Annotated in this window: 56 protein-coding genes (1 of these 56 cut by a window edge); 25 read left to right on the top strand and 31 right to left on the bottom strand. The window is 62.4% G+C overall.

Going from position 1 to position 56193, the window contains the following annotated elements; translation table 11 throughout:
• The 10 genes from addB to NKH01_RS25375 form a co-directional block, all read right to left on the bottom strand.
• Window positions 1-2001: the 5' portion of a double-strand break repair protein AddB gene (gene addB / locus NKH01_RS25330; RefSeq protein WP_353022958.1), read on the bottom strand. It extends 1137 nt beyond the left edge of the window; only the first 2001 of its 3138 coding nucleotides appear in the window; its start codon is at window positions 1999-2001; its stop codon lies beyond the left edge, outside the window.
• On the bottom strand, window positions 1998-2741 hold the full coding sequence (locus NKH01_RS25335; protein ID WP_353023000.1) for a nucleotidyltransferase family protein: 744 nt from the start codon (window positions 2739-2741) through the stop codon (window positions 1998-2000). Before NKH01_RS25335 ends, addB begins: the two co-directional genes overlap by 4 nt.
• A gap of 50 nt (window positions 2742-2791) precedes the next feature.
• The gene (gene tsaE, locus NKH01_RS25340; protein ID WP_352484478.1) at window positions 2792-4303 is read right to left on the bottom strand and encodes a tRNA (adenosine(37)-N6)-threonylcarbamoyltransferase complex ATPase subunit type 1 TsaE; all 1512 of its coding nucleotides are present in this window, start codon (window positions 4301-4303) and stop codon (window positions 2792-2794) included.
• Window positions 4304-4311: 8 nt separating this feature from the next.
• On the bottom strand, window positions 4312-6873 hold the full coding sequence (locus NKH01_RS25345) for a sensor histidine kinase (RefSeq protein WP_352484479.1): 2562 nt from the start codon (window positions 6871-6873) through the stop codon (window positions 4312-4314).
• A gap of 188 nt (window positions 6874-7061) precedes the next feature.
• Window positions 7062-8462: an adenosylhomocysteinase gene (ahcY, locus tag NKH01_RS25350; protein WP_352495247.1), complete on the bottom strand. Its 1401-nt coding sequence runs from the start codon at window positions 8460-8462 to the stop codon at window positions 7062-7064.
• A gap of 168 nt (window positions 8463-8630) precedes the next feature.
• On the bottom strand, window positions 8631-8927 hold the full coding sequence (locus tag NKH01_RS25355; RefSeq protein WP_023718281.1) for an HPr family phosphocarrier protein: 297 nt from the start codon (window positions 8925-8927) through the stop codon (window positions 8631-8633).
• Window positions 8924-9325 (bottom strand): PTS sugar transporter subunit IIA, encoded by a 402-nt coding sequence (locus NKH01_RS25360; protein WP_023718280.1) that lies wholly within the window; start codon window positions 9323-9325, stop codon window positions 8924-8926. The genes NKH01_RS25355 and NKH01_RS25360 overlap by 4 nt, the downstream gene beginning before the upstream one ends.
• 164 nt (window positions 9326-9489) lie before the next feature.
• Complete coding sequence (locus tag NKH01_RS25365; protein ID WP_352516065.1) at window positions 9490-9936, bottom strand: HPr kinase/phosphorylase; 447 nt, start codon at window positions 9934-9936, stop codon at window positions 9490-9492.
• 31 nt (window positions 9937-9967) lie between these two features.
• Window positions 9968-11752 carry a sensor histidine kinase gene (locus NKH01_RS25370; protein WP_352484482.1) on the bottom strand — a complete coding sequence of 595 codons (1785 nt, stop codon included), beginning with the start codon at window positions 11750-11752 and terminating at the stop codon, window positions 9968-9970.
• A 22-nt stretch (window positions 11753-11774) separates the two neighbouring features.
• On the bottom strand, window positions 11775-12476 hold the full coding sequence (locus tag NKH01_RS25375) for a response regulator transcription factor (protein WP_023677547.1): 702 nt from the start codon (window positions 12474-12476) through the stop codon (window positions 11775-11777).
• Between the two features lie 342 nt (window positions 12477-12818).
• Between NKH01_RS25375 and NKH01_RS25380 the strand changes: the two genes are divergently transcribed.
• From NKH01_RS25380 to NKH01_RS25390, 3 genes are all read left to right on the top strand, one after another.
• Entirely contained in the window at window positions 12819-14429 is a 1611-nt protein-coding gene (locus tag NKH01_RS25380; protein ID WP_353022962.1) for a phosphoenolpyruvate carboxykinase, read from the top strand.
• Between the two features lie 69 nt (window positions 14430-14498).
• Window positions 14499-14936: an alternative ribosome rescue aminoacyl-tRNA hydrolase ArfB gene (arfB, locus tag NKH01_RS25385; RefSeq protein WP_023718277.1), complete on the top strand. Its 438-nt coding sequence runs from the start codon at window positions 14499-14501 to the stop codon at window positions 14934-14936.
• Between the two features lie 131 nt (window positions 14937-15067).
• Entirely contained in the window at window positions 15068-15685 is a 618-nt protein-coding gene (locus NKH01_RS25390) for an alpha-ketoglutarate-dependent dioxygenase AlkB (RefSeq protein ID WP_352484500.1), read from the top strand.
• Here the strand turns inward: NKH01_RS25390 and NKH01_RS25395 are convergent.
• From NKH01_RS25395 to hisB, 15 genes are all read right to left on the bottom strand, one after another.
• Entirely contained in the window at window positions 15648-17273 is a 1626-nt protein-coding gene (locus tag NKH01_RS25395) for a hypothetical protein (RefSeq protein ID WP_353022964.1), read from the bottom strand. The genes NKH01_RS25390 and NKH01_RS25395 overlap by 38 nt on opposite strands.
• A 67-nt stretch (window positions 17274-17340) precedes the next feature.
• Complete coding sequence (locus tag NKH01_RS25400) at window positions 17341-18939, bottom strand: hypothetical protein (RefSeq protein WP_353022966.1); 1599 nt, start codon at window positions 18937-18939, stop codon at window positions 17341-17343.
• Between the two features lie 91 nt (window positions 18940-19030).
• Window positions 19031-20605, bottom strand: coding sequence for a hypothetical protein (locus tag NKH01_RS25405; RefSeq protein WP_353022968.1), 1575 nt, complete (start codon window positions 20603-20605; stop codon window positions 19031-19033).
• Window positions 20595-20990 (bottom strand): GtrA family protein, encoded by a 396-nt coding sequence (locus tag NKH01_RS25410; RefSeq protein ID WP_023718272.1) that lies wholly within the window; start codon window positions 20988-20990, stop codon window positions 20595-20597. The genes NKH01_RS25405 and NKH01_RS25410 overlap by 11 nt, the downstream gene beginning before the upstream one ends.
• Before the next feature lie 7 nt (window positions 20991-20997).
• A complete protein-coding gene (locus NKH01_RS25415) occupies window positions 20998-21768 on the bottom strand; it encodes a class I SAM-dependent methyltransferase (protein WP_023718271.1) in 771 nt (256 codons plus the stop codon).
• The gene (locus tag NKH01_RS25420) at window positions 21768-22775 is read right to left on the bottom strand and encodes a glycosyltransferase family 2 protein (protein WP_031193759.1); all 1008 of its coding nucleotides are present in this window, start codon (window positions 22773-22775) and stop codon (window positions 21768-21770) included. The genes NKH01_RS25415 and NKH01_RS25420 overlap by 1 nt, the downstream gene beginning before the upstream one ends.
• Window positions 22776-22851: 76 nt before the next feature.
• Complete coding sequence (coaA, locus tag NKH01_RS25425) at window positions 22852-23811, bottom strand: type I pantothenate kinase (protein WP_353022971.1); 960 nt, start codon at window positions 23809-23811, stop codon at window positions 22852-22854.
• An 18-nt stretch (window positions 23812-23829) separates the two neighbouring features.
• Window positions 23830-24156 (bottom strand): phosphoribosyl-ATP diphosphatase, encoded by a 327-nt coding sequence (locus tag NKH01_RS25430; RefSeq protein WP_254815934.1) that lies wholly within the window; start codon window positions 24154-24156, stop codon window positions 23830-23832.
• 36 nt (window positions 24157-24192) lie between these two features.
• A complete protein-coding gene (gene hisF / locus NKH01_RS25435) occupies window positions 24193-24987 on the bottom strand; it encodes an imidazole glycerol phosphate synthase subunit HisF (RefSeq protein WP_023718267.1) in 795 nt (264 codons plus the stop codon).
• A complete protein-coding gene (locus tag NKH01_RS25440) occupies window positions 24984-25820 on the bottom strand; it encodes an arginase family protein (protein ID WP_353022973.1) in 837 nt (278 codons plus the stop codon). The genes hisF and NKH01_RS25440 overlap by 4 nt, the downstream gene beginning before the upstream one ends.
• Entirely contained in the window at window positions 25817-26566 is a 750-nt protein-coding gene (gene hisA, locus NKH01_RS25445; RefSeq protein WP_353022975.1) for a 1-(5-phosphoribosyl)-5-[(5-phosphoribosylamino)methylideneamino]imidazole-4-carboxamide isomerase, read from the bottom strand. The genes NKH01_RS25440 and hisA overlap by 4 nt, the downstream gene beginning before the upstream one ends.
• A gap of 2 nt (window positions 26567-26568) precedes the next feature.
• The gene (locus NKH01_RS25450; protein WP_352484487.1) at window positions 26569-26859 is read right to left on the bottom strand and encodes a DUF1330 domain-containing protein; all 291 of its coding nucleotides are present in this window, start codon (window positions 26857-26859) and stop codon (window positions 26569-26571) included.
• A gap of 3 nt (window positions 26860-26862) precedes the next feature.
• Window positions 26863-27513 (bottom strand): imidazole glycerol phosphate synthase subunit HisH, encoded by a 651-nt coding sequence (gene hisH / locus NKH01_RS25455; protein WP_352484488.1) that lies wholly within the window; start codon window positions 27511-27513, stop codon window positions 26863-26865.
• A gap of 1 nt (window position 27514) precedes the next feature.
• On the bottom strand, window positions 27515-27988 hold the full coding sequence (locus tag NKH01_RS25460; protein ID WP_352484489.1) for a DUF2628 domain-containing protein: 474 nt from the start codon (window positions 27986-27988) through the stop codon (window positions 27515-27517).
• 4 nt (window positions 27989-27992) lie between these two features.
• On the bottom strand, window positions 27993-28592 hold the full coding sequence (gene hisB, locus NKH01_RS25465) for an imidazoleglycerol-phosphate dehydratase HisB (RefSeq protein WP_023718261.1): 600 nt from the start codon (window positions 28590-28592) through the stop codon (window positions 27993-27995).
• 225 nt (window positions 28593-28817) lie between these two features.
• Between hisB and hslV the strand changes: the two genes are divergently transcribed.
• The 9 genes from hslV (at window position 28818) to NKH01_RS25510 (ending at window position 36349) form a co-directional block, all read left to right on the top strand.
• On the top strand, window positions 28818-29369 hold the full coding sequence (hslV, locus tag NKH01_RS25470; protein WP_023718260.1) for an ATP-dependent protease subunit HslV: 552 nt from the start codon (window positions 28818-28820) through the stop codon (window positions 29367-29369).
• Window positions 29359-29901: a GNAT family N-acetyltransferase gene (locus tag NKH01_RS25475; RefSeq protein WP_353005982.1), complete on the top strand. Its 543-nt coding sequence runs from the start codon at window positions 29359-29361 to the stop codon at window positions 29899-29901. The genes hslV and NKH01_RS25475 overlap by 11 nt, the downstream gene beginning before the upstream one ends.
• 4 nt (window positions 29902-29905) lie before the next feature.
• Window positions 29906-30502 (top strand): DUF2585 domain-containing protein, encoded by a 597-nt coding sequence (locus NKH01_RS25480; RefSeq protein WP_023718258.1) that lies wholly within the window; start codon window positions 29906-29908, stop codon window positions 30500-30502.
• Between the two features lie 4 nt (window positions 30503-30506).
• Window positions 30507-31820 carry an ATP-dependent protease ATPase subunit HslU gene (gene hslU, locus NKH01_RS25485; protein WP_023718257.1) on the top strand — a complete coding sequence of 438 codons (1314 nt, stop codon included), beginning with the start codon at window positions 30507-30509 and terminating at the stop codon, window positions 31818-31820.
• Window positions 31821-32004: 184 nt separating this feature from the next.
• Window positions 32005-32964, top strand: a complete 960-nt coding sequence (locus NKH01_RS25490; RefSeq protein WP_023718256.1) for a DUF1402 family protein — start codon at window positions 32005-32007, stop codon at window positions 32962-32964.
• 485 nt (window positions 32965-33449) lie between these two features.
• Window positions 33450-34298, top strand: coding sequence for an AraC family transcriptional regulator (locus NKH01_RS25495; protein ID WP_353022979.1), 849 nt, complete (start codon window positions 33450-33452; stop codon window positions 34296-34298).
• Window positions 34299-34485: 187 nt separating this feature from the next.
• Complete coding sequence (locus NKH01_RS25500) at window positions 34486-34851, top strand: putative quinol monooxygenase (protein WP_353022981.1); 366 nt, start codon at window positions 34486-34488, stop codon at window positions 34849-34851.
• Window positions 34848-35591: an SDR family oxidoreductase gene (locus NKH01_RS25505; protein WP_353022983.1), complete on the top strand. Its 744-nt coding sequence runs from the start codon at window positions 34848-34850 to the stop codon at window positions 35589-35591. Before NKH01_RS25500 ends, NKH01_RS25505 begins: the two co-directional genes overlap by 4 nt.
• A gap of 110 nt (window positions 35592-35701) precedes the next feature.
• Window positions 35702-36349: a DUF1579 family protein gene (locus tag NKH01_RS25510; RefSeq protein ID WP_353005984.1), complete on the top strand. Its 648-nt coding sequence runs from the start codon at window positions 35702-35704 to the stop codon at window positions 36347-36349.
• A 313-nt stretch (window positions 36350-36662) separates the two neighbouring features.
• Here NKH01_RS25510 and NKH01_RS25515 read toward each other — a convergent pair whose 3' ends face one another.
• The 4 genes from NKH01_RS25515 to NKH01_RS25530 form a co-directional block, all read right to left on the bottom strand.
• Window positions 36663-36872, bottom strand: a complete 210-nt coding sequence (locus NKH01_RS25515; RefSeq protein WP_353022985.1) for a YjiS-like domain-containing protein — start codon at window positions 36870-36872, stop codon at window positions 36663-36665.
• Window positions 36873-37273: 401 nt separating this feature from the next.
• Window positions 37274-38503, bottom strand: a complete 1230-nt coding sequence (locus tag NKH01_RS25520; protein ID WP_023718251.1) for an NAD(P)/FAD-dependent oxidoreductase — start codon at window positions 38501-38503, stop codon at window positions 37274-37276.
• A gap of 2 nt (window positions 38504-38505) precedes the next feature.
• Window positions 38506-38820 carry a MocE family 2Fe-2S type ferredoxin gene (locus NKH01_RS25525; protein ID WP_023718250.1) on the bottom strand — a complete coding sequence of 105 codons (315 nt, stop codon included), beginning with the start codon at window positions 38818-38820 and terminating at the stop codon, window positions 38506-38508.
• A gap of 40 nt (window positions 38821-38860) precedes the next feature.
• Entirely contained in the window at window positions 38861-39991 is a 1131-nt protein-coding gene (locus NKH01_RS25530; RefSeq protein WP_353022987.1) for a fatty acid desaturase family protein, read from the bottom strand.
• A gap of 134 nt (window positions 39992-40125) precedes the next feature.
• Between NKH01_RS25530 and NKH01_RS25535 the strand changes: the two genes are divergently transcribed.
• The 9 genes from NKH01_RS25535 (at window position 40126) to NKH01_RS25575 (ending at window position 48473) form a co-directional block, all read left to right on the top strand.
• Entirely contained in the window at window positions 40126-41157 is a 1032-nt protein-coding gene (locus tag NKH01_RS25535; RefSeq protein WP_353022989.1) for a LacI family DNA-binding transcriptional regulator, read from the top strand.
• Between the two features lie 310 nt (window positions 41158-41467).
• Window positions 41468-42409 (top strand): sugar ABC transporter substrate-binding protein, encoded by a 942-nt coding sequence (locus tag NKH01_RS25540; RefSeq protein WP_023718247.1) that lies wholly within the window; start codon window positions 41468-41470, stop codon window positions 42407-42409.
• A 114-nt stretch (window positions 42410-42523) separates the two neighbouring features.
• Window positions 42524-43600, top strand: a complete 1077-nt coding sequence (locus NKH01_RS25545) for an ABC transporter permease (protein WP_352495260.1) — start codon at window positions 42524-42526, stop codon at window positions 43598-43600.
• A 2-nt stretch (window positions 43601-43602) separates the two neighbouring features.
• The gene (locus NKH01_RS25550; RefSeq protein ID WP_254815918.1) at window positions 43603-44370 is read left to right on the top strand and encodes an ATP-binding cassette domain-containing protein; all 768 of its coding nucleotides are present in this window, start codon (window positions 43603-43605) and stop codon (window positions 44368-44370) included.
• 66 nt (window positions 44371-44436) lie between these two features.
• The gene (gene iolG / locus NKH01_RS25555; protein WP_353022991.1) at window positions 44437-45435 is read left to right on the top strand and encodes an inositol 2-dehydrogenase; all 999 of its coding nucleotides are present in this window, start codon (window positions 44437-44439) and stop codon (window positions 45433-45435) included.
• A 23-nt stretch (window positions 45436-45458) separates the two neighbouring features.
• Window positions 45459-46253, top strand: coding sequence for an SDR family oxidoreductase (locus tag NKH01_RS25560; RefSeq protein ID WP_353022993.1), 795 nt, complete (start codon window positions 45459-45461; stop codon window positions 46251-46253).
• 195 nt (window positions 46254-46448) lie between these two features.
• Entirely contained in the window at window positions 46449-46715 is a 267-nt protein-coding gene (locus NKH01_RS25565) for a type II toxin-antitoxin system Phd/YefM family antitoxin (protein WP_023718242.1), read from the top strand.
• Complete coding sequence (locus NKH01_RS25570) at window positions 46712-47134, top strand: type II toxin-antitoxin system VapC family toxin (protein WP_352591239.1); 423 nt, start codon at window positions 46712-46714, stop codon at window positions 47132-47134. Before NKH01_RS25565 ends, NKH01_RS25570 begins: the two co-directional genes overlap by 4 nt.
• A 247-nt stretch (window positions 47135-47381) precedes the next feature.
• Window positions 47382-48473: a 3-deoxy-7-phosphoheptulonate synthase gene (locus NKH01_RS25575; RefSeq protein WP_353022996.1), complete on the top strand. Its 1092-nt coding sequence runs from the start codon at window positions 47382-47384 to the stop codon at window positions 48471-48473.
• 212 nt (window positions 48474-48685) lie between these two features.
• Here NKH01_RS25575 and NKH01_RS25580 read toward each other — a convergent pair whose 3' ends face one another.
• A complete protein-coding gene (locus NKH01_RS25580; RefSeq protein WP_023718239.1) occupies window positions 48686-49795 on the bottom strand; it encodes a Gfo/Idh/MocA family protein in 1110 nt (369 codons plus the stop codon).
• 152 nt (window positions 49796-49947) lie between these two features.
• Here NKH01_RS25580 and NKH01_RS25585 point away from each other — a divergent pair, with 152 nt between their 5' ends.
• Window positions 49948-50793, top strand: coding sequence for a MurR/RpiR family transcriptional regulator (locus NKH01_RS25585; RefSeq protein ID WP_352484502.1), 846 nt, complete (start codon window positions 49948-49950; stop codon window positions 50791-50793).
• Here NKH01_RS25585 and NKH01_RS25590 read toward each other — a convergent pair.
• The gene (locus NKH01_RS25590; RefSeq protein WP_352816616.1) at window positions 50790-51683 is read right to left on the bottom strand and encodes an AraC family transcriptional regulator; all 894 of its coding nucleotides are present in this window, start codon (window positions 51681-51683) and stop codon (window positions 50790-50792) included. The genes NKH01_RS25585 and NKH01_RS25590 overlap by 4 nt on opposite strands.
• A 137-nt stretch (window positions 51684-51820) precedes the next feature.
• On the opposite strand from NKH01_RS25590, the gene NKH01_RS25595 reads away from it, so the two are divergent.
• The 3 genes from NKH01_RS25595 to iolD all read left to right on the top strand — a co-directional run.
• Complete coding sequence (locus NKH01_RS25595; RefSeq protein ID WP_023718236.1) at window positions 51821-52549, top strand: SDR family NAD(P)-dependent oxidoreductase; 729 nt, start codon at window positions 51821-51823, stop codon at window positions 52547-52549.
• Window positions 52550-52750: 201 nt separating this feature from the next.
• Window positions 52751-54685, top strand: coding sequence for a bifunctional 5-dehydro-2-deoxygluconokinase/5-dehydro-2-deoxyphosphogluconate aldolase (locus NKH01_RS25600; protein ID WP_023718235.1), 1935 nt, complete (start codon window positions 52751-52753; stop codon window positions 54683-54685).
• Window positions 54686-54720: 35 nt separating this feature from the next.
• Window positions 54721-56193: 3D-(3,5/4)-trihydroxycyclohexane-1,2-dione acylhydrolase (decyclizing) (iolD, locus tag NKH01_RS25605; protein ID WP_353022997.1), on the top strand; the 1473-nt coding region annotated here is incomplete at its 3' end.

The raw sequence follows: 56193 nt of genomic DNA on the forward strand, positions 1-56193 counted from the left end.
AATGCCGGTCTTCATCAGCCGCGACATAAAGCGGTCACTCTCCGGCTTGCGCGGCCACACGCCTTCGTTGAGTCCGCCGACGACCAGCGTGTCGATATCCTGAAGCCGCGCTTCCAGCACGCCCCAGATGGCGATGCTCCTGTCGGTGCCCTGCGCCGGCTTGACCATTTCGGGCGCAATCAGCGCCTCCATCACATCGGGCCATTCGTCCGCGGCGAAGGAGAACGACACCGAGGCCGCGACCAGACCGCGCAAGAGCTCGGCAAGCTTTTCACCGGCATCGCCGGCATAGAGTTCGCTGAGGCTTCCGTCAGCAGCGCGGCCGAGGCTTTCGAGCACGCCGACACTGGCGCGCACAAGCGTGGCAAGATCGGCATTCTCCTCGCCGCGAAAGGCAACCAGCGGCGCCAGCGCAGCCGTTAGCCGGATCAGCAGATCGCGCGCCTGTTCGATGCGCCTGACCGAGAGGCGCGATCGCCAGAAAGGCGGGCGGCGATTGCCGCCGTCGTCGAATTCGGCAAGCCGGGCATCGAAGAGTTGCGGCAGCGACGCGACGTCCGGGCGACCGGTGCCGCCGCGCAGCGCCACGAGTTCGACGATTTCGGCCGCATGGCGGACGCTTGCCCGCTCCAGGCCGAGGCCAAGCAAGGGATGCTTGAGCAGTGACAGCAGGGCGACCGGATCGCCCGGGCGGAACGCCGCCTGAAGCGCCAGCCGGAGCAGGCTGGCGGCTGGCGTGTTGATGAGCGGCGTGCCGCCGGAATCGTCGGCGGCGACGCCGAAGCGCAACAGCTCGACCGAGACGCGTCGCGCCAGCGCGCGGTCGCCGGTGACCAGTGCGGCGCGCTGGCCGGGCCGTTCGACGGCCTGTTTGAGCGCAACGGCGATCGCCACGGCTTCGTCGCGTTCGCTGGCGGCCTCGAGAAGCGTCACACCAGCGAAGGCCTCGGCACTATCGCCAGCGGTGAAGCGCGCGCGCGTCTCGGCCCAGAGCTCGGTGGTCTCCGCCGGCCGCAGCGCCTCGCCGACAAGTGCGGCGCGCAGCGCAAGTGGCCGCGGCGCAACAGCAAGCTCCCCGACATCGGCCCGAAGCACCCCGATCTTGCCGATCAACTTTGCCAGGCCGTATTGCGGATGGCCAAGCAAAGCCGGCCGCGCACCAGGAGCACTGACGGCGGCAAAGGACGGCTCGTCCAGCGTCCGGTCGAGGCCGGGCAGCACAACAGCGCCATTGGGCAGACCGGCGATTACGGCAAGCAGCTCGGCCGTGGCGGGGATGGAGCCGGTAGAGCCGGCGGCGATCACCGGCCCGGCGGGTGGATTGCGCTTCAGCCGCGCCGCTTCCAGCCTTATCAGGGCATTGCGATGCGCTGCCGGATTGGAGCGACGGCGTTCCTCGAGCAGCTTCGGCCAGTTCTCAGTCACGATGGTCAGGAAATCGAGCGTCACCTGCCACCAGCCTGCAAGGTTGCCGGTTACAAGGTCGGCGAGCCTCGCCCAATCCGTGCCTTCCGTCTCGATCTCATCCATCAGCCGTGCAAGGTCGCGCGCCAGCCAGATGGCGTCGGCGGCGGAGGCCGGGATGACGATCTCCTCGTCGAACAATGCCGCGACATGTGCCGGCAGGCGGCGTTTCCACGCCCGCACCAGCGGCGCAAGCAGCAGAAGACGCTCGACCGCGGCGATCGGCGGCGCAAAGTCGATGGCGGCCGAAGCTTCCGTCTCGAAGGCGGCTTCATCTTCATCAAACTCACCAAGTGGGCGGATGACCGGCAGGATCGCCGAACGGCTTCCCGAGCGCGAGAGAGCATCGACGAAGACGCCGCGAAGCGCCCGCGCTGCACGGCGCGTCGGCACGTAGATGGTGAGATCGGCCAGCACCAGCGGATCGCCATCATAGGCAAAGCCGGGAACCAGGCGCCCTGCAAGCAGCGCCTCGGCCAGCGTCGGCAGGAACGGCGCTCCGGGCGGGATCGAGAAAACGCGGCGGGAGCCGCTCATTTCGACTCGGTAAGAGCGCCGGGTGCCTCAGCAAGAGCATCAGGCGTGCCGGCAAGCGCGGCGGCGACCGCTGCTTCCGCCCGCGGGATCGCGTCGGGTTTACCGACAGTGATCCAATGGCCACGCATCGTCATGCCGAACAGGCGGCCGGCGGCGATTGCCGCATCGAAATAGGCGTTGAGCGACAGCGGGCCGGCCGGCGCGTCCTTGAAGATGCGCGGATGGACGATTGCGGCGCCGGCATAGATCAGGCCGGCCGGATCGTTGTTCGCACGCCGCAACGCGCCGTCCGGCGCCATCAGGAAATCGGTGCCGCCGCTATGTCCGGTTGCCGACTGGAGATCCGCAAGCATCAGCAGAATGTCCATTGTCGCGCCCTCCCATGCAAGGGCAAGTCGCCTGAGATTGGAAACGCCGCTGTCGATCCAGAAGGTGTCGGCGTTGAGCACATAGAAGGGTGCCCCTAACCTGGGCAATGCCTTGACGATGCCGCCGGCAGAGTCGAGCAGGCCGCTGCTCTCATCCGAGATGACGATTCTCGGCGCACTGCGGCGGGCTACATGGTGCACGATCTGTTGCGGCAGGTAATGGACGTTGACGACGGCCTTGGCGACACCGGCTTCGGCTAGGCTGTCCAGCCCCCAGTCGAGCAATGTCTTGCCGGCGACCTTGACCAGCGGCTTCGGCAAGGTCTCGGTGATCGGCCGCATGCGCTTGCCGAGCCCGGCGGCAAGCACCATGGCGGTCGTCGGCATCGGTCCCGACGCTTTCAGGCCCAAATCCTTAGCCTTCAAATCGAGCGTTCCTCCAGCAAGCCGTGGGCGATGTAGAAATCCTGCAGCCCGGCCAGCGCCGGATGCGCCAGCGCCCGGCGAAGATAATCGCGGATGCGCGGCAGATGCTTCAGATAATAAGGCTTGCTGTCGCGTTTTTCGAGCCGCACGAAAATGCCGAGGATCTTGGAATTGCGCTGTGCGGCCATGATTGCATAGGTTTCGCGGAATTCGTCTTCGTCGAAGACGCCGGCGTCGCGTCGCGCGGCGATATAGGCGGCGAGCGTGTGCTTTTCGATTTCAGGTGAAATGGTGACGCGCGCGTCCATGGCGAGCGAGGCGACGTCGTAGGCTGACGGACCGATGAGCGCATCCTGGACATCGACGACGCCGAGACGATCGTGACCGGAACGGTCACCGCGCCAGATCAGGTTGGGCGAATGGAAGTCGCGCAGCATTAGCGTGTATTCGCGCCCCTCGAGCCGATCGAGCACCGCATTCCATTCGCTGCGATAACCGGCGCGCAACGCCTCGCTTGGCGGAGCGCCTGATATCGCAGGGACATACCAGTCGACCAGCAATTCGGCCTCGATCATCATGGCGTCGCGATCGAAAGGCGGCACCTCGTGGAAGACGCCGGGGCCGGCCTGCATGCTGGCCGGCCATGTTTTGCCGTGCATCATGGCAAGCAGTTCGGCCGCCGCCGCGTAGCGCTCGGCCACCGGCTGGCCGCGCTTGTCCAGGAACCCTTGGGACCCGAGATGCTCCAGCAGCAGAAAACCCTGGTCGAGATCCTGGGCATGGATTTCCGGGACGCTGACGCCGCCGGCCCGCAAGGCACGGTCAATGGCGACGAACGCCGAAACGGATTGCGCGGTGTGGGCGATCTCGGCATAGGGTTTGCCGTCGCGGACTGGCGGTCCGAGCACCAGCCTTGGCGAGTTCATCAGCACGCGCGGCGGAAATCCGGCGAGCGTGACGATCTCGTAGGAGCGAGCCGAGGCATCACCGATGAAATATCGCCGCTGCGCTTCGCCCCAACCGGCCTGGCCGAGAAAATCGCGCATGGCCAGCGATCGCGCCGCGCGCTCGAAGGCGGCGCCCCCTCCCGATAGTCTCGCCAATCGGCCGTCGCCCTGCTGGAGAAGTTCGACCAGCACCGAGGTTTTCGGCAAATATGCCTCTGCCCGTTCCGGCCATTCGACCAGTGCGGCCCCTTGCGTCAGCGCCTCGTCGAAACCCAACTCGTCCAACTCGGATGCCGCGCCCAAGCGGTAGAGATCGAAATGATGGACCGGCACACGCGTGTCGTAACTCTGGACCAGCGTAAAGGTCGGGCTCGGCACGTCGAGGCCGGCATCGTCGGCCAGTGCCTTGACCAGCGCCCGCGCCAAGGTCGACTTGCCGGCGCCGAGATCGCCCTTGAGAGCGAGCACGTCGCCAATGCGCAGCGACATGGCGAGGTCCTCACCAAGCCTTGCCGTCGCAGCCTCGTCGGCGAGAAAACGCTCCAGCACCAATACCGCCATCGAACGCGCTACTCGGCCGCCGCGCGGATGCCGGACGGCGTGTCGGGAAAGGCGCAAACAACCGTAGTGCCCTTGTCCCTGCCGGTCTCGATGCGGACGCTGCCGCCATGCAGTTCGACAAAGCTCTTGACGATCGACAGGCCGAGCCCGGCGCCGCGGCGGCGGCCGCCATTGGTGCGCGGCTCGAAGCGCCGGAACACCGAGTCAAGCAGGTCCGGCGGCATGCCAGGGCCGTCATCGTGAACGGAAAATTCCACGCCGTCGGCAAGTTGGCGGCAGGCGAGCGTTATGGTGCTCGCCTCCGGCGCGTAATTGGCGGCATTGCTGAGCAGATTGTAGAGGATCTGGCGGACCCGGATTTCGTCGCCGTGGAAGGTTTTCGGCGCGGCCGCTGCGTCGATCCTAAGCTTGATCGCATGTTCCTCCAGTCGGTCGGCGACCAGTTCGGCGGCGGCTGTAATGGTTCGATCGATGTGAACTTCGGAAATGTCGAGTTCCATGATGCCGGCATCCACCGTCGCCAGATCGAGGATGTCGTTGACGATGGTGAGCAGGACCGAGGAGGACGAGCCGACATGCCCGATATATTCGCGTTGCTTCTGGTTCAACGGACCAGTCGACGGCAGTGAAAGAAGCTCGGTAAAGCCGATGATGTTGGTGAGTGGCGAGCGCAGCTCATACGAGACGTGCTGCACGAATTCGTTCTTGATCTGGTCGGACTTTTGCAGCGCCTCATTCTTGTCCTTCAGCGCCCGCTCGACATTGACGCTGTCGGTAACGTCGACGAAGGTCATCATCACCTGGCCGTTGGGCAAGGGGATGACGGCGTAGCGCAAAACGGTGCCGTTGTTCAATTCGGTCTGGCCGTGGCGGTCGCGGCGCTCGTCGTCGAAGCCGGTGATGGCGGCAACGAACCCGCCCCACGGACTGTCGACGGCACGGCGGTCGCAAAGGTCGCGGATCGTCGAGACATGGACGTTGGGTTTCGAGGCATCGGCATCCAGCCCCCACAGTGCTGCGAAGGCCGGATTCGACAATCTCAGCCTGCCGTCGGGGCCGAACACAGCGACGCCTTCGGCAAGGTTGTCGAGCGTTTCGCCCTGGACCCGCACTGCGGTCTGGTAGCGGCTTTCAAGGTCCATCTTCTCGGTCAGGTTCTCGAACACCCAGGTGACGCCGCCCTTGGGCTGCGGGTTGGCGACGACGCGAATGGTCTTGCCGTCCGGCAGATGCCACCAATGCTCCTGCGATTCAACCGCGCGATAAGCGCCGAGCAAGCTCTCTTTCCAGCGCCGCCATTCGGGCTGCTCGGCAATCTTGCCTTCGCTGCGCAGGCGGTCGAGCAGCAAGGCGTTGTCCGGCGCGCTGTGCAGGAAGCCGCTGTCGAGGCCCCATAGTTTCTGGAACGCCTGATTGAAAAACCGCAATTTCTCGTCGGTATCGAAAATCGCCACGGCGGTGTTGAGCTGATCGAGCGTATCGGCGTGGCTCTGCACGGTCCGCTCATACTCGGCGCGAATGGCCTCGATGGCGCTGATGTCGCAGGCAAGACCAGCCGAACCATCCGCCCCGGCAAAGTCGGTCACGGCAAACATACGGCGGTCGCCTTCGATCACAGTGGAGAGCGTCTGTTCGAAGACGGGGTGCGACTTGTGCTGCGCAGCAATCGTGTCGCGCGCCTGGCCGCCGAGGAATTCCTTGCTGTCACGAACCGCCGATTCGGCATTCTCGGCCTCGACCGCTTCGGCATAGGCCCGGTTGACCCATTTCAGCCGCCCGTCGACGGTGCGTAGCCATGACGGCATCTTGAGCGCATCGAGAAGTCCGATCAGCGTCTCATGGTCGGCGGCCAAGCGCTGGTTCTCGATCTTCAGCCTGGCCTGGCTTCGCTGTGTCTCCGAAAGCGAGACGAAGCGAACCAATACATGCGCCGCACTCTTGCGGCCGTGAACCTCGAGCGGCTGGCCGGCCTGCGATTCGATGACCAGATCGAAGGGCTTTGCCTTGTCCCGCAGCGCCGCCACGGCATGTTCCAACGCGGCCGCCGAACGCGGCATCAGCCAGCGGCCGAAAGCCAGGAAGGCCGCCCGGTCCTCCGGCGCGCCGCTCTCGATCGGCAATGTTCCGACAAGCTCGGGTTTCTTGTTTTCGGCGGCCCATACGACCACGCGCTGGTCGCGGGAATGGAGCAGCGCCTCGGAGCGCTGCAGCGCGGCATTGACGTCGGCGATGCGGGTCCTGAGCTCGGCATTTTCCGCCGCGGTGCGCGCCCTTTCGCGGATCAGAAAGATGGCCGACAGCAATGCCGCCCCCATGACGCCGACAAACATGGCGAGTTGCATGACCTCGACCGTGCTGACCGACAGCCCGGCCTTTTGCGCCACGCGGGTTTGGGCATGTGCGGCAAAGCCAAGCAGCGGACCAACCAGCGCGGAAGAAGCAAGCAGCACCCCGACACGGCTGCCGGCACGGCATAAAAGGCTGCCGCCTCTGGCAGCGGAGCCCGTGATCGAATCGTTATGGCCGCCGGAAACGGCCTGTCCCGCGCAAGGCGGGTTATCCCCCGGCATGTCTTGGTCCTCTTCGCCGCCTGAATGCAAGACCGCCCTGATGCGTGCGCCCGGGCCTCGTCCCCGGACCGCGAATCAGCACCATAGCGCTTGCGCGAATCGGCGTGAAGAATCAATCAGCGCAAAAATAAAGCCGGGCGAAAAGTCAATCGCCCGGCTTCAATATCTAGTGGCAAGTTTCGCCGTGGTTAATAGCGGTAGTGTTCCGGCTTGAACGGTCCCTGCGGGGTGACGCCGATATAGGCGGCCTGTTCGCCGGACAGTTCGGTCAGGCGGGCACCGAGCTTGTCGAGATGCAGGCGCGCGACCTTTTCGTCGAGATGCTTCGGCAGGACATAGACCTGGTTCTCGTACTGACCGGGCTTGGTGTACAGCTCGATCTGGGCCAACACCTGGTTGGTGAAGGACGCCGACATGACGAAGCTCGGGTGGCCGGTGGCGTTGCCGAGGTTGAGCAGACGGCCTTCCGACAAAAGGATCATCCGCTTGCCGTCCGGGAAGGTGATCATATCGACCTGCGGCTTGATGTTGGTCCATTTCAGGTTGCGCAGCGACGCCACCTGGATCTCGTTGTCGAAGTGACCGATGTTGCCGACGATCACCATGTCCTTCATCAGGCGCATGTGGTCGAGGGTAACGACGTCCTTGTTGCCGGTGGTGGTGATGACGATGTCTGCCGTCGGTGCCGCGTCTTCGAGCGTGACCACCTCGAAACCGTCCATCGCTGCCTGCAGCGCGCAGATCGGATCGACCTCGGTGACCTTGACGCGGGCACCGGCACCCTTGAGCGAAGCCGACGAGCCCTTGCCGACGTCGCCATAGCCGCAGACGACCGCGACCTTGCCGGCCATCATCGTGTCGGTGCCGCGGCGAATGCCGTCGACAAGCGATTCCTTGCAGCCATATTTGTTGTCGAATTTCGACTTGGTGACGGAATCATTGACGTTGATCGCCGGGAACGGCAGCAGGCCTTTTTTCTGCAACTGATAGAGCCGGTTGACGCCGGTCGTCGTCTCTTCGGTGACGCCGCGGATCGCTTCCTTCTGCTTGGTGAAGAAGCCGGGCGATGCCTGCATGCGTTTCTTGATCTGGGCAAACAGGATCTCTTCCTCTTCGCTGCCCGGATTGGACAGCACATCCTCGCCGGCCTCGGCGCGGGCGCCGATCAGGATGTACATGGTGGCATCGCCACCGTCGTCGAGGATCATGTTGGAGGTGCCGCCATCGGCCCACTGGAAGATCTTGTCGGTGTAGACCCAATAATCCTCCAGCGTCTCGCCCTTGACGGCAAACACCGGAATTCCGGCCTCGGCAATGGCCGCGGCAGCGTGGTCCTGGGTCGAGAAGATGTTGCAGGAAGCCCAGCGGATATCGGCGCCGAGCGCCTTAAGCGTTTCGATCAGCACCGCGGTCTGGATGGTCATGTGCAGCGAGCCGGTGATGCGCGCGCCCCTGAGCGGCTTCTTGTCGCCGAATTCCTCGCGGCAGGCCATCAGGCCCGGCATTTCGGTTTCGGCGATCTCGATCTCCTTGCGGCCCCAGCCGGCAAGCGCGATGTCGGCGACCACATAATCCTTGCTACCCGTCATGGCAGTGCTCCGATGCGAATTGATTGCGGGACGCGCCCCGCCCCGAAGGCGTGTGGGAGGGCGCGAGTTGCCGGCCTGACTAGCAGATCGGGAGTCGGACGACAATGGGATATAAAGAAATCTTTATCCGTGCATGTCTTCAGCGGCAACCAACACGAGAGAGCGCCGTCAGCATTCCTCGCCAAAACGGGAAGCAACCAGTTGCTCCAGCGCATCGATGACCTCTTCGGCCTGCGGGCCGCTGGCGGTGACGCGGATCGAATAGCCGGGGCTCGCCGCCAGCATCATCAGGCCCATGATCGAGGTGCCGCCGACCTTGACGCCGTCCTTCTCGACCTGGACCGTGGCATTGAAGCCGCTGGCAATTTGAACGAACTTGGCCGAGGCGCGCGCGTGCAGGCCGCGCTGGTTGACGATCGGAAAGTCGCGAACGATCTTGTCCTTTTCCGGCAACAGCGCGCTCATTTGCTGCTCAGGAGCTGACTGGCGACGTTGATGTATTTGCGGCCGGCAGCCTGCGCCTCATCCAGCGCGGCCGCCATGTTGTCGCCTTTGCGAACGCTGGACAGCTTGATCAGCATCGGCAGGTTCATGCCGGCAATGACCTCGATGCGGCCGGATTCCATCACGGAAATGGCGAGGTTGGAGGGCGTGCCGCCGAACATGTCGGTCAAAACGATGACGCCTGATCCGGTATCGACGCGGCCGACTGCGTCGATAATGTCGCGGCGGCGTTGTTCCATATCGTCGTCGGCACCGATCGCCACGGTCTCGAAATTGTCTTGTGGCCCAACGACATGTTCCACGGCATTGCGGAACTCGGCGGCCAGTTGACCGTGCGTTACAAGCACGAGTCCGATCATTCTTTGGTGGCTCCCGTCATCGCCGCTTCACAAGCGCATTTTATGCTCGCCGACCGTTCCAGGTGGCGGGAGCGCTATCTTGTCGACGCAAGGCCCGTTGACAAGCCCAAAATTGCGCCGGCCCAGACCAATTTGACGCATTGCAGCAAAAAATCCAAATCGGATCAAAGGAAAGGCGCAATCGACAGGCGCGACATCACTGCCGGCAAGGCCGCCGCGACATTGCGCCCGGCAAGATCGATGCGCGGCACTGGTACGCCGAAAACGAGTTCGCTGCAGTCTTCCTGGAAGCGGGCCATTTTGCCGGCTGGCACCAGCCGGATAATGAGGTCGATCACGCAGCTTGGCTCGAATGGTATCGGCTTGGGGCCGAATCCCGGCACCTCGACGAGGCCGGCTATGCTGACTGGTGCGCGGCAGACCAGCCGCCCCTCGCAATCGGCAGCAAAGAGCTGGTCATCGCCGATCAGCCGCGAAAACAGCCCGCGCTGGCTGCAATGATCGATCAAGGCGAGCGCCAGCGTCGTCTTGCCCAAGCCGGACGGTCCGGTGATGAGAATGCCGCAATCACCTATCAGGATGGCGGTGCCGTGAATGTTTTCAGGCTGCACAATAGGACCAGGCGTGATTGGAATTCATCCGTCAGCCTTCGGCCGGCAGCGTCACCACGAAGCGGGCGCCCTTGATCTCGCCAGGCTTGGTGCCCGGGATGTTCTCGGCGCTCAACGTGCCGCCATGGGCTTCGACGATCTGCCGGGATATCGACAGGCCAAGGCCCGAGTTCTGGCCGAACGCCTCGCCGGCCGGCCGGTCGGTATAGAACCGCTCGAAAATGCGATCGATGTTGTCGGCCCGGATGCCGGGGCCATTGTCGTCGACGGTGACGATGTTGAACTTGCCGGCGCGCGCCAGCGATATGGTGATGTGGCCACGTTCTTCGGGAACGAACGAGCGGGCATTCTCGATCAGGTTGGTGATCACCTGGCCGATCCTCAGATCATGGCCGACGACGAAGTAGCCTTTCACGCCCTGCGGCAGTTTGGCGACCTTGAATTCGATCTCGACCGCCTTCTTGTTGCGTGTGGCCTCGCGCGAGACGGCGACCAGATCGGTGATGAACTTCTTCAGGTCGACAGTTCCCGCGTCTTCCCGCGCCAGTTCGGCATCGAGACGGGAGGCATCGGAAATATCGGTGATCAGGCGGTCCAGGCGCCTCACATCGTGCTGGATGATATCCATCAGCCGGCTGCGCGAATTGTCGTTCTTGGCCAGCGGCAATGTCTCCACCGCGCTGCGCAGCGAGGTGAGTGGGTTCTTCAATTCATGCGAGACATCCGCGGCAAAACTTTCGATCGCCTCAATGCGGGCGTAGAGCGCATTGGTCATGTCGCGCACGGCGATCGACAAATTGCCGATCTCGTCCTGGCGGTCGGAGAAGTCGGGAATTTCCTCGCGGTTCTTGACACCGCGGCGAACCCTGACCGCCGCCGCGGAAAGCCGGCGCAGCGGGTTGGCGATGGTGGAGGCCAGCAGCATCGACAGGATAGCGGTAACCAGCGCGGCGATGCCGAACACTCGCAGGATCGCCTTGCGCTCGGCCGCGACGATCTTGTCGATGTCGCCACCTTCGGTCGACAGCATCAGTACGCCGAGAACGGCACGGAAGCGCTGGATCGGCACCGCCACGGAAACGATCTGCTCGCCCTGCTCCGAGATCCGCACGATCGTCGACGGACTGCCGGTAAGCGCCTTGACCACTTCGGGAAACGCAGCACCGTTGCCGCCCGGCTGCTCGCGATAGACGGGCAGCTGCTTATTGCGGAAGAAATCGAAGACGAATTTCTGGATGCGCTCCAGAAGATCCGGCTGCTCCTCTTCGACCGGCGGCAGATCGTAGCGAAGGATCTGACCGCGCGAATAGAGATGGCGAGAATCGAGCAGCAGGTTGGCGTCGCGGTCGTAAATGCGGGCGCGCGTGCGCGTCGGCGAGATCAACCGCCTGAGCACCGGCGCCACGCGCTCCGGATTGATCGGGAAATCGAGATTGTCGAGCTGATCGGAGCCCGGGCCGAGGCTTTCGCCAGCCTGCAACTCAAGCAGCTTTTCCGGATCGATGCTGATCGAATCGGTCTCGACCGTCGCCGATGCGGCAATCGCGCCGGCAATGATCTCGCCCTGGGTCATCAGGCTCTCGACACGGGCGTCGATCAGCCCGTCTCGAAAGGTGTTGAGGTAGAGAATGCCGGTGACCAGGACGGCCAGGCCGGCAAGATTGAGAAAGAGAATACGCCGCGTCAGGCTGGAAAAGATGTGATGGCCGAGAAACCGGCGCATCGGCACCGTGATTTTCGACACGAAGGCGGGCAGAATCCGCGGCGGTCGCCTGGCGGCGCCCGATCGTCTCACTCGCTCTACTTCCACTGCCATCGAATAGCAGCTCCCGCTCGACTCAAGCTTCGCGGAACCGATATCCGACTCCGTAAAGGGTTTCGATCATTTCGAAGTCATCATCGACGGCCTTGAACTTTTTGCGCAGCCGCTTGATGTGACTGTCGATGGTGCGGTCATCGACATAGACCTGCTCATCATAAGCCGAATCCATCAGCGCATCACGGCTTTTTACGACGCCTGGACGCTGGGCCAGCGAATGCAGGATGAGGAACTCGGTGACGGTAAGCGTCACCGGCTCGCCCTTCCAGGTGCAGGTGTGGCGCTCCTGGTCCATGACAAGCTGGCCGCGCTCAAGCGACCGAGCCTGCTGGTTGGGCGCCTTGGCGGCCGCCTCGCGGGTACTGGCGCGGCGCAGCACGGCGCGGACGCGCTCGACCAGAAGACGCTGCGAGAAGGGTTTGCGGATGAAGTCGTCGGCGCCCATCTTGAGGCCGAACAGTTCATCGATCTCGTCGTCCTTGGAGGTCAGGAAGATCACCGGCAGGTCGGATTTCTGGCGCATCCGGCGCAGCAGCTCCATGCCGTCCATGCGCGGCATCTTGATGTCGAGGATGGCGAGGTTCGGCGGGCGCGCCGCCAGTCCCTCCAGCGCCGACGCCCCATCCGTGTAGGTTTCAACCCGATAACCCTCGGATTCGAGGGCGATCGAAACCGAAGTCAGAATGTTGCGATCGTCGTCGACAAGCGCGATTGTTGCCATTTCAAGCGGCTCCCTCATGAGCTGTCCCTTCTTTCGTCGAGAAGGGGCTTTTGCAGGACAAATTAGGTACAAAATGTGGCATAGGCTCTATCCGCTGTCACGCGCGGCATGCCGGCGGCCACAATTGTACCTCGATATGGATTGGACGAATGAACATCGCCAATCCTTTGGGCAACCATCAGTGTTTTTGCACATATAAACGATTTAAACAACTTTCAAAATATTTAAATCGATTAATGATTTGATATCATTCGCCTTTTCTGGTTTTGACGTTTTTAGCTCCTGCAATGGGGGTTCCGGAATTCGCCGGTAAAGACGCGGTAAATCGAAGAAGGGACACCCATGTCGGAAGCCGGCAAACGCAATCCTGCATGTACAATCGATCGGATCGGCCTGAGAACCACGGGCGTGGTGCGCTATAATTTCGGCGCGGCCGCGCTCTACGAGGAGGCAATCCGCCGTGGCGAGGCCCGACTCACCGCGCATGGCGCGCTTGCCGCCGAAACCGGGCAGCACACCGGCCGCTCGCCCAGGGACAAATTCGTGGTGCGCGACGAAAGCACCGCGCCGCATGTATGGTGGGACAACAACAAAGCGATTTCGCCGGGGCAGTTCGATACGCTGCTTGCCGATTTTCGCGCCCATGCGGCTGGAAAGGACCTTTATGTGCAGGACCTGGTCGGCGGCGCCGACGAGGAGCTGAAGCTGCCGACCCGGGTGATCACGGAGCTTGCCTGGCACTCCTTGTTCATCCGCAATCTGCTCATCCGGACGGCAGCCGCCGAACTCGAGCATTTCGTGCCCGATTTGACGATCATCGACCTGCCGTCGTTCCGCGCCGATCCCGCCCGCCACGGCACGCGCGGCGAAACGGTGATCGCCGTCGATCTTTCGCGCATGATCGTGTTGATCGGCGGTACCTCCTATGCCGGCGAGATGAAGAAGTCGGTATTCACCGTGCTCAACTATCTGCTGCCGGCAAAAGGCGTGATGCCGATGCATTGCTCTGCCAATGAAGGACTCGCCGGCGACGCGGCCGTCTTCTTCGGCCTTTCCGGGACCGGCAAGACGACGTTGTCGGCCGACCCGTCGCGCACGCTGGTCGGCGATGACGAGCATGGCTGGGGACCGCACGGCATCTTCAATTTCGAAGGCGGCTGCTATGCCAAGACGATCAAGCTTTCGGCCGAAGCCGAGCCGGAGATCTTCGCCACCACCCAGCGCTTCGGCACGGTGCTGGAGAATGTCGCGCTCGACGCCGGTCGCGTGCCGGATTTCGACGATGGCGGGCTGACCGAAAACACACGCTGCGCCTACCCGCTCCACTTCATTCCGAACGCCAGCAAGACGGGGCGCGCCAACCACCCGAAGAATATCATCATGCTGACCGCCGACGCGTTCGGCGTGATGCCGCCGATCGCGCGGCTGACCCCGGCGCAGGCGATGTACCATTTCCTCTCCGGCTATACCGCCAAGGTGGCGGGGACCGAGAAAGGCGTTACTGAACCCGAAGCGACATTTTCGACATGCTTCGGCGCACCGTTCATGCCGCGGCATCCGTCGGAATACGGCAATCTGCTGCGCGAGCTCATCGCCCGCCACGGCGTCGATTGCTGGCTGGTCAACACCGGCTGGACCGGCGGCGCTTACGGCACCGGCAAGCGGATGCCGATCAAGGCAACGCGGGCGCTGCTTGCGGCAGCACTCGACGGCTCGCTGAAAGCGGCCGACTTCCGGACCGACGCCAATTTCGGTTTCGACGTGCCGGTGACGGTTACCGGCGTCAACCGCGCCATTCTCGACCCGAGATCGACCTGGATCGACAAGCCCGCCTATGACCGGCAGGCGGCAAGGCTGGTTGGCATGTTCGTCGACAATTTCGAAAAGTTCGAGGCCCATGTCGACGCAACCGTGCTCGGCGCTGCACCACGCATGCAGGTAGCGGCTGAATAGCCGTCGCGCTTCAAGGCCCGGCTTCGATCGGGCCTTTTCTTTTTTCGCCTGCCGCGCCATGACTGCGGCATGAACGCCGACGAAAAAATCATCATCACCGACGATGCGGTGATTAATCCGGGTGACCTGCACGAGGACTTCATCCGTTCGTCCGGCCCGGGCGGCCAGAACGTCAACAAGGTGGCGACGGCGGTGCAATTGCGCTTCGATGCTGCCAATGCACCGGGCCTGTCGGAGCGTGTGCGCGAACGGACCATCAAGCTTGCCGGCCAGCGCGCCACCAAGGACGGCGTCATCGTCATCGAAGCCGGACGCTTCCGCACGCAGGAGCAGAACCGGGCGGACGCCCGGGCGCGGCTGACGGCACTGGTCGCCAAGGCCGCCGAACCGCCGCCACCGCCGCGCAAGAAGACAAGGCCGTCCAAGGGCGCGGTCGAAAGACGGCTGAAGAGCAAAGCCGGGCGCGGCTCGATCAAGAAAATGCGTGGCCGGGTCGAGGATGACTGACAGCCGAATCGGCTTCGGATCCCAGATCGCCGGTGTGAAGTGTGCAGCCACTGCCGGAGGCGGCTTTCGGGTCGCCGTTTTCGTTTGACGGTGGCATTCTGATTTTCCAGACCAACGGATCAAGCGACCCGATGCTCGTGCTGCCCAAAGGCGTCCGCCATATGCCTGGTTACCTGTCGCGCGCCATGCAGGAAGTGCTGGTGGAAGATATCAGGGAGGTCGTGCAGGAAGCCCCGCTGTTCGTGCCGGCGATGCCGCGTACCGGCAAGGAGATGAGCGTGCGCATGACCAATTGCGGCCCGCTGGGCTGGGTCACCGACAAGGAGCACGGCTATCGCTACCAGCCGACTCACCCGGTGACCGGAAGGCCATGGCCGCCGATCCCGGAGATGCTGCTCGAACTGTGGCGGGACGTATCTGCCTATGCGCACCCGCCGGAGGCCTGCCTGGTCAATTTCTATTCCCAGGATGCCAAGATGGGTCTTCACCAGGATCGCGACGAGAGCGATTTCTCCGCGCCTGTCGTCTCGGCCTCACTCGGCGACGATTGCCTGTTCCGGGTCGGCCAGACGATGCGCGACGGCGCCACCAAATCGTTCAGATTGAAGAGCGGCGACGTCGTCGTGCTCGGCGGCGAAGGCCGCCTCTGCTTTCACGGCGTTGACCGCATCTACCCCTCGACCTCGGCATTGCTCAAGAACGGCGGCCGCATCAATCTGACGCTGCGTCGGGTGACGATGCCGAAATAGGCTGTTCGGGTGGCCGGTCGCCCGGCCGGACATAATCGTCGCGCAGATAGATGCGCTCGGTCTCGTCCTCGACGAGAATGCGATAGTGCGCCAGGATCGCGTCAAAGCCAAAACGCTCCATCAGTTGTCTTGTCCAAGGGCCATCATCTTTCCTGATAACTTTCGTAGAGATAATAATATCAGGGCGCAGACGCTCAAATTCTTGGCGTTTGCTTTCAGCGTAACGCTCCATGATCATCTCGTAATGCGTGGCTTGGGCGACGTCACGCGAAAGCGTGGCTTGCCGGGACAGAGCCATTGCAAACGCTCCAAGCCAGTCATTGGGATCGGCCGAAACGAACTGGCCGCCGATCATGCGGCTTAGTGGATGTCCAGTGTCTATATCTGGACTGATCAAGGCGACGTTTGGTCGATCGGTCGCGGCGCGTATCACGGCGACCAACACCGCGCCTGGCTTCTGAGTGCCCCAGTTCGGTAAGAAGGCAGCCACAATCGCCAGCGACACCAAGGCTCGCGGGGGAGCCGCCAGGCGGGAGAGCAGCCCTGCCGATTGCCGCTCGCTTCTCGGCAAGGCCAGCAAGCAAAGACTAGCCGCTACAGCGTAAAAAATCGATGGGTAGGCATGATACGTCCAGCCTTTGTCCTGGTAGAACAGCGGGAACAAGCCGGCAATAGATGCTGCCAGCGCTACGGCAGCCAGCTCTGGGAAATGGCCGACCGGCCACGACCACCATACTAGGAAGACGAGGAGAAGCCAGATAGACCCGTAGTACACCATTCTAGGCACGGAGGCGCTGCCCTTCGCATAAACATCCACCAGCAGTGGATAGACGTCGCGCAGGAATTCCGGACTGATCAGCGTGACCGCTGCAAGGTAGGCGATGCAAACCCCGCCAATCACCCAGTGTTCCAGGGCGAACACCGGTCTTAGACTGCGCTGATGCGCTGCAACGAGCAGCGCCGGCGCCAGCACCATGATCGCATAGTAAGGCTTGATCAGCAGGAGCACCCCGCCAGAAAGGCCGGCCAGCGCTGCGAGACCTGAGCTTGGTTGCGTCGTTGCCTCTCTTCGCGCTCGCCAGGCATGCAACGCTAGCAGTGGCATGAGCAGCGCGACACCAATGTGCTCGCGCTCGCTGAAGACGTTACCCGGGAAGATCACCAGCATGGCGTAGAAGGCGGGGCCCAGCGCAAACAGCGACGGCGTTTCGGCGAAACCGGCGCGCTTGACGATCGCACCGGAGAATGAAAGTCCGATCAGTGCGGCCAGGTAGGTCCAAGCCTGGACCATGATCTCGGGCGCAATCCCCAGCATCCTTGCCGCAGCCACCGGCGGCAAATAGAGCCATACGCTGAATGGAGGGTTGGTCTCGTGGATCTGCGAGTAAAGCCGCTCACCGGAGAGCATACGCTCGCATACGGTGATCAGCCAACTCGTATCCGGAACGGTGCCCCAACGTTGCTGGAAGACAACCGAAACGACGGTGAGCACAGCAATCACAAGAACATTGCGGCTAGGAAGCAGCGACGCCGCAACATCCTGGCCGCGCCACCGGCTCAAGCTATCAATGTCGTTCGAGACGCTCATGATGTTGCACCGAGGCTCTCGAGCTCGAGCCATACGTCGTCCAGCGGAGCGATTGGATCCAGCCGCGTCATGGTTTTTCCGAGGCCTTGCTCAATTCGGGTGGCCGGTCGCCCGACCGGACATAATCGTCGCGCAGATAGATGCGCTCGGTCTCGTCCTCGACGAGAATGCGGTAGTGCGCCAGGATGGCGTCAAAGCCAAAACGCTCTGTCAGTTGGCTTGTCCACATCGCGTTGTTTTTCTTGAAGACAATGATATCCGGGCGCAGACGCGCGAATTCTTTGCGTTTGCTTTCGACGTAACGCGCCATGATGGCCTGGTAACGCGTGGCTTCAGCGGTATCACCGGAAAGGGCTGCCTGCCGGGACAGGGAAAGCGCGAACACTCCGAGCCAATCGCTGACATGGGTCGAAACGAACTGCCCATCGATCATGCGGGTCAACGGATGTCCCGAGGACATATCCGAACTGATCAACGCAATAGTAGGCCGATCGGTCGCGGCGCGAATGGCGGCAACCAGCGCCGGCCCCGGTTTCTGGGTGCTCCAGTATGGCAAGAAAGCGATTGCCACCCCCGCCAGTGCCCAAGCTCGCGAAGGCGCCGTCACGAACGCCAACAGCTTCGACGGCTGCCGCACGATCCTGGGCACTGCCAGCAGGCACAAAATGGCTGCCACGGCGCAAAAGATCGCGGGATAGGCATGATAAGACCAGCCTTTCGCTTGGTAGAACAGGGGAAACATGCCGGCGATCGATGCAGCCAGCGCTACCGCCGCCAGCTCTGGAAACCGCCCGGCCGGCCACAGCCACCAAATCAGGAAGACGAGGAAACACCACGCGAAACCGTGGCCGATCACGATGGGCCAAAAGATGCCGAGCTTTCCATAAACATCCGCCAAGAGGGGATAGATGTCGCGCAGGAATTCCGGATGGATCAGCGTGACCGCGCCGAGATAGACAATGCAGATGCCGCCAATGACCCAGTGTTCCAGGGCGAAGATCGATTTCAGGCTGCGCCGGCGCACTGCAACGACCAGCGCTGGCGCCAACACCATGATCGCATAGTAGGGCTTGACCAGCAGCAAAATGCTGCCCGACAGGCCGGCGAGTACGGCGATCCCCGGGCCTGGTTGGGCGGCTGCATCTCTGCGCGCACGCCAGGCGTGAAGCGCAAGCAGCGGCATGAAAAGCGCCATGCCGATATGCTCTCGCTCGCTGAAGGCGTTGCCGGGGAAGATCACCAGCATTGCGCAAAACGCTGGCCCCAGTGCAAACAGTGATGCAGTTTCGGTGAAACCCGCGCGCTTGACGATCACGCCCGAGAGCGAAAGTCCGATAAGCACGGCAAGGTATGTCCAGGCCTCAACCAGGATTTCCGGGGCGGCGCCCAGCAATCTGGCCACAGCCACTGGCGGCAGATAGAGCCATACGCTGAATGGAGGGTTGGTCTCGTGGATCTGCGAGTAAAGCCGCTCACCGGAGAGCATCCGCTCGCATACCGTGATCAGCCAGCTAGTATCGGGAACAGTCCCCCAACGCCGCTGCCAGACGATGGAGAACACGGTGACTGCGGCAATGGCCAGGACATTGCGGCTAGGAAGCAGCGCCGCCGCGATATTCCGGCCGCGCCACCGGCTCAAGCCGTCAATGTCGTTCGAGACGCTCATGATGTTGCACCGAGGCTCTCGAGCTCGAGCCATACGTCGTCCAGCGGAGCGATTGGATCCAGCCGTGCCATGGTCTTCCGGGAGCCTCTGCTCAATTGGTTTGGAGCGGCGCAGGCGCCGTGTAACGCAGATAGACAGTGATTTCCGGCTCGTGGTGCAGCAGACGATAGTCGGCCAAGGCGGCTCCGATCCGCTTGTCCTGCAGCATCAGGGCTGTCCGCGCGGGCGAGCCTGACAGCACGACATCGGGCTTCTTCGCTGATATCTCGGCGGCGTATTCGCCGATCACCCGATCGCGGATGCTTTCAAGTTCCCGTCTCCGTTCGAGATCGCCGGTGGCGCGGGCGAGCGTGTCAGCGTTGGAGACCGCCCAGGCGCTCGGATGGCGTGATATGAACCTGCCGTCGACCAGCCTGGCGAGGGGATGGGCAACCTGCATCCGGTCGGCGATCGACATGATGGTCGGGGTTTCGACCGTTGCGCGGATCGCGGCGACAGAGCGCCCGATCGGGCCGTTGTCCGTCGTCAGCGCCGCGTACTGTGCCCTGACCGCTAGTTGCAGCACCAGCACGCAGCCGAAGATCAGGGCGGCCTTGCGAATGAAGCCTGCACTGCGGAATGTGCCGAACCGCAGAAGCTGGATGCCAAATGCAAGTGTTGCAACAACGACCATCGCCAGGGCGTGATTGGGCCAACCCTTGCCCATGACGATGAAGGCCGGAATGAACCCCAGTGCGGTCAGAAGCGGAATCCTGACGTCCCAGTTCGTCTGCCTCAGGCCGCCGGCCGCAAGCACGGTAGCGGCGGCCAGAAGCAGCACCACTTTCGGCCAGTTCGCCAGCATATCGGCGGTAGAGGCCCTCAACGGAAGATAGACCTCGCTGACCAAGGGCAGGACTTCGCTTAAATAAGCACGGTCGAAGAGCGCGATGGACGCGACATAGGCGGCCACGATCGTAGCGCCAAGCAGGTTCTCCACGACGAAGAGCGGTTTCAGCGACCGCCTTTCAACCGCAAGACAGAGTGACGGCAACATGAAGGCCAGCGCAAAATAGGGCGGCTTGACCATGACCACGATCGCCGCGCCGAAGCCCGCGACCATGTGCTCCAGGCGCGAGCCGGCGCTGAAATCCGGGTTCCGCTGACGTGTGCATTGCAACGCCACCCAAGGCAGAATGGCAATCAACGCGAAGTGCTCGCGTTGGCCGAATTGATCCGGCATGAAACAGAGAACCCAGCCCAGGACCGCCGCTGCTGCCCAGAACGCATGGGGCTGCCGGTAAACCGGTTCATCGCGCGCGAGAATGCGGACAGAAACGAAAAGACTGGCCAGGCTCAGGCAAACGACACCAAGCGTCAGCCAGAATTCCGCACGTATGCCGGTGAGCTTTTCCAGGAGCATGAACGGCATGTAGAGCCAGATCGAGAAAGGTGGGTTGGTCTCCATGATGTCGGTGTTGAGCCGCTCTCCGCCAAGCAGCCGATCACAGACGACCAGAAGCCATGACACGTCGACATTGGTCGGTATCGCAATTGTTGTCAGCCAGACGGCGTATATGACGACCAGGCAGGCCAGCAGCAACGGGGCGCCCGCCACGCCCGCAAACGGCGAGAAACGGTTGGCACCGGGCAGCAGTTCACTGAGGGATCGCGCGCTAGAGACCACGAAACACCCAGCGTCCGAGGACGACATAGTTGATGACCGGCACGGCAATGCAGGTAAGCAGGATCGGGACTGCGGCAGGGACGCCGAGCATCTGGGTCAAAAGCCCCGGCAGGGCGATTGCGACAGCGAGGCCGGAAGCGGTGAGCAGGAGAAAGCGGGGCAGTTCCATCGCGTGGCTGCCGCCCGAGGTGAAGGTGAAATATTTATGCCCGGTGTAAGAAAACAGCGCGGCAACGGCGTAGGCCGCAAACGATGTGAGCGCCGCCGGCAGGGCCGCCGTCGCCTGCCCACGCGACAGCAGGAGAGCACAAACGGCATAGATCAGCGTCGACGCAATGCCAATTAGCGCAAAGCGCGATAGTCGACGATACGAACCGGTGCCCATTGCGCGGTCAAGCTGCCAATTTCTCGTCGAGGCGACCGGTTTCGACGGCGTCGTCCTTGCGGAATACCGCCAGCAGCGAAACACCGAAGGGCAGGCTTGCATTTGGTATGATGCGGCCTTCCGCCGAAAACACTGCCTTCATCGCCGCATTCAGTGGTTTCGACGGCGTTGCATGGCCGGCTGGCAAGGCGGGCTTGCGCAACCTATCCACCAGCCGTGCCAGTGCCGCTACAGGAAAGAGTGCGGCATTTGTGTAGCTCAGCCGGTCGATCCTGAAACCAGCCCTTTCAATTCGTTCACGCAGCAGATTGCGTGAATAGCGCCGCATATGATGCAGCCCCACATCATGCGTGCTCCACAACCATTGGTGTGCGGGCACCGTAAGGATGACGCTGCCGGCTGGTTTCAGCATCTGGCGGATCGCGGCAAGCGATGCCTCGTCTTCGGCGACATGTTCCAGCACGTCGAACAGGCAAACCAGGTCGCAGCTTTGCGGCGTGACAGGAATGTTGTCCGGCAGATGTCCGGCAAGGAAGTCGCGGCCGGTCTTTTCCCAGGCAATCCTGCGTGCGAGATCGCTCATCTCGACTGCCGTCACGGTGCCGAACTGCTCCAGCATCCGGATGTTGCCGCCGGTGCCGGCGCCGATCTCGACGATGCGCGCCTTTTCGGGCAGGTCGATGCTGCGAATGACCGCCTCTGCGATGGCGCGACGCCCGCAGAACCACCAATGCTCGTCTTCGGTGGCGGCCATCTGTCGGTAGGCGTCGAGCTCCATTAGCTCATTCCCTCATATTTGCGGCGCACAATGTAGATCGGACGCTGCTTGATCTCGGCGTAGACCCTGCCGAGGTATTGTCCGATGATGCCGATGCCGAGCAACTGGATGCCGCCAAGAAAAAGAACGCTGACCAGCAGCGAGGCGTAGCCGGGCACATCAACGCCAAAGATCATTGTCTTGGCGACGATCAGCAGGCCGTAGAGGAACGACAGCGCGGAAATCGTCGCGCCGACATAGGTCCAGATTTCAAGCGGAGCGGTGGAGAAGCTGGTGATGCCTTCGAGCGCGAAGTTCCACAGCTTCCAGCCGGAGAATTTCGACTGGCCGGCGATCCGCTGATCGCGGACATATTCGACGCTTGCGGTGCGGAACCCGACCCAGGCGAACAGGCCCTTCATGAAACGACGGCGTTCGGGCAAAGACCGCAGCGCCTGGATGACCTGACGGTCGATCAAACGGAAGTCGCCGACATCGTGCGGGATCTTCTGCTGCGCGATCCAGTTGTGAACGCGGTAGAACATCGAGGCGGAGCGCTGCTTGAGAAAGCTGTCGCTCGACCGGTTGGCTCGCTTGGCAAGAACAACCTCGAACCCCTCGCGCCACTTTTCCACAAGCAACGGGATGACATGCGGCGGATCCTGCATATCGACGTCCATCGGGATCGCGGCATCGGCATCGCAGCTGTCGAGGCCCGCGGTCATCGCGGCTTCCTTGCCGAAATTGCGTGAAAGGTCGATTATGTGGATGCGAGGGTCTGCTTGTTGGGCTTCGATCAGCTTTTCGAGCGTCGTATCGCTGCTGCCGTCGTTGACGAAGATGAACTCGAGGGCAACGCCATTGTCCTTCAGCGGAGCGGTGCTTTCGCACACCGCCTTCAGGAACGGGGCAATCGCGCCTTCCTCATTGTGGACCGGCACGATCAGGGCAATCGTGGCGGCGCCGCTGCCCGGATGTGCGACGCGGTCCGCTGCCGGCCGATCAATATTTAGGAATGGCGCATTCATTGTTTGCCGAGCCCGCAGATCAGGCCTGACAATAGGAAGACGGGGTTAAGATGACTTTAAGGAATGAATCGGGATTTCACAGTTTTCGGAGCGCCACTTCCTCGACCAGATGATTGGCGCCCTTGCGCAGGATGAGATCGGCGCGGGCGCGGGTCGGCAATATATTCTCGCGCAAGTTCTTCAGGTTGATGTTGGTCCACAGGCCCTCGGCGATGGCGCGGGCCGCATCCTCGGAAAGTTGCGAATAGCGGTGGAAGAAGGAGGCTGGGTCGCGGAAGGCGGTTTCGCGCAGCCGCATGAAGCGGGCGATATACCAGTGATGGATAAGCGCCTCCTCGGCATCGATATAGATGGCGAAGTCGAAGAAATCTGACAGGAAAGGCACGATCTTGCCGTCCTTCGGCAGCTTGCCAGGTTGCAGGACATTGATGCCCTCGAAGATCAGGATGTCCGGCCTGTCGATGGTCTGGAACTCGCCCGGGATAACGTCATAGGTCAGGTGCGAATAGACCGGCGCGCGGACGTTGCGCTGCGCCGATTTGATGCCGGACAGGAAACGCAGCAGCGCGCCGACGTCGTAGCTGTCGGGAAAGCCCTTGCGCTCCATCAGATTGTTGCGGCGCAGGACTTCGTTCGGCAGCAGGAAACCGTCGGTGGTGACCAGATCGACCTTGGGACTCGACGTCCAGCGCGCCAGCAGCTCCTTTAGCACGCGCGCCGTGGTCGATTTGCCAACCGCCACGGAACCGGCAATGCCGATGATGAACGGTGTCTTGGCCACGTCCAGCGCGTTGAAAAAAACCTGGCGTTGCCTGAACAGGAGTTGACTGGCTTCGACATGGGCCGACAACAGCCGCGACATCGAAAGGTAGATGCGCTCGACCTCGTGGAGATCGACCGGATCGTTCAGCGACCGCAGACGACGGACCTCGTCCTCGGTGAGCGTCATCGGCGTATCGGCGCGGAACCGCGACCATTGCTCCGCCGAGAAGAACCGATAGGGTGAATACTTCTCGGTAGGAGCGAGCTGGTCCATCGAGTTCCTCCGCAGCGATCAGCCCCGGTCCAGCCGAGACGCCTTTTCGGCGATGCCCGAACGACCGGTGCGGCGTTCAAGCTCGTTGAGCACATCGCTCAGCGGAATGTCCGCTATGCCGAGAACGACAAGCCAATGATAGATGAGATCGGCGCTTTCCGAAACAAGCGCGTCCCGGTCGGCGCTGACGGCTGCGATCACCGTTTCGACCGCCTCTTCGCCGAGTTTCTGCGCTGCCTTGCTCATGCCGCGCTGAAAGAGCTTGGCCGTCCACGAATCCGGATCGCCGGAACGTGCGCGTTCGCCAATGATCTTCTCCAGATCGGAGAGTGAGAACTCGGTCATAACGGCGTTTACAGCCTCTTCTTAGCCGGAAAGGCTCTAGGACCGATTACCCGGCGAGTCCAGCCGCATCGGCAGTCCGGCCTGAGCCATATGCATCTTGGCTTCGGCGATGCTGTAGGTGCCGAAATGGAAGATCGAGGCTGCCAGCACCGCGCCCGCATGGCCGTCGCGAATGCCTTCGACCATGTGATCGAGCGTGCCGACGCCACCGGAAGCGATGACCGGCACGCGTACGGCGTCGGCGACCGCGCGGGTAAGCGCTATGTCGTAGCCGGCCTTGGTGCCGTCGCGGTCCATCGACGTCAACAGGATCTCGCCGGCGCCGAGATCGACGATCCGCCGAGCGAACTCGACGGCATCGATGCCGGTCTTCTCGCGGCCGCCATGGGTGAAGATCTCCCAGCGATCAGCCTCGCCCGCAGCGGACACTTTCTTGGCGTCGATGGCGACGACGATGCACTGGTTGCCAAACTTGTCGGCAGCCTCGGCGACAAAATTTGGGGTTTTCACCGCCGCCGTATTGATCGACACCTTGTCGGCGCCGGCCAGAAGCAGCTTCCTGATGTCGGCGACCTGGCGGACGCCACCACCGACAGTCAGCGGCATGAAACATTGTTCGGCCGTTCGGGTAATGACATCGAAGATGGTCTCGCGGTTTTCCGACGAGGCGGTGATGTCGAGAAAGCAGAGCTCGTCGGCGCCGGCCGCGTCATAGGCTTTTGCCGCTTCGACGGGATCGCCGGCATCGACCAGGTCGACGAAATTGACGCCCTTGACGACGCGACCGTTCTTGACGTCGAGACAGGGGATGACGCGGGCTTTCAGCATCAGATCCTCTCGATCGCCACAAGAAAGTCGACAAGCAGCTGGCCGACGACGGACGGAACCTCGGACTGGGAATCAAAGGCCGGATCGTAGGCCGAGAGCGTCACGCCCACGATCGGGATGGATCTGGCCAGCCCGCAGGCAAGCTGCCGCAGCTGTTCCGGACTCGGACCGCCCGGATGCGTGTAGCGGTTCACCTGCAGCACATCCGGATCGAGGACATCCAGGTCCAGATGCAGATGTCCCCGAACAGCCCCTGCCGCTGTGAGCTTTCCCACCATATCGAGCGCACCGGCACATTCGGCGCGCACGATCGGCAAAGTTTCCAGCAGGCGCTTTTCGTCGGGATCGAGGTCGCGGGCATCGACCAGCATGCAGTGCGCCGGGTCCATCGGCCGGAATCCCGGAATTGCTGCCGCCATCGGACGCCAGCAGAGCCCGAGTGTCGCCGCCAGCGCCATGCCGTCGAGAAAGCCGTAGGCGGACGTCTCTGGCGTGTTGAGATCGCCATGCTGATCGATCCAGATAATCGAATCCGCGTCTTCACCGGCAACCGCACCGGCGGCGGTCAGGCAATTTCCAGCAAGGACAATGGGGAAGCCTCCTCCGTCGCGGGCGAGGCCGACCTTGGCCGCGACGGCGTTGCAGACGGCGAAGCCGGTTGCGATTTCGCGCCCCTGCTCGTCTCCCACCTTGCCGATATCTTCGACGGCGACGTCATGGCCGGCCACGGTCAGAGCTTCGACGAGCCCACCGCCGATGATGGCGTCCGGCCCCTGGCCGCACCCTTCATGATGGTGCCCGCTGTCATAGGGGGCGAGGATAATCGAGACTTTCATGATGACGCCCCTGCCATCGGTTTGCCACGCAGGATCGCCAGTGCCTCGGCCGGGTCGATGCGGCCGTCGTAGAGCGCGCGGCCGGAGATCGCGCCTTCGAGCTTCCGCGCATCGGGCATGGTCATGCGCACAATGTCGGCGATCGAGGCGAGCCCGCCCGAGGCGATGACCGGGATCGAAACCGCCTCGGCGAGATCGATGGTGGCGTCCCAGTTGATGCCGGTCAGCACCCCGTCTCGATCAATGTCGGTGTAGATGATGGCAGCAACGCCGGCGCCCTCGAATTTCCTCGCCAGTTCGATGACGCCGAGGCTCGAGGCCTCCGCCCAGCCTTCGACCGCGACCTTGCCGCCCTTGGCGTCGATGCCGACGGCGATCTTGCCCGGGAACGCCTTGCAAGCCTGCCTGACCAGATCCGGATCGCGCACCGCCACGGTGCCAAGAATGACGCGGGCCAGCCCACGGTCGAGCCAGTCCTCGATCTGCGCCAGGGTGCGGATGCCGCCGCCGAGCTGCACCGGGTTGTTCGTCGCCTTGAGGATGGCGCCGACTGCCGCGCTGTTGACGCTCTGGCCCTTGAAGGCGCCGTTGAGGTCGACGACGTGCAGCCATTCGAAGCCCTGCTCTTCGAAGGCGCGCGCCTGAGCGGCGGGATCTTCATTGTAGACCGTCGCGGTCGCCATGTCGCCATGCTTGAGGCGCACGCATTTGCCGTCCTTGAGGTCTATCGCCGGAAACAGGATCACCTTCAGGCGCCTTCGACGATGACAAAGTGGCCGGTCGAGCCGGCGAGCCTGTACTTCAAGGCCTCCTGGTATTCGGGCGAGCCGTAGCAGGCGATCGCCGTCTCGTAGGATTCGAATTCCACCAGCACGTGGCGATTGCCTGTCGGCCCTTCCGGGCTGGTATACCGTCCGGCGCGCACGGGAAACTTCGCGCCGTATTTCGCAAAAGCCGCGGCATTGGCCTCGATGTACTGCTTGTAGACCTCGGGGTCGCGGACATCGACCATCGCCATCCAATAGCCCTTCTTGCTCATGACCTAGGGCCTCCATTGCAGGAAGTTGGTGATCAAAGCGAGGCCGAGCGCCTGGCTCTTCTCGGGGTGGAATTGCGTTCCGGCAAGATTGCCGCGGGCGACAGCGGCCGTCACCGGGCCACCGTAGTCGGCGACCGCCAGCACCTCGTCCTCCTTCCGTGCATCGAGATGGTAGGAGTGGACGAAGTAGGCGTGCAGCCCCTTCCCGCCCGTCGCAATGCCGGAAAACAGCGGATGCTTGCGCTTCAGGTCAATCGTGTTCCAGCCGATCTGCGGGATCTTCAGTGTCGGATCGGCCGGCGTGATCTCCTTGACGTCGCCGGCGATCCAGCCAAACCCTTTCGTAACCGTTTTCTCCAAGCCTCGCTCCGACATCAGCTGCATGCCGACGCAGATGCCTAGGAACGGCCGTCCCTTGACGATCGCGACCTCCTCGACCGCTTCCCACATGCCGGCCACAGCGCGCAGTCCAGCGGCGCAATCGGCATAGGCGCCAACGCCGGGCAGGACGATGCGGTCGGCGGTCCTGACCCGCTCGGCATCGGCTGTGAGTTCAATCGCGGCGGCAATGCCGGCTTCATGAGCGGCACGCTCGAAGGCCTTGGTGGCCGAGCGCAGATTGCCCGACCCGTAATCGATGATCGCGACCCGCATCTCAGCGCTTTCCCGGAATATGGGTCAGCCCCAGTGCCATGCCCATCGGCGTCGGCCGGGCAAGTGCTGCGTCCGGGACGATGCGCTGTGCGGGGGACCGTGCATTCGAATCCGCATCGGTTTCCAACGCATAGCGAATGTCGGCATCGTCGAGCCTGTCGGCCTCGACGACACCCCATTCACGCCAGCCACGGCGGCGCAGTGCTGCGATCCGCAGGGCCTGCCCTTCCAGTCCGACAAAGAGCATGACAAGGAGGGACAAAAGCGAGCCTGCGCTTTCCAGGCCCAGGCTTTCGCCCAGCATCGAAAGCAGGCCCATGGCGACAAAGGCCAATGCCGCCTCGACCCACAGCCGGTGCCAGGCCAGCCACAGCGGCGGCAATAGGAAGCCGAGCCAGGCAAAGCCGTCACGGACAAAGGTGGTGTCCACCCTTTCGCTGCGGCCTGGCGGTTCCATCGCGACATAGATGGCCATGGCGCTACCCTTTCAGGGATCCCTTGGTGGAGGGAACCGCGTCCGGCTGGCGCGGGTCGCGCTCGAGCGCCGAACGCAGCGCACGCGCCACGGCCTTGAAGCAGGTCTCGGCAATGTGGTGGTTGTTGGCGCCGTAATGATTGGTGACATGCAGCGTGATGCCGGCATTCTGCGCCAGCGCATGGAAGAATTCGCGCACCAGCTCGGTGTCGAACGTACCGATCTTCGGCGATGAGAACGAAACATTCCAGACCAGAAAAGGCCGGCCGGAGACGTCGATCGCCGCCCGCGTCAGCGTCTCGTCCATGGCGAGATCGATCGAAGCATAGCGCATGATGCCGCGCCGCTCGCCCAATGCCTTGGCCAGCGCCTGCCCAAGCGCGATACCAGTATCCTCGACCGTGTGGTGGTCGTCTATGTGCAGGTCGCCCTTGGCCTTCACCGTCATGTCGATCAGCGAATGGCGCGATAACTGGTCCAGCATATGGTCGAAGAAGCCGACGCCCGTCGAAATGTCGGATTTGCCCGAGCCGTCGACCTGAACCGACACGGAGATGTCGGTTTCCTTGGTCTTGCGGCTTATCTCGGCGGAACGGGGCACCATGACCTCATCCTTGTCTCAGATTTGCACGATTCAGGCGTTCACATGCCTGAAAACGAAAGCCTTCTAGCAGCATGATCCGGCGATTGCCAGTTACCGCTGCGGAGCACTATCCGGCCCGGTGGATGGCCGGTTTGCAATCGTCTGGCCTATGCATACATATGGCCGATCAAGTCACTCGTAACGCGCCAATCGCCTTGATGGGATCGGTGCTGACCGGAGCAGAAAATGTCTAATGAACTGACCATGCATGCCACGACCATCCTAACCGTGCGCAAGGGCGGCAAAGTGGTGATCGCCGGCGACGGCCAGGTCAGCCTCGGCCAGACCATCATGAAGGGCAACGCCAAGAAGGTGCGCCGCATCGGCAAGGGCGGCAACGTCATTGCCGGCTTCGCCGGCGCCACCGCCGATGCCTTCACGCTGCTGGAGCGGCTCGAAGCCAAGCTCGAACAATATCCCGACCAGCTGACACGCGCCTGCGTCGAGCTCGCCAAGGACTGGCGCACCGACCGCTATTTGCGCCGGCTGGAAGCAATGATGCTGGTGGCCGACAGGTCGGTGTCGCTGGCGCTGACCGGCACCGGCGACGTGCTGGAGCCCGAATTTGGCGTGATGGCCATCGGCTCCGGCGGCAACTACGCGCTGGCCGCGGCCCGCGCCCTGATGGATACCGATAAAGACGCCGAGGAGATCGCCCGCAAGGCGATGCAGATCGCGTCCGACATTTGCGTCTACACCAACAACAGCTTCGTCGTCGAAACCCTCGATGCCGCCTGAGCGGAGTCTCCGCTACGGTTTTCGGCCGGTGACCGAGAGGGACCTGCCGATGATCGCCGGCTGGCTTGCCGAGCCGCATGTCGCCGAATGGTGGAACGACCCAGAGACCGAGATCGCGGAGATCCGCGAGCATATCGACAGCATTTCGGTCGAGCCGCTGATTATCGAGCTCGACGGCAAACCCATCGGCTATTTGCAGAGCTACGATCCGCATCTGGAGGACGGTCATCCCTATAGCGACCAGCCGTTCGGCACGCTCGGCATCGATCTGTCGATCGGCGTGCCGGAGCTTGTCGGGACCGGCCACGGCTCGGCGATCGTCCGGCAGTTCGTCGAGCAGCTTTTCGAGGAAGGTGCGCCGCGCGTCATCATCGACCCGGACCCGGCCAATGCACGGGCTATCCGTGCCTATGAAAAAGCCGGTTTCAGGGCTATCGATCGCAGGAAGTCGGAATATGGCGATGCCGTGCTGATGGCGATTGATGCCCCAGAGGGTGATGCCGAACAGGGTGACGCAGAAGAGGGGCAATAGCAGCATGAGCGTATCCAGCGACAAAACCGTCTCGGCCTACGAAGACAGTTGGCGAATGGGGCTTCTGTTGGTTCTCGGTCTGGTCATATTCCAGGCAGGGGTCCTCTACGGCATGGGGCGGACGCCGATTTGCACCTGCGGCTACGTCAAGCTGTGGCACGGCATCGTGCAGAGCTCCGAGAATTCCCAGCATATCTCCGACTGGTACAGCTTCTCGCACATCATTCACGGCTTCCTGTTCTATGCGCTGGCGTGGTTTCTTTTCCCGCGCTCGCCGATCGGGCTCAGGCTGGCCTTTGCGGTGGTGATAGAGGGCGGCTGGGAGCTGCTTGAGAACAGCCCTTTCATCATCGATCGCTATCGCGCCGGCACGATCTCGCTCGACTATTATGGCGACAGCGTCATCAATTCGGTGTCGGACACGCTGGCCATGGTGCTGGGGTTTGTCATGGCGCGAAGGCTTCCTATATGGGTGATCGTAACCCTCGCCCTCATCTTCGAATTCGGTGTCGGCTATCTCATCCGGGACAATCTGACACTCAACGTGATCATGCTGCTGCATCCGTTCGAGTCCATTCGGCAGTGGCAAAGTGGAATTTAGTGACATGAGCACCTTCTCTCCCCGCGAAATCGTTTCGGAACTCGACCGCTTCATCATCGGCCAGAAAGACGCCAAGCGTGCCGTGGCGATTGCCTTGCGCAACCGCTGGCGCCGCCAGCAGCTCGAGGGCCAGATGCGCGAAGAGGTGATGCCGAAGAACATCCTGATGATCGGCCCGACCGGTGTCGGCAAGACCGAGATTTCTCGCCGCTTGGCGCGCCTTGCCGGTGCGCCTTTCGTCAAGGTCGAAGCCACCAAGTTTACGGAGGTCGGCTATGTCGGCCGCGATGTCGAGCAGATCATCCGCGATCTGGTCGAGATCGCCATCGGGCTGGTGCGCGAGAAGATGCGTGAGGACGTCGAGGCGCGTGCCCACATCAACGCCGAGGAAAGGGTGCTTGAAGCGCTCGTCGGCAAGACGGCGAGTCCGGCCACCCGTGACAGTTTCCGCAAGAAGCTGCGCGACGGCGAGCTTGACGACAAGGAGATCGAGATCGAAGTGGCCGATACCGGCAATGGCGGCATGCCCGGCTTCGAGATCCCCGGCATGCCGGGCGCCAATATCGGCGTGCTCAACATCAACGACATGCTGTCGAAAGCGATGGGCGGCAAGAAAACCAAGATGCGCAAGACGACCGTTAAAGAGTCCTACGGGCTGTTGATCAGCGACGAGTCCGACAAGTTGCTCGACCAGGACGAGGTGGTGCGCAGGGCACTCGAATCGACCGAGAATGACGGCATTGTCTTCCTCGACGAGATCGACAAGATCGCCTCGCGCGAAGGCGGCATCGGTGCCGGTGTTTCGCGCGAGGGCGTGCAGCGCGACCTGCTGCCGCTGGTCGAAGGCACCACGGTTGCGACCAAATACGGACCGGTGAAGACCGACCACATCCTGTTCATCGCTTCAGGTGCGTTCCACGTCGCCAAGCCATCCGACTTGCTGCCGGAATTGCAGGGCCGCCTGCCGATCCGTGTCGAGCTGCGGGCGCTGGAGAAGGACGATTTCGTCCGCATCCTCACCGAGACCGAAGCCAGCCTGATCAAGCAGTATATCGCACTGATGAAGACCGAGGGAGTCGACCTGGTCTTCACCGATGACGCGATCGACTCGTTGGCCGGCATCGCTGTTGACCTCAACGCCAGCGTCGAGAACATCGGCGCCAGGCGGCTGCAGACGGTGATGGAACGGGTGCTGGACGAGATCTCCTATGACGCACCGGACCGCAACGGCACCTCCGTGACCGTCGATGCCGCCTATGTGGAGAAGCATGTCGGCGACCTCTCCAGAAACACGGATTTGTCGCGTTTCATCCTGTAGGAGACGCTTCATCCTCAAAGAGGCCGGGGAATTGCTCCCGGTCTCCGCCAAATTCAGCCCGGCATTTCCGATGTGTGGCCAAATGGAAGCATCCGGCGAGCTTTCGTCCCGTCGGGTGCAGGCGTCTCTCGACTCCCGTTGGAGCATTACCTAGTTTGCCCGGCGACTATTTGGGCGGCGGCGCATGAAAAAACTGATCCTCGTCATTCTCGGGCTGACGCTGGCGGCAGCCATGTTCGCCGCGCAAGCGGCAACCATGGTGCCGCCCGGCAACCGCAACACCGAGCAGCCCGACATACCGGGCGCATCCAGCCGGCGCACCCAGGCGACCAACACCACCTTCCAGGCGAAATACCGCAAAGTGTTTGCGCTGCTCCAGAACGATGCCGAGCTGCGTGGCAAGATCATGCAGGCAGCCGCGGCCTATGGCATCGACCCGATGCATATCGTCGGCGCCATCGTCGGCGAGCACACCTACAATGTCGATGCCTACGACCGGCTGCAGACCTACTACGTCAAGGCGATCTCGTATCTGTCGAGCAAACTCTCCTTCGCCTATGAAGGCGAAGACATCACCGATTTCGTGCAACGGCCGCAATTTGCCAAGTGCGCGGGCAAATCGGACAGTTACGAACTCTGGGAATGCCGCGAGCAGGTGTGGAACCGGTCGTTCCGCGGCAAGACCGTCAACGGCGAGAGCTTTCCCAACGACCGCTTCGGCGCGACTTTCTTCCAGCCCTATTATGCCGGCCAGACTTTTGGTCTTGGCCAGCTCAATCCGCTGACGGCACTGCAGATGAGCGATCTCGTGCACAAGGTTTCCGGCCTGCCGGAGCTCGACGTCGGCGACCCGAACGCGGTCTACAAGACCATCATGGATCCTGACCTGACCCTGCCTTATGTCGCGGCAACGATCCGAAAGTCGATCGACGCCTATAAAAGCATTGCCGGCTTCGACATCTCAGGCAATCCCGGCATCACGTCGACCCTCTACAATGTCGGCAATCCGGAACAGCGTGCCTATGCGCTGAAGGCGGAGAACGACAAGCGCCGCGCTGCGGGCGAGCCGGAAAAGCTGCCTGAGGAAAATTACTATGGCTGGCTGGTCAACGACAAATTGCCGGAGCTGAAGGCGCTGTTTTAGCAGTGAAGGTCTGCGGTGGAGCCTGCGCCAGGAAATCGCCTATCTGCTTGAACTCTGTGGCTTCGAACCCGTCGATCTTTTGAAGGGATCGCCCCCGGCTGGGGAACAGCTTTTGGGTCGCGCGCGCGACCTGATGGGCAGCAAGGGGCGGATATTGTTGAAAAAAGTCCGGCGCATCCCTAAGCGAACGCCGCCAGCAGAATCCCATTTCCTTTGTCAGATCTCTTGCGGAATCTGGATCCGCAATAGGTCTCCCTTCGGTTGCCCACTAAGAGAGGTAACGGGATGCATAAGCGTATGCGAAGTTGGGGCAAAGGAGTGCAGATGAGTGATCCGCTTAGGTCCATTGATCGGCCCGGTCTAGGGCGTGCAACGATGAGCTACCAGCCGGCCGAGAATGATTTGTTGAGCGAGGTGCTGCGCGATCTACGCCTTGCCCATGCGAGATATGGCCGCAGCGAGTTGACGGCGCCCTGGGCATCGCCGTGCCGTTCAGGGAGGGTGTACGTTTTCATGCGATGCGCGAAGGTCATTGCTGGATACAAGCCAAGGGCTTGCCGCCGCTGCTGCTCGAAAACGGCGATGTGCTTCTTCTTCCCCACGGAACAGAGCACACGATGTCCGATCGGCCAAAACGGCGAACCTTGCCGCTCGCCGATGTCAAACCCGCGTTGATCGGGAACGGAACTTACGAGTTGAAGTCTGGCGGCGGCGGCGCGCGATTGTTGATCGCATGCTGTACGATCGGCTTTGAGGGCCCGACAGCAAATCCGCTGCTGGAACTGCTACCTTCTGTGATGCACATCCGGCATGCCGAGCATGGCGATACTGACCTACCAAGCCTCATTGCGATGATGGCGCGCGAGGCTGAAGCGCAAAGAATCGGCTCTGCAACGATAATGGCGCGCCTCGCCGATATTGTCATGACGCAAGTAATCAGAACCTGGGTCGAGACATGTTCGGACGACCTGACTGGTTGGCTGGCGGCCGTGCAGGATCCACAAATCGGGTCGGCGCTTGCAAGAATCCATCGCTCCCCTGGGGAAGACTGGCCAGTCGATCGCCTGGCTGCATTGTCCGGGCTGTCGCGATCGAGGTTCTCGCAGCGGTTCAAGAGCCTGTTGTCGGTATCCCCCGCCCGCTATCTCCTGCAATGGAGGCTTCGGCTGGCGGCATCCTGGTTGCGTAACGGATATATGTCGCAGTCACAGATCGCATCGGAGTTGGGATATGACTCCGATGCGTCCTTCAGCAGGGCGTTCAAACGCTTCATGGGTGTCTCACCCGGCGCTATCCGAGATTCAGGGCTGCGTGTGAGCGGAACAGAATCCTGATCGGGTTCATGCGAGGCTGTTTCGACCAGCCGCAGATACGCTCCTGTTGCGACCGCGTGTAATACGGAAAATACGCGCGACAAACGGTCAAATATTCAGTCGTTTCTGCCATAGCAACGCCATACCAGCATCTGCCAATTTCAATGGCCGCAACCACTTCGGTCGGCCGTTCCGGCAGGAGTACCACATGGCGCTGACGTTGCCTGATCTTCCTCGACCAACCGCTGGCGAAGACACGCCCTATTGCGTTATCGCTAAGCATCGCGCCACTCCCGGCCAAGGCTCCGCGCTTGTCGCCCGCATGCTTAAAGATCTCCAAGCGACGAGATCGGAAGCCAGCTGTCTTCAATTCCACATCCATCGAGATCGGACCGACCCCGATCTCATCGTTATCTACGAGGTCTGGCGCAGTATCGATGCACTCAAGAGCCACTTCGGCAAAGCCTATGTCCAGAGCTTCGTCGTAGATGCTGGTGAGCTCGAACCGGGCGACATGGAGACGCAGTGGCTGGAGATGCTGAGTCCGTATGCCAGCGGCAGAGATCCAGGATGAACGGTGACGAGCAGCCTCTTTCGAATCAGCGTGTCGTGATCGTCGGCGGGACAAGCGGCATCGGCATGGGCGCGGCCCGCGCAGCCTCTCAAGCAGGCGCCGAGGTCATTGCGCTCGGGCGGCGCCCTTCAGCGAGAATGGCTGTAGAGGAAAGCGTCCACGGTTCGATCACGTTCCAGTCGCTGGACATGACCGATGATACAGCGGTCGAGCAAATGTTCGAAACACTAGGGACGCTCGACCACCTTCTTATCACCGCGACCCCGCCGAGTCCGGGAGGTCCCTTCCTCTCCCAGACGATGGCCGACGCGCAGGCCGTTCTGCACGGCAAGCTCTTGGGCAGTTGGTCTTGCGCGCGGCACGCAGCGCCTAGGATGCCGAAAGGTGGTTCGATCACATTCACGACCGGTGGCTTGGTGACCAAGCCTCGCATGGGCGCATCGATGATGATGGTCGCCTTTGCTGGTCTGGAGGCGCTGACGCGAGCCCTTGCGCTCGAACTCGGTCCGATCCGCGTCAACACAATCCGACCAGGCGTCATAGACAGCGAAATGTGGGCCGGCATGCCGCAGGCGAAGCGCGCGGCGTTTTTCGCGCTGGTGCGTCAGCGCTTCCCGGCAGGACGCGTCGGAAAAGTCGACGATATCGGCAAGGCCGCACTTTTCCTGATGGCCAATGACTTCGTGACCGGCGCCGTTATCGAAGTTTCCGGTGGTGAAACGCTGGTCAGCATCGAATGACGGAGAGGTATGAGATGAGTATCCACGAGTTCACCCGACAAAATTCGCAACGATTGCCCCAACTGAGCGTCATAGCAATTCCCGGGCGAGGGATGAGCTGGAGATAAAGTATGATCAAGACACTACACGTTGCCCTATTCGTCGTTGCGTTCGCCCTCCCCATTCCTTTCGGCGCATTGGCTCAAGGCAGCTCGGCTGCAGCCGAGCCCCCGACCCAGTCGGAGTTGCCGAATTGGCTTCGCCGTGGATTGCCGGGCCCGGGGCATGAGGTCCTCGCGCCAATGATCGGCACCTGGCGCGTCCAGATGAGCTTCTACGGCACGCTCGGCCGTAGCCCCGATCAGCCGCCGCTCGTGACGGACGATCTCATTAGCCATCGTCAGTGGTTGGCGGGCGGCCGTTACATCGAAGACATAATGGAGGGAACGCTGGATGGAGCGCCGGTCTGGCGCAAAGGATGGCTCGGCTACAGCATCATGGACGGACGTTACGAGTGGGTCACGATCGATCCTGTCAACACAACCATGATGTATTTTAAAGGCGTCCCTAATTCGGGGGATCAAAGGCCGATCAGCATGTCCGGCACCTTTACCGACCAGGGCGTGGCGGGCGAAGAAACGGTCGGCAAGCAGGTCGGCATGCGCACTGTAATCAAAATCGAGAACAACGATCGCCACATCATTGAGCTCTATTTCACGCGTCCCGGACAGCAAGAAACACTGGCAACGCGCGCCGTCTATACGCGACTGAAGGCGTGAGCGATCGCTCAAGGGTGGCTCGGACGTTGTAAGTAGCTTGCGCGGGTTCCATCGCTCGGCCGGGATATGCCGGGAAGGTCGAGTTCAGCTCCGACGATCTCAAAGCGTCCAGTTCGGCGCCTGGAACTGCTTTGAAAGACGACCGGACGCTGAGCGCCCGACAAGTCAGAGATCGGACCCTGAACGGAGCGCGTTCTCGGAGCTGAGATGAGGATCAGTCCAGCGAACATTGCCCCGAGCAGGCACACCTCTCCGACTTCTGCGCCGATCGCGGTGGAGAGACCGGCCATCGCTAGCTCTTCTATCAACTCGCTCAGCCGGACGACAGGCTCGGCAGTCGAAGCAGGCTGGTTCTATCGACGGCGGCCGCCTTGCCACGGCCTGCCAATGCGGGATCGATTCCGACATCGCGTAGCTGGCGGTCGCTAAGTTGAGCCAGCTCACGCCGTTGCGCTGCGGCCCTAAGGGATCGGGCGATGACCAGGTGCATAACACGGAGAACACACTGGACTGGAGGCGTCATGATAGCCTCTTTTCACAGAGCCCCGGCCGTATACGGGCAGGGCGGCGGGCCGTGGTCAGCCCGTCTACTGAGGAGAGAGGGTCGCGCTGCGCGGTTGCGCAAAGATTTCAGAAGGAGGAAATTCGGTTACATCTGAAACTCGGTTGGCTGGAAGGGGTCGTCTCGGTCGTGACGGCAAGCGCTTAGCTGACATCTGGGATCGAGATCGGATCATTCGCCTCATGGCAACCTTTCGGCGCAAAGTCGCGCGAACGACCCCGTTCCAACCCTCATGAGACGTTTCCATCGCGGGCAGGAACGACCGCTCAGGGTCGTCTCCCGCCATCAGGTGCAGGATTGTCACCACCAGAACGGCAAGCGCTCCGCAAGTTCTTTCAAATGGCTCTGGAACCCGCGCTGGCTCATGTCGCCAGCAGCGACTTCAGCTTGATCGTTTGCGAGCCTAGCGCTTCCGGCGCCGGCTTTGCCCTTTTCGCGATCAGCATCTCGGCCAGCCTTATGTCGCGGGCGACCGCGTTGCCGGGGCCGATGCCACTTGCCGCAACCAGCCTGCCGTCCTCGGCGAGATGGAACAGGATGAAGGCGCCGTCGCCGAGCTCGCGACGCACAATGCTGCGGCCTTCGTCCGACAGGCCGGCGATCTGCAAGGTCAGGCCGTACTGATCCGACCAGAACCATGGCACCGCCGCGTGGGCCTCGCCGGCGCCAAGCATGTTCCTGGCCGCAAGCGCGCCCTGCTCCTGCGCATTGCGCCAGGCTTCCAGCCGCACTCGCCGGCCGCCATAGATGGCGAGCGGAAACGAGCAGCAATCGCCGGCGGCAAAGATGTCGGGGTCGCTGGTGCGAAGCTCGGCGTCGACGGCGATACCATTGTCAATCGTCAGCCCTGCCTCCGCGGCAAGTCCGGTCACCGGCACGGCGCCGATGCCGATCACGGCAAGATCGGCGACAATGTCGTGTCCACCGGCAAGCACGATGCGCACTTCGGCGCCGTCATCGGCAATGGCGTCGATGCCCTCGCCGCACAGGATTTTTACGCCTTCGGCTTCATGCGCCTGATGGATAACCTGCGCGATCTCGGCCGGCACGCCGCGCATCAGAATGCGCGGCTGCGCCTCGATAACGGCAACAGTGGCGCCGAGCCTGCGTGCCGCCGTGGCGAGCTCGAGCCCAATGAAGCCGCCGCCGATGATGGCGACGCGATTTCCGGCGCTGAGATGAGCGCGAATGGCCAGTGCGTCGTTGAAGGTCCGCAGATAGACGCAGCGCCCGCCAAGGCCCGGAATCGGCAGCTTGCGCGGCAGCGACCCTGTCGCCAGCAGGAGCTTGTCGTAGGCCAGGACCGAGCCGTCCGACAGGCGCACGACATGCGCCACGCGGTCGATCGCCATCGCCTGAACCGAATGGATATGCCTGATCGATCTTTCGGCCAGGACCGCCTCACTGGCGATCGCCTTGATCAGGGGCGCGTCGGCGACCATCGCGTCTTTCGACAGCGGTGGCCGCTCATAGGGCAGATGCGGCTCGTCGCCGACCAACGTCACCGGGCCATCATAGCCGAGCTCGCGCAGCGCAAGGGCGGCGCGCCCGCCGCATTCGCCGGCGCCAATGATGACCATTCCCTTCGTCATCATCAACCGATCCGGACAAGGACTTTGCCGGCGTCGACTTTGACCGGATAGGTCCTGAGATCGACGCAGACCGGCGCGCCCCTGGCAGCCCCAGTCTTGTAATTGAAGCGGCCATTATGCTTCGGGCATTCGATGATATCGTCCATCACCAGCCCGTCGGCCAGATGCACCTTCTCATGCGTGCAAAGCCCGTCGGTGGCGAAATACCCGTCCTCGGGGCTGCGGTAGATGGCGAAGGTGCGACCGCCATGGTCGAACCGCATCACATCCTCCTCGTCGATGTCCTCGGCGTCACAAGCCTCGACCCAGTCGCTCATTTGCGCCTTCCCCGATTCTTGGTGCCCCGGCGTAGGCTTGTCATTCAGCAGCCACCGCAACAGCAGCGTTATCGTTGTGGAAATCCTCGCGATAGGGCCTCGCCGTCGGCGGCAGTTCGCGCTTGATGAAATAATCCTCATTGCGCAGCTGGCGCAGGAAAGCCGGTATCATCTCGCGATAGCCGGCCAGGATGGACGGTGTCGGCGCCGGCAGATCGTGCTTGATCAGCTCATGCAGCCTGGGCAGCGCATGGTAGGGCACCATGGGGAACATGTGATGCTCGACGTGGTAGTTCATGTTCCAGTAGATGAAACGGCTTATCGGGTTCATGTAGACGGTGCGGCTGTTCAGCCGGTGATCGGTGACGTTTTCAGCCAGGCCGCCATGCTGCAGCAGGCCGACCATGACATGATGCCAGGCACCGTAAAGCCTGGGCAGCCCGACCAGCATCAGCGGCAGGAACGAGCCGGTAAGAAGCGCCAGCGCGACCGTCGCGGCATAGATCGCCGTCCAGATGCGAGCAATGCGGATTGCCTTCGGCTGCTCCTGGTCGGGAATGAAGGTTCTTTCGGCCGGACTGATGATGCCGGCCGCATTGCGCAGCATGTCGCTCATCGCATGCCAGGCATCGAGAATGCCGACGAAATTGAGCACGACGCGCAGCAGATCGGGCGGGCGCATGACCGAGATCTCCGGATCGCGGCCGACGATGATGGTATCGGTATGGTGGCGCGTATGGCTCCAGCGCCAGGTCACCGGGTTGCGCATGATCATGAAGCAGGCGATCTGATAGACCACGTCGTTCATCCACTGCGTCCTGAAGGCGGTGCCGTGGCCGCATTCGTGCCAGCGTGAATCGGTGGAGGAACCGTAGAGGACGCCGTAGACGAAGAAGAACGGCACGCACCACCAACTGCCCCAGAACCAGGCGGCGCCGGCGCCGCTGAGGATCATGGCACCGAGCCAGATGATGGTATCGCGGATCGCCGGGCCGTCGGAACGCTGCATCAGTTCCTTCATCTGCTTGCGCGGCACGTCGGTATGGTACCACTCGGCCGCCGCCAGCCCGCTCTCGACGGCAAGCTTCGCGTCGCGGCCGATCAGGCTGTAGTCGCGTCGGGACGCCGCTGCGGAGGTTACGTTCCCGGTTTGGAGTCCAATATCCACCATGGCGGAGGCCTCGATTGTGTTCTGCCATGTTCAAAATAGCGCCGGGCCCTGATAGGCTCAATATCACAAAGATAGTTTCTATCATTTTCTATCAGAATGGTTTAAAAGAATCGGATAATTGGAGCGAGGCAGCGATGGCGAAACGGCCGACGATCACCGACCTGGCACGCATTTCGGGGGTCAGCGTTGCCACCGTCGACCGGGTGCTGAACAACCGCTTGCCGGTGCGCGAGGAAACCGCGCGCCGCGTCTATGAAGCCGCGACCAGTATCGGCTATCACGCGGCCGGGCTGATCAAGCAGCGGATGCGCCATGAATTGCCCGAATACCGGCTCGGGTTCCTGCTGCTGCGTCGGGAGGACGTCTTCTACAGCGAATTTGCCCGCGAGCTTGAACTGGCGGTATCGCAGTCGCCGCGCTTTCGCGGCGTGGCGACCATCGACTTCGCCGCTTCGCTGGCGCCGGACGAGATCGTCGAGCGGATGCGCAAGCTGGCCGCCAAATCCAGGGCCGTCGCCCTGGTCGGGCCTGATCACCCGACGCTGACGGTCGCCGTCGAGGCGCTCAAAGCTAATGGCGTACCGGTGTTTTCCCTGCTTTCCGACTTTGCGTCCGGTATTCGCGAGGGCTATGTCGGACTCGACAATCGCAAGGTCGGCCGCACCGCTGCCTGGATGATCTCGAAGGCCGCGACGAGACCTGGCAAGGTCGCCCTCTTCGTCGGCAGCCATCGCTTCCACGGCCACGAGCTTCGCGAGATCGGTTTTCGCTCCTTTTTTCGCGAGCAAGCGCCGGAATTCACTCTCCTTGAGACGTTGGTCAATCTGGAAGCGAACCAGATCACGCATGATGCAATGATCGAGCTTCTGGCCCGCCACCCCGATCTTGCCGGCTGCTATGTCGCCGGTGGCGGCATGGAAGGCGCGATCTCGGCGCTGAGGGAGGCAAAGCCGGCAGAGATGCCAGCGGTCGTCTGCAACGAGATCACGCCTGACTCCCGCGCGGCGCTGGCGGATAATTTGCTGACGATGGTGATCTCGACGCCTCTGGCACCGCTTTGCCGCGAGCTTGTCGGGCTGATGGCGCATGCCATCGAGACCGGCGCCGCGAATGCGCCGGGTCAGACCTTTCTGCCCTTCGACGTTTATCTGCCGGAAAACATCTGACGTCGCGGTCATTTGGCGGCAGAAATGATGTAATCTATCAGAACGCTTTCAGGCCTGGCTTGCCTGAGCGTTCGTCTAAAAGAGCTCGAAATGCCGAAAATCCATTCCTCATGGCGAAATCTCGCTTGACGCCTACGCGAAATGGAATAAATATTTCACCAACTGAACATTTTGGTTCTTTCGTTCCGGAAGATCTGTTTCAGGCAAATGCCTTCCGGAACTAAAATGGCAATCGGGAGAGAATTCCCTGCGAGATCGGGGATTCCGGGTAGATCGGTGCAGCCGGACACCAATGTGGAGGAGAAATAAAATGAAAAAACTGCTTTTGGGCGTCGCGTTCGCGGCGCTGATGAGTTCGTCCGCCTTTGCTGCCAAGATCGGCGTGTCGATGGCGTTGTTCGACGACAATTTTCTCACCGTGCTGCGCAACGGCATGATCGAGCAGGCCAAGGGCATGGACGGCGTCGAGTTGCAGGTGGAGGACGCGCAGAACGACGTTGCCAAGCAGCTCGACCAGATCAAGAACTTCGCCGCCTCGGGCGTCGACGCAATCATCGTCAACCCGGTCGACACCTCGGCCACCCAGGCGATGTCGGACGCAGCCGCCGCTGCCAAAATTCCGCTGGTCTATGTCAATCGCGAGCCGGTCAACGTCGACACGCTGCCGGAAAACCAGGCTTTCGTCGCGTCGAACGAAGCCGACTCTGGCACGCTCGAGACCAAGGAGGTCTGCCGCCTGTTCAAGGAAGCCGGCAAGAAAGAGGCCAATGTCTATGTGATCATGGGCGAGCTGTCGAACCAGGCCGCGGTGCAGCGCACCAAGGACATCGATGATGTGATTGCCACGCCGGATTGCAGCTTCATCAAGATCATCGACAAGCAGACGTCGAACTGGAAGCGCGAAGAAGCGCAGAACCTGATGACCAACTGGCTGTCGACCGGCAAGCCGTTCGACGGCGTCATCGCCAACAATGACGAGAGCGCCATCGGCGCTATCCAGGCGATGAAGGCCGCCAATATCGACATGAAGTCGGTTGTCGTCGGCGGCGTCGACGCTACCCAGGACGCGCTAGCGGCGATGCAGGCGGGCGACCTCGATGCGACGGTGTTCCAGGACGCAGCCGGCCAGGGCGCTGGCGCGCTTGATGCTGCGCTCAAGCTAGCGAAGGGCGAGAAGGTCGAGCACAAGGTCTACATCCCGTTCCAGCTGGTCACGCCGGCAAATATCGACAAGTTCCTGAAGAAGAACTGAGGCGGACCTGTCCGATACGGAGCGGCGCGCCAAAGTAAGACAGCGCCGCTCCGCTTTTTCCCCCTCGGCCTGAACAGCGCCGAGTGGAGACCGTGGCTGACGGAGGAAGCACGATTGGCACAGACATCTCACGGCGTCGGCGGGCTCAGCTATGATGCGAAGCGGCGCGCATGGCCGGCCGAATTCAACGTCTTCCTGGCGCTCGTCATCCTGGTCGGCGCTTTCGAGCTGATCGGCCGGGTTTTCCTGGGCGACAGCTTCCTGTTCAATACCCGCGACAATATCGATGCGATCTTCAACGAAGCGCGCCTGCAGATCATCATCCTGCAGGTGTCGATCGTCGGCATCATTGCCATCGGCGTGACGCAGGTGATCATTACCGGCGGCATCGACCTGTCCTCGGGTTCGATCGTCGGCGCCACGGCGATGATAGCCATGAGCTTCGCCCAAGTGGCGACGGTCAACGGCAACCCGAACCCCAAGGCGATGTTCATTGCCCAGGGCTGGACCGACCTGCCGGTGATCGTGCCGGTGCTCGTCGCAATCGGCTGCGGCCTGCTGGCCGGCCTGGTCAACGGTGCCTTGATCGCCTACACGCGCATCCCGCCGTTCATCGCCACGCTTGGCATGATGGTCACCGCACGCGGCATCGCCAAATGGTGGTCGAAGGGGCAGCCGATCTCGTTTCCGACCGAGAGTTTCGCCGCCATCGGCAAGGGGCTGATGCCGGTCATCATTTTCATTTCGCTGGCGGTGCTGTTCCAGCTGATCCTGAGCTACACCAAATATGGCAAGCACTGTTATGCAATCGGCTCCAATGAGGATGCCGCGCGCATGTCCGGCATCAACATCGCCAACCACAAGATCCTCGTCTACGTCATTGCCGGCATCCTTGCCGCGCTCGCCGCCGTGGTGTTGAGCTCGAAGAATCTCACTGCCCAGGCCGGCATGGGTGTGATGTACGAGCTCGATGCGATCGCCATGGCGGTCATCGGTGGCGTGTCGCTGTCGGGCGGCCGCGGCTCGATTATCGGGACGGTGATCGGCTCGCTGATCTTCGGCGTCATCATCTCCGGCTTCACCTTTTTGCGCCTCGACGCCTATTATCAGGAGATGGTCAAGGGCGTGATCATCGTCGGCGCAGTCGTTCTCGACCAGTGGCGCCAACGCCTGCGGGCAATGAGGGCTTGATCATGTCGGACATCGTCCTGAAAACCGAAAACCTGACCAAGTATTATGGCGGCGTCCATGCGCTGGAGGGTGCCAACTTCGAGCTGCGCAAGGGCGAGCATGTCGCCATCATGGGCGACAACGGTGCCGGCAAATCGACCTTCGTGCGCCAGATCACCGGCGTCGAGCAGCGAACCAGCGGCAGGATGTGGTTCGACGGCAAGGAAGTGAATTTCGCCGGGCCGATCGAAGCCCGCGAGGCGGGCATCGAGACGGTGTTCCAGAACCTGGCGCTCGCCGACGACCTCGACGTGCCGTCGAACCTGTTCCTCGGCCGTGAAAGAGTGCTGTTCAATCTTGGGCCCTTCTCGATCCTCGACCGCAAGTTCATGCGCAAGGCGACCGAAGCAGCCCTGGTCCGCACAGCGGTCAAGATCCCCAACCTTTCCAACACCATCCGCCACATGTCGGGCGGCCAGCGCCAGTGCGTGGCGATTGCCAGAACCGCGACCTTTGCTTCCAAGCTCATCATCATGGATGAGCCGACGGCGGCGCTCGGCGTGCAGGAGACGATGCAGGTCGAAAACATCATCCGCACGCTGAAGGAAAATGGCGAGCCGCTGATCCTGATCTCTCACAACATGCGTCAGGTGTTCGATCTGGTCGACCGCATCGTCGTTTTCCGGCGCGGCCGCATCGTCGCCAATTTGCGCAAGCAAGATACCGATGGCAACGATATCGTCTCCTACATCACCGGCGCCAAGACCGGGCAGGCGGAACTTGCGGCGTAAGGCCAACGTCGTGTTACGGGGGCTGACACGCCTTCTCTTTCCAACCATTCTCAAAGGAAATTCTTCATGCTTCGCTTTGCTCTTCTCGGTGCCGGCCGTATCGGCAAGGTCCACGCCCGTGCGGTGGGCTCCAACCCGCAGGCCAGGCTGGTTGCGGTTGCCGACGCCTTCGAGAAGGCGGCGACCGATTTGGCCTCTGCCTATGGCGCCGAAGTGCGCAGCATCGATGCCATCGAAACTGCCAGCGATATCGATGCGGTCGTCATCTGCACGCCGACCGACACCCATGCCGATCTGATCGAACGCTTCGCCAGGGCGGGCAAGGCGATCTTCTGCGAGAAGCCGATCGATCTCGACGCCGGCAGGGTGGAACAATGCCTGGCCGTCGTCGACAAGGCCGGCGCCACCCTGATGGTCGGCTTCAACCGCCGCTTCGATCCGCATTTTGCCGCCGTGCGCAAGGCGATCGACGACGGTGCGATTGGCACAGTCGAAATGGTGACCATCACCTCGCGCGATCCCGGTCCACCGCCGCTCGACTATATCGGCCGCTCGGGCGGCATCTTCCGCGACATGACCATCCATGATTTCGACATGGCGCGCTTCCTGCTCGGCGAGGAGCCGGTGGCGGTCAGCGCGCACGCTTCGGTGCTGGTCGACAAAAAGATCGGCGAGGCCGGCGACTTCGACAGCGTCAGCGTCATCCTCGAAACTTCCTCCGGCAAGCAATGCGTCATCTCCAACTCGCGCCGAGCCACCTATGGCTACGACCAACGCATCGAGGTGCATGGCTCGAAAGGCATGATTGCGGCCGAGAACCAGCGGCCGGTGTCGATCGAACTCGCCAATGAGAAAGGCTATACGCGGCCGCCGCTGCACGATTTCTTCATGACTCGTTATCTCGACGCTTATGCCAACGAGATCGCTGCCTTCATCGCGGCAGCGACGTCAGGCAAGAAGGCGGCGCCGAGCGGCAAGGACGGGCTGGTGGCGCTCAGGCTGGCAGATGCGGCGCTGAAATCGGCCAAGGAAGGCAAGACCGTCCGCCTCGACAAAACAATCTGACTATCAAGCACAGGAGCAAGGCGATGAACGGTTCAGCCGGTCGCAATTCCGAAACACGCGCCATCGTCACCGGCGGCGCACAAGGCATCGGCTTTGCCATCGCCGAAGCGCTGGCCGATGAGGGCTGCCGGGCGCTAGCGCTGATCGGCCGCTCGAAGGAGAAGGGCGACAAGGCTGTCGCCATCCTCAAGGGGGCAGGCGTCGATGCCATCTTCATCAGCGCCGATGTCGCCAAAGTCGCCGACTGCAAGCGTGCGGTCGAAACGGCGATTGGCCATTGCGGCACCGTCAACGCGCTGGTCAACGCCGCCGCCACCTCGGCTCGCGGCTCACTGGTCGAGACCTCAGAGGATCTATTCGACCAGATATTCCAGACCAATGTGCGCGGCCCGTTTTTTCTGATGCAGGGCGTGGTGGCGCATCTGCTGGCGCGCCAGGCACCGGGCTCGATCGTCAACGTACTGTCGATGTCGGCGCATTGCGGCCAGTCGTTCCTGGCGCCCTATTCATCGAGCAAGGGAGCGCTGGCGACGCTGACCAAGAATGTCGCCAATGCCCATCGCGGCAATCGCATCCGCTGCAACGCGGTGCTGCCCGGCTGGATGGACACCGAGGGCGAGGCAATCGTGCAGAAGAAATGGCATGACGCGCCGGACGACTGGCTTGAAAAAGCCGAGGCCGCGCAGCCGATGGGCCAATTGGTGAAGCCGGCGCAACTTGCCCGATTGATCAGCTATATGATCAGCCCGCAGTCCGGCGTCATGACCGGGTCGCTGGTCGACTACGACCAGAGCATCGCGGGGGCGTCACCGGAATAGGATCAGCCGTGTAGCCTTGCGTCAGAAGCAGTTTGCCATGAGTGGCCGAGATGCCCCAAAATATCAAAGCCGGCATAATCGGTTCCGATCGACCTCACTCAGGCACACGGGCTCTGAAACCCTCTCCTTCCCTGTTGCCGCCGTATCGCCATTCCCATATAGTCAAGATAGTCAGAATGGTCATGGGAGGTCGAAATGCCGTCTGCGCCCAGAGAGGATACTAACTGGACGGTCGCTGGGGCAAAGGCCCGGCTCTCGGAGGTTATCGAGCGCGCGCAATCTTCGCCGCAGACGATCACCAGAAACGGTAAGCCAAGCGTGGTTGTCGTCTCGGCCGAGGAATGGCAGCGGAAGACCGCGCGCAAGGGTACGCTTGCGGAGTTCCTGCTGGAGTCGCCGCTGCGCGGCGCCGATCTCAACCTTGAGCGCCAGCGCGACGAACCGCGTGATCTGCCGCTGTGAGGCTTCTGCTCGATACGAATGTCCTGTCCGAGGTGACAAGGCCGGCGCCGGATGTGCGCGTTCTGGACTGGCTGGGCGGGCTTGATGAGGACCGCTCATTCATTAGCGTCGTGTCGATCGCGGAGATCCGGCGCGGCGTCGCCCTCATGGACGAGGGCCGGAAACGCGAGGCACTGGCCGAATGGCTCGCACGGGACCTGCCGCAGCGCTTCGAGCAGAGAGTTCTTCCGGTGGACGAACCGGTTGCCTTGGCGTGGGGCGACCTGATGGGCCTTGCGAAGCGCCGCGGTCGCGGTCTGTCGTCGATGGACGGCCTGATTGCAGCCACGGCGATTGCGCAGGAACTCACCTTGGCAACGCGTAACACGAAGGATTTCGAAGACTTCGGAATTGAACTCGTCGATCCCTGGACTGCATGAACCCGCTCGGCGCTGCATGCTGGGCCACTACGTCAGTAGCATCATCAGACACGTGACAATCGCCTCGGCTTCGACTATATGAGCCTCATGATCAACCTGACCGCCACCTATTGGTACTTTAGCAGCTCGCTGGCGGCGGGAGGATTGCGCTCGATCTGAAGATTGCAGCAGCAAGATCCGAACAGCCGCCAGACCTGGCGGCTTTTTTGTTTCAGCCGGCAGGTCTCCCAATCAGGAGCAGAAAGCCGTGTTGACCACCACAGACGATCTTCGGGTCAAGGAAATAAGGGAATTGAGTACGCCGGACGAGGTGATGCGGGAGATACCGCGCACACTGACGGCGACGCGGACCGTTGCCGCGTCACGCAATGCTATCCATGCCGTGCTGACCGGCACCGACGACCGGCTGGTGGTCGTCGTCGGCCCCTGTTCGATCCACGACCCGGCCGCTGCCGTAGACTATGCCAGCCGCTTGGCATCGCTGCGAGAGAGCCTGTCGGACCGGCTGGAGATCGTGATGCGGGTGTATTTCGAGAAGCCGCGCACGACGGTCGGCTGGAAGGGCCTGATCAACGATCCCGACCTGGACGGCAGCTTCAACATCGACAAGGGGCTGCGGATGGCCCGCAACGTGCTCGCCGCCGTCAACAATCTCGGCCTGCCGGCGGCGACCGAATTCCTCGACATGGCCACCCCGCAATATGTCGCCGACCTCGTCGCCTGGGGCGCGATCGGCGCGCGCACGACCGAGAGCCAGATCCATCGCGAACTGGCATCGGGCCTGTCCTGCCCGGTCGGCTTCAAGAACGGCACTGACGGCAATCTGCGGATCGCCGCCGAGGCGGTGAAATCGGCCGCCCAACCGCATCATTTCATGGCGGTGACGAAGGGCGGACGCAGCGCCATCGCGACGACCACCGGCAACGAGGACTGCCACGTCATCCTGCGCGGCGGCATTCAGCCCAATTATGACGCAACAAGCGTCGCGGCTGCCTGCGCGGAACTCGGCCGGATCGGCGTGGCGCCGCGGCTGATGATCGATGTCAGCCACGCCAACAGCAGCAAGAAGCCGGAAAACCAGCCAGGGGTGGCGGCTGACGTGGCTGGCCAGGTCGCGGCAGGCGACGAGCGCATCATCGGCGTCATGATCGAGAGCAACCTCGTCGCCGGCCGGCAGGACGTCGTGCCGGGCAAGCCGCTCGTCTATGGCCAGAGCATCACCGATGGCTGCATCGACTGGGCAGCCACCGAGACGGTGCTTCACGGCCTTGCCGACGCCGTCGAGCGGCGCCGGTCGGTGCGCCGAAGCATGATATCAAGCCGTTCAGGCGCCGCCTGAGCACTTCTCCTTCTCCCCTTGTGGGAGAAGGTGGATCGGCACGCAGCGCCGAGCCGGATGAGGGTGCTGGAAGAAACTCGGCGTAAAATATTGAGGGATTTTAAGCGCTTATTTCTTCGCTGTAGCGATCCGTCCAACACCCCTCATCCGACCGAGCTTCGCTCGGCCACCTTCACCCTCAAGGGGAGAAGGGGAAGCCAGCGCCGGGCTTACTACCGCACAGCGATCCAGCGCTGTTCCGCGAACGAGCGCGCCATCGCATGCACGGTGCGCTCGATCTCCAGGCCTTCGTCGAAGTCGATGATCCGCGCCGGCTTGCCGGCAAGCCGCGTCAACAGTTCCCGGCATTCGATGATCTTGAGGTCATTAAAGCCAAGGCCGTGGCCGGGCGCCGGCAGGAAGGCGTCGTAAGGCCTGTGGTGCGGGGCAACCAGGACTGTCCGATAGCCTTGCTCCGTCGGTCGGTCGGCTGTCAGATAGAGCTGGAACTCGTTCATCCGCTCCTGGTCGTATAGGATCGAGCCCTTCGAACCAAAAATCTGGATGGCGATCCGGCCCTTGCGGCCCCAGGCCGAACGGTTGACCAGCAACGTGCCGGCAATGCCGTTTTCGAGATGCATCAGGATGCTGGCGATGTCATAGGTCTCGACGGCGCGGCGCCCGCCCGAGGCGACGCGGCGTTCGGCATAGGGCCTGGCCATGTCGCACATGACTCGGGCGACGCGGCCGAACAGTACCGCTATGAGCGACAGCGGATGCACGGCGAAATCGTCGAGCGCGCCGTAACCGGACGCCGCCTCGTGCTTCCAGAAGAACAGCGCCTCCGGATCGGCCATGAAGTCCTCGTCCATCTCGATACGCAGATGGTTGACCTCGCCGATGATCTTCTCGTCGAGCAGCGCGCCGATATGGCGGATCGCCGGGTTCTGAATATAGTTATAGCCCAGCGCGGCAACCTTGCCGGATTTCCGCGCGGCCGCAGCCATCGCTTGCGCCTCCGCAAAACTTGGCGCCATCGGTTTTTCACACCACAGATGCTTGCCGGCTTCGAGGATGGCGATGGCCATTTCCGGGTGGAACTGGTTCGGCGTAGTCAACGAGATGACATCGACGTCGGGATCGTCGACGACTGCGCGCCAGTCGCCGGAGGCCTTGGCGAAGCCGAATTCGCTGGCACGGCGTTTGGCAAGGTCCTCGTTGACCTCGCCCAGATGGACCAGCCTTGGCTTGTCGACATCGGGAAAGACGGTGCCGACCGCGTTCCAGGCAATGGCGTGGCACTTGCCCATGAAGCCCGTGCCGATAAGACCTACCCCGACCATCCGCTTGCCTCCCTGTGTGCAAATTTTGTGTGGATGAATTAGTCCATTTTGTTTGCAAATGGAACGCTTGTCTCATTTTTTATGGTGTTCTTGCACAGGCCCGCTATGATGGGGCACAGAGGGAACCGACGATGAGCCTGGGCGGAGCGACGATGGACGAACGGGTGCCGCGCGATTTCGAAACGCTGCGGGCGACGATCCTGGAGCGGCGTCAGAGCCTGCCGAAACGTATCGCCCAGATCGCCGCCTATGCGCTCGACAACCCCGACGATATCGCCTTCGGCACCGCTGCCAGCATCGCCGCCTCCGCCGGTGTTCAGCCTTCGACCCTGATCCGCTTTGCCCAGCAGCTTGGCTTTGACGGTTTCACCAGCCTGCAGCTGGTGTTTCGCGAGCGCCTGCGCGAGCGCAACTCGTCCTACGATGAAAGGCTGGCGGCATTGCGCGCCAAGGCCGAGGAAGGCGCCGGCCACCGGGCGATTTTCGACGGTTTCGTCGCCGCAGCCAGCACCTCGCTCAACGACATTTCGCGCACGCTGAATGAAGACCATTTCGAAGACGCAATCGCCGTTCTGGCCAAGGCGGAAACCATTTATGTGCTGGCCAAGCGGCGCTCCTACCCGGTCGCCTCCTATATCGCCTATGCGTTGGGCAAGCTCAAGATCCGCAACCAGCTGATCGAATCGGCCGCCGGCCTGAACGCGGAGATGATCGGCTTTGCCTCTCCAAGGGATGCCGTCATCGCCATCAGCTTTTCGCCCTATGCCCCTGCCACCATCGAGGAGGCGCGCGTCATTTCGGAGCAAGGCGTGCCGATCGTGGCGATCACCGACAGCTCTTTTTCGCCGCTCGCCCAATTCGCCAGGGTCTGGTTCGAGGTCGCCGAGGCCGATTTCGCCGGCTTCCGCTCGCTGTCGGCGACGATGGCTTTGGCCATGGCGCTGACCGTTGCCGTCGGCGAGAAGCGGCGCGATAGCGGCCGCAAGCGCAAGGCCTAGATCACCTCTATTGCCGTTTCGCCTTCTGCCAAAAGCCGCGCTGCGTCGCGGGCAGGCGGCGACCCGAACTGGCGGGCATACTCCCGGCTGAACTGGGAAGCACTCTCATAGCCGACAGCGAAGGCGACACGCGCCACGTTGCCCGGCTGAGCAATCAGCAGATGGCGGGCTTCCAGCAAGCGGATTTGCTTTTGATACTGGATTGGGCTCATGGCCGTCGCCGCCTTGAAGTGACGATAAAACGCAGCACTGCTCATATGGGCGATCTCGGCCAGATCGCCGACCCGGACCGGCTGATGGGGGTGCGAACGGATCCAGGCGATCGCCCTGCCGATCCGGGACAGATGGCCATCGGCGCGCGCAAGTTCACGAAGCTTTCCGCCCTGGGGGCCTTGCAGGAGCCGAAACAGCATCTCCCGCTCGAGCATGGTCGCGAGCACGGGAATCTCCGCTGGCCGGTCAAGCAACCGCATCATTCGACGCAACGCGTCGAGCAGATCGTCATCAACGGGAGTGGTGGAGAAGAAACTGTCGCCACCGAGGGCTGGCGCGTGCTCGACGAGGAGCGCGGCGACGGCTTGCAGGTCAAGGGTCAAGCCAATGGCCAGATAAGGACGCGCCGCGCTCGCTTCGACTATCTGGCTGATAGTGGGCGTCTCGACAGTGTAGATGAAATAGCTGGCCGGGTTGTAACGAAGAGCCCGGGAGCCGATCAGGACCGTCTTTGCGCCCTGCAATACGAATAAGATCCCCGACCCCCACACACCTGGCAATGGTGCCGTGGCGACTTCGCTGCGGCCGATCGAAACGCGGGGAACCGCCGTTCTTGTTCGTCGCCCGCGCGCATGGCGGCCGGCGATCTCGATCAACTCCTGCAGCGCCTCGTTCATTGCGCCAGCATCGCGCATTCACGCTGGCCGCGCAACAGCGTGAGAGGATTAGGCAAGAGCCTGAGAATTTCCGGCGCGCGGCGCCCGCTGCCTCGCGCCATTTGTGGGTCTTCCACAAGAAAAATGGAGACACCGAAATGACGACTTCGAAGACCGCGCTGGTGACCGGCGCCAACAAGGGTATAGGCCGCGAAATCGCCCGGCGACTGGCGACCATGGGCTTCAAGGTCTGGCTCGGCGCCAGGAGCGCCGAACGCGGCATGGCGGCGGCGCAGGCATTGTGCGCGGAAGGCCTCGACGCAGAGTGGCTTGAGCTGGACGTCACGAGGGATGACAGTGTGAAGGCGGCAGCCAAGGCGCTCGGGCAGGCCAGCCCCTGCCTCGACGTGCTGGTGAACAACGCCGGCGTCGCCATCAATTACGACCTGCCGCCGAGCCAGCAGCGGATCGCCGACATCCAGGCCACCTACGACGTCAATGTCTTCGGCCCGATCCGCGTGACACAGGCATTCCTGCCGCTGCTGCTGGCAGCACCTGCTGCCCGTATCGTGATGGTGAGCAGCTCCACCGGGTCCATCGGCCGGGCGCTCGATCCCGCCACCGCGAATCACGCCGTCAATATGATGGGCTACGGCAGCTCCAAGACAGCCTTGAACGCCATCACCGTGGGCTTCGCCAGGGAGCTCGCGCTCCAGGGCATCAAGGTCAACGCCGCGGCGCCCGGCTATACCGCCACCGATCTCAATGGGTATAAAGGTCAGCGCACGGTGCAGCAGGCAGCCGAGATCGTCATTCACCTGGCGACCCTGGACGCCAATGGCCCGACCGCCGGGTACTTCAACGATGACGGCCCGCTTCCTTGGTAAATCAGCTGGTTTCAGCGGCAGACGCTTGACGTTCGTCTGACTTCAAAGTTTCTCACCGCGCCGGCCTTTGCAGAGCACTTTTCGGCCTTGGGAATGCTCGTTCCATATTGACTATGGATTGGAATTATTATTTCATATTACCGGCGCCACGCTGCCGCTCGCGCGTGTTACCCAAGACAACAAAGCCGATGGGAGGTTCGAATGGGCGAAGCCGTGGAAGCGAGACATGCGCCGCTCGACATCATCACGATCGGCCGTGCGTCCGTCGATCTCTACGGCCAGCAGATCGGCTCGCGCCTGGAAGATATCACCTCCTTTGCCAAGTCGGTCGGCGGCTGTCCAGCCAATATCGCGGTCGGCACTGCCAGGCTCGGCCTGCGCTCGGCGTTGCTCACCCGCGTCGGCAATGAGCAGATGGGCCGCTTCATCCGCGAGCAGCTGACCCGCGAGGGCGTTTCGGTCCAAGGCCTCAAGACCGATCCGGAGCGGCTGACCGCCCTGGTGCTGCTGTCGGTCGAGGATGAGGGCGTCTCGCCGATGATCTTCTATCGCAGCGATTGCGCCGACATGGCGCTTTCGGAAGACGATATCGATGAGGCCTTCATTGCTTCAGCACGCGCGGTCGTCGTCACCGGCACGCATTTTTCACGGCCCAACAGCGACGCCGCGCAACGCAAGGCGATCCGTGTCATGAAGGCCAAGGGCGGCAAGGTGGTGTTCGACATCGACTACCGCCCTAACCTGTGGGGCCTCGCCGGCCATGCCGAAGGCTTCGAGCGCTATGTGAAATCCGACCGCGTCTCGGCGCAGTTGAAGACGGTGCTGCCCGACTGCGATCTCATCGTCGGCACCGAAGAGGAGATCATGATCGCCTCCGGCGCAGACGATTGCCTGAGCGCGCTGAAAACCATCCGCTCGCTGTCGACGGCGACCATAGTGCTGAAGCGCGGTGCCATGGGCTGCATCGTCTATGACGGGCCGATCAGCGACGATCTCGAGGACGGTATCGTCGGCAAGGGGTTTCCGATCGAGGTCTACAATGTGCTCGGCGCCGGCGACGCTTTCATGTCGGGCTTCCTGCGCGGCTGGCTCGGCGAGGAAAGCCTGGCGACGGCCGCGACCTGGGCCAATGCCTGCGGCGCCTTTGCCGTATCGCGGCTGCTCTGCGCACCTGAATACCCGACTTTCGAGGAATTGCAGTTCTTCCTGAAAAACGGCAGCAAGCATCTGGCGCTGCGCAAGGACGAGGCGATCAACCACATCCATTGGGCGACCACGCGCCGGCGCGACATCCCCTCTCTGATGGCGTTCGCCTGCGACCACCGCGTCCAGCTGGAGGACGTCGCGGCAAAGGCCGGCGCCGATCCGTCGCGAATCCCGGCTTTCAAGGTGCTGACGGTCAAGGCTGCGGCAAAGGTCGCGGCTGGCCGCGGCGGCTATGGCATGCTGCTCGACGAAAAATACGGGCGCGAGGCGATGTTCGAATTCGCCCACCATTCCTTCGCCTGGCTCGGCCGGCCGGTCGAGTTGCCGGGTTCGCGGCCGCTTCGCTTCGAGTTCTCGCAAGACATAGGCTCGCAACTGACCGAATGGCCGGTCGACCACTGCATCAAATGCCTGTGCTTCTATCATCCCGACGATCCCGCGGCGCTGAAGAGCGAACAGCAGCAGAAACTGCGCGCTTTGTTCGAGGCCGCGCGGAAAGTGGGGAGAGAACTTCTGGTCGAGATCATCGCCGGCAAGCACGGCAAGCTCGACGACATGACCATCCCGCGGGCGCTTGAGGAACTCTACGCACTCGGCATCAAGCCCGACTGGTGGAAGCTCGAACCGCAGGCATCGACCGGCGCATGGGCAAAGATCGAGGCGGTGATCCTGAAGAACGATCCGTGGTGCCGCGGGATTGTACTGCTGGGTTTGGAAGCACCGCAGGACGAATTGGAAGCGGCCTTCGCCGCCACCGCCAAGGCGCCCATCGTCAAGGGTTTCGCTGTCGGCCGTACCATCTTCATCAACGCGGCCGAACAATGGCTTGCCGGCAAGATGTCGGACGATGAGGCGGTTGCCGACATGGCGTCGCGCTTCGAGAGGCTGACCGAGGCATGGCTTGCCGTGCGCGGCCGCAAAGCAGCATAAGAAGGCGCGGCATAAGGACTGCGGAGGAAAACGACATGACCAAGACAATCCGCCTGACGATGGCGCAGGCGCTGACCCGCTTTCTTGCCCAACAGATGGCCGAGATCGACGGCAAGAAAGTGCCGATCTTCGGCGGCGTCTGGGCAATCTTCGGCCACGGCAATGTCGCCGGCGTCGGCGAGGCGCTCTACCAGGTCCGCGACGAATTGCCGACGTTCCGTGCCCATAACGAGCAAGCGATGGCGCATGCGGCGATCGCCTATGCCAAGGCCAATTTCCGCCGCCGCTTCATGGCGGCGACCAGTTCGATCGGCCCTGGCGCGCTGAATATGGTGACGGCGGCAGCACTTGCGCATGTAAACAGGTTGCCTGTCCTGTTTCTGCCCGGCGACGTCTTCGCCAATCGCATTCCCGATCCCGTCCTGCAGCAAGCCGAGGATTTTTCCGACGGTACGGCGACGGTCAATGACTGCCTCAGGCCGGTGTCGCGCTATTTCGACCGCATCACCCGGCCGGAGCAGATCATGCCGGCGCTCAACCGCGCCATGCAGGTGCTGACCGATCCGGCTGAGTGTGGCCCGGTAACGCTGGCGCTGTGCCAGGACGTGCAGGCCGAGGCCTATGATTATCCCGAGAGTTTCTTTGCCGAGCGGCTCTGGACCCAGCGGCGAGCGCGCCCGGACCGCCAAGAGTTAGCAGCTGCAGTGGCGGCGCTGAAGAGCGCGAAGAAGCCATTGGTGATTGCCGGCGGTGGCGTGCTCTATTCGCAAGCGTCGGATGAATTGGCGAAGCTGGCGCAAGACGCTGGCATTCCGGTGTGCGAGACGCAAGGCGGCAAATCCTCGCTGCCCGACGATCATCCGCTGAACATGGCGGCGGTCGGCGTTACCGGCACTTCGGCTGCCAACAGGCTGGCCGAAGAGGCCGACGTCGTGCTTGCCGTCGGCACCAGGCTGCAGGATTTCACCACTGGCTCCTGGGCGTTGTTCAAGAATTCCGGCAAGACCATGATCGGGCTCAACGTCCAGCCTTTCGATGCCGGAAAGCACCAGGCGCTGCCGCTGGTCGCCGATGCGGCTGAAGGGCTCGCCGAACTCGGTGCGGCGCTGAAAGGCTGGAAAGCTCCTTCTGGCTGGACCGACAATGCGATCAGCGGCAAGAAGGACTGGCAGGCGGATGCCGGCAAGGTGACGGCGTCGACCAATGCCGCCTATCCGTCCGACGCGCAGGTGATCGGCGCCGTACAGCGCGCCATGGGCTCCGGCGTGGTACTGCTCCATGCCGCCGGCGGCTTGCCCGGCGAATTGCACAAGCTATGGCAGGCGGGCACGCCCGGCTCCTATCATGCCGAATACGGCTTCTCGACCATGGGCTACGAAATCGCCGGGGGGGGGTGGGGGGCAATGGGCCAGGCCCCCGCCGCGGGTGTTGTGTTGTTAGGGGGCGGGGGCGGCCCGGTTGTGAAATTCGCGGGGGGGTCGTCGGTGGTTGGCGGGCGCCACCCCGTG

Origin of the sequence: Mesorhizobium sp. M1403 (genome assembly GCF_040317695.1) — a bacterium.
Taxonomy (GTDB): Bacteria; Pseudomonadota; Alphaproteobacteria; order Rhizobiales; family Rhizobiaceae; genus Mesorhizobium.

Coding starts and splice junctions, on each gene's coding strand:
- NKH01_RS25345 (WP_352484479.1), bottom strand. CDS start 6,873: ATGCCGGGGGATAACCCGCCTTGCGCGGGACAGGCCGTTTCCGGCGGC.
- NKH01_RS25430 (WP_254815934.1), bottom strand. CDS start 24,156: ATGACCGAGTTCTCACTCTCCGATCTGGAGAAGATCATTGGCGAACGC.
- hisB (WP_023718261.1), bottom strand. CDS start 28,592: ATGGTGCCCCGTTCCGCCGAGATAAGCCGCAAGACCAAGGAAACCGAC.
- NKH01_RS25375 (WP_023677547.1), bottom strand. CDS start 12,476: ATGGCAACAATCGCGCTTGTCGACGACGATCGCAACATTCTGACTTCG.
- NKH01_RS25335 (WP_353023000.1), bottom strand. CDS start 2,741: ATGGTGCTTGCCGCCGGGCTCGGCAAGCGCATGCGGCCGATCACCGAG.
- NKH01_RS25500 (WP_353022981.1), top strand. CDS start 34,486: ATGGCGCTGACGTTGCCTGATCTTCCTCGACCAACCGCTGGCGAAGAC.
- NKH01_RS25410 (WP_023718272.1), bottom strand. CDS start 20,990: ATGGGCACCGGTTCGTATCGTCGACTATCGCGCTTTGCGCTAATTGGC.
- NKH01_RS25585 (WP_352484502.1), top strand. CDS start 49,948: ATGGACGAACGGGTGCCGCGCGATTTCGAAACGCTGCGGGCGACGATC.
- NKH01_RS25505 (WP_353022983.1), top strand. CDS start 34,848: ATGAACGGTGACGAGCAGCCTCTTTCGAATCAGCGTGTCGTGATCGTC.
- hisH (WP_352484488.1), bottom strand. CDS start 27,513: ATGCGGGTCGCGATCATCGATTACGGGTCGGGCAATCTGCGCTCGGCC.
- NKH01_RS25530 (WP_353022987.1), bottom strand. CDS start 39,991: ATGGTGGATATTGGACTCCAAACCGGGAACGTAACCTCCGCAGCGGCG.
- NKH01_RS25565 (WP_023718242.1), top strand. CDS start 46,449: ATGCCGTCTGCGCCCAGAGAGGATACTAACTGGACGGTCGCTGGGGCA.
- ahcY (WP_352495247.1), bottom strand. CDS start 8,462: ATGACGGGTAGCAAGGATTATGTGGTCGCCGACATCGCGCTTGCCGGC.
- NKH01_RS25510 (WP_353005984.1), top strand. CDS start 35,702: ATGATCAAGACACTACACGTTGCCCTATTCGTCGTTGCGTTCGCCCTC.
- NKH01_RS25420 (WP_031193759.1), bottom strand. CDS start 22,775: ATGAATGCGCCATTCCTAAATATTGATCGGCCGGCAGCGGACCGCGTC.
- iolG (WP_353022991.1), top strand. CDS start 44,437: ATGCTTCGCTTTGCTCTTCTCGGTGCCGGCCGTATCGGCAAGGTCCAC.
- NKH01_RS25520 (WP_023718251.1), bottom strand. CDS start 38,503: ATGACGAAGGGAATGGTCATCATTGGCGCCGGCGAATGCGGCGGGCGC.
- tsaE (WP_352484478.1), bottom strand. CDS start 4,303: ATGGCGGTATTGGTGCTGGAGCGTTTTCTCGCCGACGAGGCTGCGACG.
- arfB (WP_023718277.1), top strand. CDS start 14,499: ATGAACGCCGACGAAAAAATCATCATCACCGACGATGCGGTGATTAAT.
- NKH01_RS25535 (WP_353022989.1), top strand. CDS start 40,126: ATGGCGAAACGGCCGACGATCACCGACCTGGCACGCATTTCGGGGGTC.
- NKH01_RS25600 (WP_023718235.1), top strand. CDS start 52,751: ATGGGCGAAGCCGTGGAAGCGAGACATGCGCCGCTCGACATCATCACG.
- NKH01_RS25440 (WP_353022973.1), bottom strand. CDS start 25,820: ATGAAAGTCTCGATTATCCTCGCCCCCTATGACAGCGGGCACCATCAT.
- NKH01_RS25450 (WP_352484487.1), bottom strand. CDS start 26,859: ATGAGCAAGAAGGGCTATTGGATGGCGATGGTCGATGTCCGCGACCCC.
- NKH01_RS25550 (WP_254815918.1), top strand. CDS start 43,603: ATGTCGGACATCGTCCTGAAAACCGAAAACCTGACCAAGTATTATGGC.
- NKH01_RS25370 (WP_352484482.1), bottom strand. CDS start 11,752: ATGGCAGTGGAAGTAGAGCGAGTGAGACGATCGGGCGCCGCCAGGCGA.
- NKH01_RS25390 (WP_352484500.1), top strand. CDS start 15,068: ATGCTCGTGCTGCCCAAAGGCGTCCGCCATATGCCTGGTTACCTGTCG.
- NKH01_RS25415 (WP_023718271.1), bottom strand. CDS start 21,768: ATGGAGCTCGACGCCTACCGACAGATGGCCGCCACCGAAGACGAGCAT.
- NKH01_RS25380 (WP_353022962.1), top strand. CDS start 12,819: ATGTCGGAAGCCGGCAAACGCAATCCTGCATGTACAATCGATCGGATC.
- NKH01_RS25515 (WP_353022985.1), bottom strand. CDS start 36,872: ATGACGCCTCCAGTCCAGTGTGTTCTCCGTGTTATGCACCTGGTCATC.
- NKH01_RS25580 (WP_023718239.1), bottom strand. CDS start 49,795: ATGGTCGGGGTAGGTCTTATCGGCACGGGCTTCATGGGCAAGTGCCAC.
- NKH01_RS25560 (WP_353022993.1), top strand. CDS start 45,459: ATGAACGGTTCAGCCGGTCGCAATTCCGAAACACGCGCCATCGTCACC.
- NKH01_RS25475 (WP_353005982.1), top strand. CDS start 29,359: ATGCCGCCTGAGCGGAGTCTCCGCTACGGTTTTCGGCCGGTGACCGAG.
- NKH01_RS25360 (WP_023718280.1), bottom strand. CDS start 9,325: ATGATCGGACTCGTGCTTGTAACGCACGGTCAACTGGCCGCCGAGTTC.
- NKH01_RS25595 (WP_023718236.1), top strand. CDS start 51,821: ATGACGACTTCGAAGACCGCGCTGGTGACCGGCGCCAACAAGGGTATA.
- NKH01_RS25590 (WP_352816616.1), bottom strand. CDS start 51,683: ATGAACGAGGCGCTGCAGGAGTTGATCGAGATCGCCGGCCGCCATGCG.
- NKH01_RS25480 (WP_023718258.1), top strand. CDS start 29,906: ATGAGCGTATCCAGCGACAAAACCGTCTCGGCCTACGAAGACAGTTGG.
- coaA (WP_353022971.1), bottom strand. CDS start 23,811: ATGGACCAGCTCGCTCCTACCGAGAAGTATTCACCCTATCGGTTCTTC.
- NKH01_RS25525 (WP_023718250.1), bottom strand. CDS start 38,820: ATGAGCGACTGGGTCGAGGCTTGTGACGCCGAGGACATCGACGAGGAG.
- NKH01_RS25490 (WP_023718256.1), top strand. CDS start 32,005: ATGAAAAAACTGATCCTCGTCATTCTCGGGCTGACGCTGGCGGCAGCC.
- NKH01_RS25395 (WP_353022964.1), bottom strand. CDS start 17,273: ATGAGCGTCTCGAACGACATTGATAGCTTGAGCCGGTGGCGCGGCCAG.
- hslV (WP_023718260.1), top strand. CDS start 28,818: ATGTCTAATGAACTGACCATGCATGCCACGACCATCCTAACCGTGCGC.
- NKH01_RS25355 (WP_023718281.1), bottom strand. CDS start 8,927: ATGAGCGCGCTGTTGCCGGAAAAGGACAAGATCGTTCGCGACTTTCCG.
- hslU (WP_023718257.1), top strand. CDS start 30,507: ATGAGCACCTTCTCTCCCCGCGAAATCGTTTCGGAACTCGACCGCTTC.
- NKH01_RS25540 (WP_023718247.1), top strand. CDS start 41,468: ATGAAAAAACTGCTTTTGGGCGTCGCGTTCGCGGCGCTGATGAGTTCG.
- NKH01_RS25400 (WP_353022966.1), bottom strand. CDS start 18,939: ATGAGCGTCTCGAACGACATTGACGGCTTGAGCCGGTGGCGCGGCCGG.
- NKH01_RS25460 (WP_352484489.1), bottom strand. CDS start 27,988: ATGGCCATCTATGTCGCGATGGAACCGCCAGGCCGCAGCGAAAGGGTG.